The sequence below is a fragment of the Lysobacter sp. H23M47 genome, from assembly GCF_015209765.1.
Classification (GTDB): Bacteria; Pseudomonadota; Gammaproteobacteria; order Xanthomonadales; family Xanthomonadaceae; genus Novilysobacter; species Novilysobacter avium.
In genome coordinates, this window is record NZ_CP063658.1 from 2056939 (window position 1) to 2112877 (window position 55939).

At 67.4% G+C, this 55939-nt stretch carries 50 protein-coding genes, 10 tRNA genes and 1 other RNA gene (1 of these 61 cut by a window edge); 26 read left to right on the plus strand and 35 right to left on the minus strand.

The window, feature by feature from the left end; all coding sequences use genetic code 11:
* Positions 1–166: 166 nt before the first annotated feature.
* Both rpmF and INQ43_RS09260 read right to left on the minus strand, forming a co-directional pair.
* Complete coding sequence (rpmF, locus tag INQ43_RS09255; protein ID WP_043957651.1) at positions 167–361, minus strand: 50S ribosomal protein L32; 195 nt, start codon at positions 359–361, stop codon at positions 167–169.
* Positions 362–443: 82 nt separating this feature from the next.
* Positions 444–980: a YceD family protein gene (locus INQ43_RS09260; protein ID WP_194036256.1), complete on the minus strand. Its 537-nt coding sequence runs from the start codon at positions 978–980 to the stop codon at positions 444–446.
* A gap of 182 nt (positions 981–1162) precedes the next feature.
* Here INQ43_RS09260 and INQ43_RS09265 point away from each other — a divergent pair, with 182 nt between their 5' ends.
* Entirely contained in the window at positions 1163–1525 is a 363-nt protein-coding gene (locus INQ43_RS09265; protein WP_194036257.1) for a hypothetical protein, read from the plus strand.
* 2 nt (positions 1526–1527) lie between these two features.
* Positions 1528–2103 (plus strand): nucleoside triphosphate pyrophosphatase, encoded by a 576-nt coding sequence (locus INQ43_RS09270; RefSeq protein ID WP_194036258.1) that lies wholly within the window; start codon positions 1528–1530, stop codon positions 2101–2103.
* Between the two features lie 23 nt (positions 2104–2126).
* On the opposite strand, the gene INQ43_RS09275 is transcribed toward INQ43_RS09270, so the two are convergent.
* Entirely contained in the window at positions 2127–4055 is a 1929-nt protein-coding gene (locus INQ43_RS09275) for a glycosyltransferase family 39 protein (protein WP_194036259.1), read from the minus strand.
* Positions 4056–4209: 154 nt separating this feature from the next.
* Between INQ43_RS09275 and INQ43_RS09280 the strand changes: the two genes are divergently transcribed.
* The 4 genes from INQ43_RS09280 (at position 4210) to INQ43_RS09295 (ending at position 8634) form a co-directional block, all read left to right on the plus strand.
* Positions 4210–5136 (plus strand): AAA family ATPase, encoded by a 927-nt coding sequence (locus tag INQ43_RS09280; RefSeq protein ID WP_194035839.1) that lies wholly within the window; start codon positions 4210–4212, stop codon positions 5134–5136.
* Positions 5137–5199: 63 nt separating this feature from the next.
* The gene (locus tag INQ43_RS09285; RefSeq protein ID WP_194037643.1) at positions 5200–6153 is read left to right on the plus strand and encodes a DUF58 domain-containing protein; all 954 of its coding nucleotides are present in this window, start codon (positions 5200–5202) and stop codon (positions 6151–6153) included.
* Between the two features lie 46 nt (positions 6154–6199).
* A complete protein-coding gene (locus INQ43_RS09290; RefSeq protein ID WP_255518460.1) occupies positions 6200–8152 on the plus strand; it encodes a DUF3488 and transglutaminase-like domain-containing protein in 1953 nt (650 codons plus the stop codon).
* Positions 8149–8634, plus strand: coding sequence for a Slp family lipoprotein (locus INQ43_RS09295; RefSeq protein ID WP_194036261.1), 486 nt, complete (start codon positions 8149–8151; stop codon positions 8632–8634). Before INQ43_RS09290 ends, INQ43_RS09295 begins: the two co-directional genes overlap by 4 nt.
* Positions 8635–8649: 15 nt before the next feature.
* On the opposite strand, the gene INQ43_RS09300 is transcribed toward INQ43_RS09295, so the two are convergent.
* From INQ43_RS09300 to dnaX, 4 genes are all read right to left on the minus strand, one after another.
* On the minus strand, positions 8650–9003 hold the full coding sequence (locus tag INQ43_RS09300; protein WP_194034013.1) for a histidine triad nucleotide-binding protein: 354 nt from the start codon (positions 9001–9003) through the stop codon (positions 8650–8652).
* A gap of 63 nt (positions 9004–9066) precedes the next feature.
* A complete protein-coding gene (gene recR, locus INQ43_RS09305; protein ID WP_194034014.1) occupies positions 9067–9663 on the minus strand; it encodes a recombination mediator RecR in 597 nt (198 codons plus the stop codon).
* Between the two features lie 40 nt (positions 9664–9703).
* Positions 9704–10024, minus strand: coding sequence for a YbaB/EbfC family nucleoid-associated protein (locus tag INQ43_RS09310; RefSeq protein WP_194034015.1), 321 nt, complete (start codon positions 10022–10024; stop codon positions 9704–9706).
* 122 nt (positions 10025–10146) lie between these two features.
* A complete protein-coding gene (dnaX, locus tag INQ43_RS09315; protein ID WP_194036262.1) occupies positions 10147–12024 on the minus strand; it encodes a DNA polymerase III subunit gamma/tau in 1878 nt (625 codons plus the stop codon).
* A 236-nt stretch (positions 12025–12260) separates the two neighbouring features.
* Between dnaX and INQ43_RS09320 the strand changes: the two genes are divergently transcribed.
* A tRNA-Ser gene (locus INQ43_RS09320) sits at positions 12261–12353 on the plus strand.
* Positions 12354–12378: 25 nt separating this feature from the next.
* Positions 12379–12475, plus strand: an RNA gene (ffs, locus tag INQ43_RS09325) — signal recognition particle sRNA small type.
* A 29-nt stretch (positions 12476–12504) separates the two neighbouring features.
* On the opposite strand, the gene INQ43_RS09330 is transcribed toward ffs, so the two are convergent.
* On the minus strand, positions 12505–13263 hold the full coding sequence (locus INQ43_RS09330) for an MBL fold metallo-hydrolase (protein ID WP_194036263.1): 759 nt from the start codon (positions 13261–13263) through the stop codon (positions 12505–12507).
* 1 nt (position 13264) lies between these two features.
* On the minus strand, positions 13265–14014 hold the full coding sequence (locus tag INQ43_RS09335) for a 3-deoxy-D-manno-octulosonic acid kinase (RefSeq protein WP_194036264.1): 750 nt from the start codon (positions 14012–14014) through the stop codon (positions 13265–13267).
* A gap of 22 nt (positions 14015–14036) precedes the next feature.
* Between INQ43_RS09335 and INQ43_RS09340 the strand changes: the two genes are divergently transcribed.
* Positions 14037–15092, plus strand: a complete 1056-nt coding sequence (locus INQ43_RS09340) for a glycosyltransferase family 9 protein (RefSeq protein WP_194036265.1) — start codon at positions 14037–14039, stop codon at positions 15090–15092.
* Between the two features lie 48 nt (positions 15093–15140).
* On the opposite strand, the gene INQ43_RS09345 is transcribed toward INQ43_RS09340, so the two are convergent.
* Positions 15141–15548, minus strand: a complete 408-nt coding sequence (locus INQ43_RS09345; RefSeq protein ID WP_194034020.1) for a DUF6165 family protein — start codon at positions 15546–15548, stop codon at positions 15141–15143.
* 137 nt (positions 15549–15685) lie between these two features.
* Here INQ43_RS09345 and INQ43_RS09350 point away from each other — a divergent pair.
* Positions 15686–15776: transfer RNA gene (locus INQ43_RS09350), tRNA-Ser, on the plus strand.
* A 136-nt stretch (positions 15777–15912) separates the two neighbouring features.
* Positions 15913–16617, plus strand: coding sequence for a PP2C family serine/threonine-protein phosphatase (locus INQ43_RS09355; protein ID WP_194034021.1), 705 nt, complete (start codon positions 15913–15915; stop codon positions 16615–16617).
* 13 nt (positions 16618–16630) lie between these two features.
* Here the strand turns inward: INQ43_RS09355 and dnaQ are convergent, their stop codons facing one another.
* Genes dnaQ through INQ43_RS09370 form a run of 3 tightly spaced genes read right to left on the minus strand, consistent with a single transcriptional unit; the run spans position 16631 to position 18586 of the window.
* Entirely contained in the window at positions 16631–17350 is a 720-nt protein-coding gene (gene dnaQ, locus INQ43_RS09360) for a DNA polymerase III subunit epsilon (RefSeq protein ID WP_194036266.1), read from the minus strand.
* Between the two features lie 5 nt (positions 17351–17355).
* Complete coding sequence (gene rnhA / locus INQ43_RS09365) at positions 17356–17808, minus strand: ribonuclease HI (protein WP_194037644.1); 453 nt, start codon at positions 17806–17808, stop codon at positions 17356–17358.
* A 43-nt stretch (positions 17809–17851) separates the two neighbouring features.
* The gene (locus tag INQ43_RS09370; protein ID WP_228062472.1) at positions 17852–18586 is read right to left on the minus strand and encodes a methyltransferase domain-containing protein; all 735 of its coding nucleotides are present in this window, start codon (positions 18584–18586) and stop codon (positions 17852–17854) included.
* An 81-nt stretch (positions 18587–18667) separates the two neighbouring features.
* On the opposite strand from INQ43_RS09370, the gene gloB reads away from it, so the two are divergent.
* From gloB to INQ43_RS09385, 3 genes are all read left to right on the plus strand, one after another.
* Complete coding sequence (gene gloB, locus INQ43_RS09375; protein WP_194036267.1) at positions 18668–19444, plus strand: hydroxyacylglutathione hydrolase; 777 nt, start codon at positions 18668–18670, stop codon at positions 19442–19444.
* A complete protein-coding gene (locus tag INQ43_RS09380; protein ID WP_194036268.1) occupies positions 19441–20436 on the plus strand; it encodes a lytic transglycosylase domain-containing protein in 996 nt (331 codons plus the stop codon). Before gloB ends, INQ43_RS09380 begins: the two co-directional genes overlap by 4 nt.
* Before the next feature lie 74 nt (positions 20437–20510).
* On the plus strand, positions 20511–21305 hold the full coding sequence (locus tag INQ43_RS09385) for an enoyl-ACP reductase (protein ID WP_194036269.1): 795 nt from the start codon (positions 20511–20513) through the stop codon (positions 21303–21305).
* Between the two features lie 50 nt (positions 21306–21355).
* On the opposite strand, the gene INQ43_RS09390 is transcribed toward INQ43_RS09385, so the two are convergent.
* From INQ43_RS09390 to INQ43_RS09455, 14 genes are all read right to left on the minus strand, one after another.
* Positions 21356–23326: a peptidyl-prolyl cis-trans isomerase gene (locus tag INQ43_RS09390; protein WP_194036270.1), complete on the minus strand. Its 1971-nt coding sequence runs from the start codon at positions 23324–23326 to the stop codon at positions 21356–21358.
* 187 nt (positions 23327–23513) lie between these two features.
* A tRNA-Asp gene (locus INQ43_RS09395) sits at positions 23514–23590 on the minus strand.
* A 99-nt stretch (positions 23591–23689) separates the two neighbouring features.
* Positions 23690–23766: transfer RNA gene (locus tag INQ43_RS09400), tRNA-Asp, on the minus strand.
* A gap of 26 nt (positions 23767–23792) precedes the next feature.
* Positions 23793–23867 (minus strand) — tRNA-Val (locus INQ43_RS09405).
* 44 nt (positions 23868–23911) lie between these two features.
* Positions 23912–24184 carry an HU family DNA-binding protein gene (locus INQ43_RS09410; RefSeq protein ID WP_194034028.1) on the minus strand — a complete coding sequence of 91 codons (273 nt, stop codon included), beginning with the start codon at positions 24182–24184 and terminating at the stop codon, positions 23912–23914.
* Positions 24185–24409: 225 nt separating this feature from the next.
* On the minus strand, positions 24410–26854 hold the full coding sequence (lon, locus tag INQ43_RS09415) for an endopeptidase La (RefSeq protein ID WP_194036271.1): 2445 nt from the start codon (positions 26852–26854) through the stop codon (positions 24410–24412).
* Positions 26855–27086: 232 nt separating this feature from the next.
* Positions 27087–28379, minus strand: a complete 1293-nt coding sequence (clpX, locus tag INQ43_RS09420; protein WP_194034030.1) for an ATP-dependent Clp protease ATP-binding subunit ClpX — start codon at positions 28377–28379, stop codon at positions 27087–27089.
* Between the two features lie 187 nt (positions 28380–28566).
* On the minus strand, positions 28567–29193 hold the full coding sequence (gene clpP / locus INQ43_RS09425; RefSeq protein ID WP_193984070.1) for an ATP-dependent Clp endopeptidase proteolytic subunit ClpP: 627 nt from the start codon (positions 29191–29193) through the stop codon (positions 28567–28569).
* A 117-nt stretch (positions 29194–29310) separates the two neighbouring features.
* Positions 29311–30609 (minus strand): trigger factor, encoded by a 1299-nt coding sequence (tig, locus tag INQ43_RS09430; RefSeq protein ID WP_194036272.1) that lies wholly within the window; start codon positions 30607–30609, stop codon positions 29311–29313.
* 178 nt (positions 30610–30787) lie between these two features.
* Positions 30788–30872: transfer RNA gene (locus INQ43_RS09435), tRNA-Leu, on the minus strand.
* Positions 30873–30971: 99 nt separating this feature from the next.
* A tRNA-Lys gene (locus INQ43_RS09440) sits at positions 30972–31047 on the minus strand.
* A gap of 39 nt (positions 31048–31086) precedes the next feature.
* A tRNA-His gene (locus INQ43_RS09445) sits at positions 31087–31163 on the minus strand.
* Positions 31164–31224: 61 nt separating this feature from the next.
* Positions 31225–31301 (minus strand) — tRNA-Arg (locus INQ43_RS09450).
* 33 nt (positions 31302–31334) lie between these two features.
* Positions 31335–31411, minus strand: a tRNA-Pro gene (locus INQ43_RS09455).
* A gap of 143 nt (positions 31412–31554) precedes the next feature.
* On the opposite strand from INQ43_RS09455, the gene INQ43_RS09460 reads away from it, so the two are divergent.
* Positions 31555–32322, plus strand: coding sequence for a Bax inhibitor-1/YccA family protein (locus tag INQ43_RS09460; protein WP_194036273.1), 768 nt, complete (start codon positions 31555–31557; stop codon positions 32320–32322).
* A gap of 137 nt (positions 32323–32459) precedes the next feature.
* Here INQ43_RS09460 and INQ43_RS09465 read toward each other — a convergent pair whose 3' ends face one another.
* The 3 genes from INQ43_RS09465 to grxC all read right to left on the minus strand — a co-directional run bounded on the left by INQ43_RS09465 (position 32460) and on the right by grxC (position 34254).
* A complete protein-coding gene (locus INQ43_RS09465) occupies positions 32460–33467 on the minus strand; it encodes an isocitrate dehydrogenase (protein WP_194034033.1) in 1008 nt (335 codons plus the stop codon).
* Positions 33468–33580: 113 nt separating this feature from the next.
* Positions 33581–33916 carry a carboxymuconolactone decarboxylase family protein gene (locus INQ43_RS09470; protein ID WP_228062687.1) on the minus strand — a complete coding sequence of 112 codons (336 nt, stop codon included), beginning with the start codon at positions 33914–33916 and terminating at the stop codon, positions 33581–33583.
* A 62-nt stretch (positions 33917–33978) separates the two neighbouring features.
* On the minus strand, positions 33979–34254 hold the full coding sequence (grxC, locus tag INQ43_RS09475) for a glutaredoxin 3 (protein ID WP_194034034.1): 276 nt from the start codon (positions 34252–34254) through the stop codon (positions 33979–33981).
* A 240-nt stretch (positions 34255–34494) separates the two neighbouring features.
* Here grxC and INQ43_RS09480 point away from each other — a divergent pair, with 240 nt between their 5' ends.
* The 5 genes from INQ43_RS09480 (at position 34495) to ppx (ending at position 42044) form a co-directional block, all read left to right on the plus strand.
* The gene (locus INQ43_RS09480) at positions 34495–36093 is read left to right on the plus strand and encodes a M48 family metalloprotease (protein ID WP_194036275.1); all 1599 of its coding nucleotides are present in this window, start codon (positions 34495–34497) and stop codon (positions 36091–36093) included.
* A 134-nt stretch (positions 36094–36227) separates the two neighbouring features.
* Entirely contained in the window at positions 36228–36935 is a 708-nt protein-coding gene (gene phoB / locus INQ43_RS09485) for a phosphate regulon transcriptional regulator PhoB (RefSeq protein WP_194036276.1), read from the plus strand.
* Positions 36936–36964: 29 nt separating this feature from the next.
* Entirely contained in the window at positions 36965–38335 is a 1371-nt protein-coding gene (gene phoR, locus INQ43_RS09490) for a phosphate regulon sensor histidine kinase PhoR (protein WP_194036277.1), read from the plus strand.
* Between the two features lie 59 nt (positions 38336–38394).
* Positions 38395–40503 (plus strand): polyphosphate kinase 1, encoded by a 2109-nt coding sequence (ppk1, locus tag INQ43_RS09495; protein ID WP_194037646.1) that lies wholly within the window; start codon positions 38395–38397, stop codon positions 40501–40503.
* A gap of 14 nt (positions 40504–40517) precedes the next feature.
* The gene (gene ppx, locus INQ43_RS09500) at positions 40518–42044 is read left to right on the plus strand and encodes an exopolyphosphatase (protein ID WP_194036278.1); all 1527 of its coding nucleotides are present in this window, start codon (positions 40518–40520) and stop codon (positions 42042–42044) included.
* Here the strand turns inward: ppx and mdoH are convergent.
* From mdoH to INQ43_RS09515, 3 genes are all read right to left on the minus strand, one after another.
* Positions 42019–43944, minus strand: coding sequence for a glucans biosynthesis glucosyltransferase MdoH (gene mdoH, locus INQ43_RS09505; RefSeq protein WP_255518461.1), 1926 nt, complete (start codon positions 43942–43944; stop codon positions 42019–42021). The two genes, ppx and mdoH, sit on opposite strands and share 26 nt — an antisense overlap.
* An 83-nt stretch (positions 43945–44027) precedes the next feature.
* Positions 44028–45617, minus strand: a complete 1590-nt coding sequence (locus INQ43_RS09510) for a glucan biosynthesis protein G (RefSeq protein ID WP_194036280.1) — start codon at positions 45615–45617, stop codon at positions 44028–44030.
* Between the two features lie 165 nt (positions 45618–45782).
* Entirely contained in the window at positions 45783–46433 is a 651-nt protein-coding gene (locus tag INQ43_RS09515; RefSeq protein WP_194036281.1) for a GNAT family N-acetyltransferase, read from the minus strand.
* Between the two features lie 156 nt (positions 46434–46589).
* On the opposite strand from INQ43_RS09515, the gene rlmJ reads away from it, so the two are divergent.
* Positions 46590–47447 (plus strand): 23S rRNA (adenine(2030)-N(6))-methyltransferase RlmJ, encoded by an 858-nt coding sequence (gene rlmJ, locus INQ43_RS09520; protein WP_194036282.1) that lies wholly within the window; start codon positions 46590–46592, stop codon positions 47445–47447.
* A gap of 36 nt (positions 47448–47483) precedes the next feature.
* Here the strand turns inward: rlmJ and INQ43_RS09525 are convergent, their stop codons facing one another.
* Positions 47484–48404: a cation diffusion facilitator family transporter gene (locus INQ43_RS09525; RefSeq protein WP_194034043.1), complete on the minus strand. Its 921-nt coding sequence runs from the start codon at positions 48402–48404 to the stop codon at positions 47484–47486.
* Positions 48405–48545: 141 nt separating this feature from the next.
* On the opposite strand from INQ43_RS09525, the gene INQ43_RS09530 reads away from it, so the two are divergent.
* The 4 genes from INQ43_RS09530 (at position 48546) to INQ43_RS09545 (ending at position 53733) form a co-directional block, all read left to right on the plus strand.
* Entirely contained in the window at positions 48546–49097 is a 552-nt protein-coding gene (locus INQ43_RS09530; RefSeq protein WP_194036283.1) for a GNAT family N-acetyltransferase, read from the plus strand.
* A 49-nt stretch (positions 49098–49146) separates the two neighbouring features.
* Positions 49147–52686, plus strand: coding sequence for a transcription-repair coupling factor (gene mfd, locus INQ43_RS09535; RefSeq protein WP_194036284.1), 3540 nt, complete (start codon positions 49147–49149; stop codon positions 52684–52686).
* The gene (locus INQ43_RS09540; RefSeq protein WP_194036285.1) at positions 52683–53099 is read left to right on the plus strand and encodes a hypothetical protein; all 417 of its coding nucleotides are present in this window, start codon (positions 52683–52685) and stop codon (positions 53097–53099) included. The genes mfd and INQ43_RS09540 overlap by 4 nt, the downstream gene beginning before the upstream one ends.
* A gap of 181 nt (positions 53100–53280) precedes the next feature.
* Entirely contained in the window at positions 53281–53733 is a 453-nt protein-coding gene (locus tag INQ43_RS09545; protein WP_194034047.1) for a hypothetical protein, read from the plus strand.
* 75 nt (positions 53734–53808) lie between these two features.
* On the opposite strand, the gene INQ43_RS09550 is transcribed toward INQ43_RS09545, so the two are convergent.
* Positions 53809–55146, minus strand: coding sequence for a formimidoylglutamate deiminase (locus INQ43_RS09550; protein WP_194036286.1), 1338 nt, complete (start codon positions 55144–55146; stop codon positions 53809–53811).
* Positions 55147–55234: 88 nt separating this feature from the next.
* Here INQ43_RS09550 and hutI point away from each other — a divergent pair, with 88 nt between their 5' ends.
* Positions 55235–55939: the 5' portion of an imidazolonepropionase gene (hutI, locus tag INQ43_RS09555; RefSeq protein WP_194036287.1), read on the plus strand. The gene runs 588 nt beyond the window's last position; the window shows 705 of its 1293 coding nt (coding positions 1–705); the start codon lies at positions 55235–55237; the stop codon falls past the right edge of the window.

The window sequence follows — 55939 nt, forward strand, 5'->3', positions numbered from 1 at the left end:
GCTAGCAGACCCGATTGACGGCGCAGGCGCAAGCGTGGGCCCGCCGGCGAGGCCGCATCACGCCCTTCAGCCTTGCGTGTACGACAGACACAAAAAATCGCCCCGGCGCCGGGTGGCGCCAGAGGCGATCGGCATGCCGGCGATCCGGCACGCAGTCACGAAGGACTTATTCTTCGTCGACGAAGCTGGTCTTGGTGTCCATGACCTTCTTGCCGCGGTAATAGCCGTCAGCGGTCACGTGGTGGCGGATATGGATCTCGCCGGTGGTCGGGTCGGTGGACAACTGCTTGGTGCCCAGCGAGTCGTGGCTGCGGCGCATGCCACGCTTGGAGGGGGAAACGCGGGACTTCTGGACAGCCATGGTCTTAACTCCAGGGAAAACTCAAAAATATGCAGGTTGATGACCCGGAAGCCGGGCCGGATCGCAGGAACAGCCCGTAATTCTAACTCGGGTCGTCCGGTTTTTTCTTCAATGACGACAGCGCGGCGAAGGGATTGACGCGCTCCAGGTCGGCTTCGGGAATCGGCCAGTCGGCCTCCATCGCCTCGGTGCCCGGTTTCACCGGTACCACCGGGATGGCGAGGATCAATTCGTCCTCCACCAGATCCAGCGCGGACAACATGCCGTCTGCTGGCATCAACAACGGTTCGTACCCTTCCGGCAGTGCCGCTTCATCGGCTTCCTGACGGATCAGACCGAGTCGCTGCACGACGTCGACCGGAAACAGGAAGCGGGTCAAGGTGCGCTGGCACAACAAGGGCAGTTCGGCTTTCGCATGCAGCTCCGCGTACGGTACCTGCAGCTCGTCGCTGCCGAAATCCATCGTGTAGGCGACTTCGCCGTCGGTGTCGACAAGGCTTCCTGCCAGCCGCGGCAGCGACGCCAGAGGCGCGCGCCCTTCAAGCCCGCGTCGCGCCGAAACCATGCGCCACGCATCCAGCAACTCGGGCACAGGCGGTTTGGTTGAGTCAGCGGACATAAGCCGGACGATGGTAGGGATACCACGGGGGAGTGTCAAATCACGCCGGCGCAGAGCAGTGTATGCCTGAACCCGGTTACCCCGCGAGCGCGCCCGGCTGCGCGATCCTCGTTTGCCCGCCGGTTTGCCCGTCGAGAGCACTGCGGGGCAGACTGGACGTTCATCCGACTGGCCCGCTGCCCGTGAATCCACTCCTGTTTCCGGTCGTCATCGCCGCGGCGCTGATCCTGCTTGTCGCCGTCCGGTATGGTCTGCGCCGCCGTCGCTATCGGGAAATGCAGCGGCTGCTCGACTCCGCCGACGCGCTGGAAGCGCGCCTGCGCGCAGCGCGTCGACAGATCGAGGCGGTCACCGGGGAAAGCGACGCCGATCCGGTGCATGAGGCGATGCGGGAAATGCTTCGCCAGCGACTGTGGCTGCGTGAGCAGGGCGCGCAGGCGCGGGTGGCGGAGCTGCACAGCGTCCGCCTCTCGATCGACCAGGCGCGCGAGCGCATCGAGCGGCAGCTGGAACGGGTCGAGGAAGCGCAGATGCTGGAGGTCTGAGCGTGGCGACACTGATCCTCGCCTCCGGCTCGCGCTATCGGGCGCAACTGCTTGAGCGGCTGCGAGTGCCGTTCACCGTGGCGTCGCCCGAACTCGACGAGACGCCTTTGCCTGGCGAGTTCCCGGCGTCCCTGACCCGCCGGCTGGCCAACGCCAAGGCCGACGCGGTCGCGTCCCGCTTCCCCGGCGCCTGGGTACTGGGTTCCGACCAGGTCGCCGATATCGAAGGCCGCATTCTTGGCAAACCCGGAGACCACGCAAGCGCCGTGCGTCAGCTCACCGCCATGTCCGGGCGGACCATCCACTTCCACACCAGCGTCTGCCTGCGCCACGACGATGGCCGCCGGCTGCAGGCACTGGACATCACGACGGTGCGCTTCCGGGCGCTGGCCGCCGATGAGATCGAACGCTACCTGCAGACCGAGCAGCCCTACGACTGCGCCGGCAGTTTCCAATGCGAGGGTCTGGGCATCAGCCTGTTCAAGGAGATCCAGTCGCGCGATCCGACCGCGCTGGTGGGCCTGCCGCTGATCGCCACCGCCGACCTGCTGCGCAACGCCGGTTTCGCGGTTCCCTGAGCCTGGCAAACGGGCAGACTGGCTCAGCGCACCTCGATCGGTTGCTCTGGCCACGCCTCCACGCTGCCGTCCGCGCCGTGCAGGCGCAGGCCCAGCCAGTGGCGACCCGTGGTGACATCCGCGCCCAGTTCCACCCGCCCGCTGAAGCCCACCCGCGGCTGGTTGGGATCGTTGCTGATGCGCCAGAACGCGGCGGTGTCGGGCTGGCTGGCGCCATAGGCGACATCCGCCACCGGCTTGCCGTCCAGGGTCACCTCGACCCGTTCCAGGCCCACGCCGTCCTTGAACGCCCAGCCTGCGATATCGAAGCTGCGTGCCACCCGCTGACCGCTGACGGGGCTATCTATCCACGCCATCGCCGGGGCGGTGCAGTTGCCCGCGGTCGGCATGGACGAATCGAAGCGGAACAGCAGGAAGCGCTGGCGCCCGTGGTCCACGTTCACTACCCGCGGTGGCGGCAGCGGCCCCAGTTTCCCGCACAGGTGGTGATAACGCTCCAGCAGGTGTTTGTACTGGACATCGCTGGACGCGATCACCAGCAGCACCGGCGCGTCGGCCCAGGCCTGACCGAACTGCGCCGGCCACGATTCACGTGGCCCTGCTGCCAGGTTCCAGAGCTGCAACTGCGGCGCGCGGCCGTGCTTGATGTTCAAGGGATGGTCCAGCACGGGGATGCGCGGATCGCCCAGGGCGAACCCGAGCTCGGCGCCGATCTTGAAACTGCCCGCCACCAGGCGCGCGTCCGGACCCATCTGCCCGCGCTCCAGGCGCACGGCATCGGCCAGCTCGTCCCAGCCGGCGAAGTTGGACGGGTACCACTTCTCCGCCGCCGCGCGCGCGCGCAGGTCCGGCACCGACACCGCGACGTAATAGCCCATCACCATCACCAGGCCGAGGCCGGCGGTCAGCCAGGTCAGGCCACGCAACCAGCGCGGCCACGCGGCCAGGACCGCGGGCAGCAGCGGCAGCAGCGCCAGATAGCCGGGCAGCGGCCAGTGGAAGCTGACCCGCTCGGTGTCAGCGAAGAACCCCAGCGAAAAGAAACCGAGCACCAGCAGACCGCCGAGCAGCGCGAAATAACGCGATGCGGGTAGCGCCCCCCGATAGCCCCGCCAACCCGCTGCCAGCAGCGCGGCAAACAACAGCGGGGTGACCATCAGTGCCTGGATGACGACAAAAAGAATGCCGTCCCAGTGGAACGCCCACGGGTGCCGGTCCACCAGCTGGAAGCGCAGCCCGGCATCGGCGTTTCCCAGGTTCCAGGCCACCAGTGGCGCCCAGGCCGCGGCGCCAATGGCGATCGCAGTCCACACGCGGGGGTCACGCAGCGCCTTGCGACCGTCGCGTACCAGCAACAAAGCCAACAGACCGACGCCGATCACGGCGATAAAGCGGTAGTGGCTCAATGCGCCGATCGTCAGGCCCAGCGCGAGCTCAAGGGAGGCTCCGGCGCTGACCTGCCGCAGCAACCGCGCGCCGGCGTCGATGCACAGCACCGTGGCCAGCGCCATCGCTGCATCCGGCAGCGCCAACAGGCCCAGCGTCCCCGCCAGTGGCAACAGCAGCGCGAAACTGCCTGCCTGCCAGCCGTGCACCGGCCCGTACTCACGCGCGGTGACCCGCGCCACCAGCCAGGGCACCGCGGCGGCAATCATCAGGAACGGCAGACGCAGCCCCAGCTCCGTATTGCCGCCCAGGCTGACGCCCAGGCGGGCTAGCCACGCCGTCAGGCCCGGCAGGTCGGAATAGGCGGGTGCCAGATGCTGGCCTTCCAGCCAGTAAAAAGTCTCGTCGACGAACAGCGGCAGGCGCGCGGCAACCAGCAGCTTGACCGCCAGCACCGCGATGAACAGCACCAGGAACCAGCGGTACGCGGAACGCTCGGCCGGCAGCGGTTGCAGGTAATCGGCCGCGGCGGACTGACGATGATCGACAGCGGGGGTTTCGCGCATCAACAGGGGTCCTAGTTACACTCGGGGAACTACTTGCAGCCGGCCGGCAACAGCCGCCAACGCGCCTGCAGACGACATGGGACGATTTCTGGAGAACACGATGGCGGTATCAACACCGACGCCGGGCCACGAGGCCGCAGTGTCGAAGCCGGGCATGCTACCTGAGCATCTGCGTAAATCCCTTGACGCCGCACAAACGCAGGTCAACCGCCTGGTGCTGGGCAAGTCGCGCGAGGTGCGCCTGTCCTTCGTCGCCCTGCTCGCCGACGGTCACCTGCTGATCGAGGACCTGCCGGGTCTGGGCAAGACCACCCTCGCCCACGCCATGGCCGCGACCCTGGGGTTGGACTTCCAGCGCGTGCAGTTCACCTCCGACCTGCTGCCGGCGGACATCGTCGGCGTGTCGATTTTCGATCCGGCGACGCGCAACTTCGAGTTCCACCCCGGCCCGGTGTTCACCCAGGTGCTGCTGGCCGACGAGATCAACCGCGCACCGCCGCGCACCCAGAGCGCCCTGCTGGAGGCGATGGCCGAGCAACAGGTGACCGTCGATGGGACCACCCATGCCCTGCCGGCGCCCTTTTTCGTCATCGCGACCCAGAATCCGACCGACCTGTCGGGCACCTATCCACTGCCGGACTCGCAACTGGACCGCTTCCTGATGCGCCTCGCGCTGGGCTATCCCGGCCATGAGGCCGAACGCGAGTTGCTGGCCGGGCGGGATCGCCGGGACCTGATCGCGGCGGTCACTCCGGTGCTGTCGCGCGACGACGTGTTGGCGCTGCGCGACGCGGTCAACCGGGTGCACGCCAGCGAAGCGCTGATCGATTACGTGCAGGCACTGCTGGCCCGCAGCCGCAGCCATCCGGGCGTGCGCGTCGGACTTTCGCCACGGGCCGGCCTGGCCCTGCTGCGTGCGGCCAGGGCGTACGCGCTCCTGCTGGGCCGCGACCATGTGCGACCCGAGGACGTCCAAGCCCTCTTTTCCGCAGTCGCAGCGCACCGGCTGGTCGCCGACGCCGAGGCCGGCAGTGACGCGGCGCTGGCCAAGGCGATCCTGCACGCCGTCGCGGTGGACTGAGCAGCGGTGGCGGGAGAAGCCGCGCCACGGGCGCCGATCGAGCCAGTGCCAATCGAGGGCGGAATCCGCAAGCGGGTGCAGGGCTGGGCCTTGACCTTCACCAGACCGCGCGATCCCGAACCGCTGCCGGTCACCTTCGACCGGCGTCGGGTCTACGTGCTTCCCACCCGGTTCGGCCTGTTCTATGCCGTCCTGGTCGCGACCATGTTGCTGGGCGGCTTGAACTACAACAACAACCCCGCCCTGCTGCTGGCACTGCTGCTCGGCGGTACCGGCCTGGCCAGCCTGGTCGCCGCGCAGCTGCAGCTCAGCGGACTGGCGGTGACCGCGATCGATGCCGAACCCGTGCCTGCCGGCCAGATGATGCTGCTGCACGTGCATGCGAAGACCGTTGACGGGCGCGTGCGGCGCGGCCTCCAGGTCGCGTTGGATCCGGATTACGAAGACCTGGCTTTGCTGGACCTCCAGCCCGGCCAAGGCCAGGCGCAGTTGTTGATCCCGACGTCGCAGCGCGGCTGGCTGGAGCTGCCGCGGCTGCGGATCGCTACCTGCCATCCGCTCGGCCTCGCCCGGGCGTGGTCGCACGTCTGGCCACAGACTCCGATGCTGGTGTACCCGCGCCCGGAGACCGACGGCCCGCCCCTGCCCGAGGGCTCCGGTGAGGACGCCAAGGCGCGTCTCCACCCCAGCGGCGAGGATCCCCACCACCTGCGCGGCTACCGCCATGGCGACTCGCGGCGGTCCATCGCGTGGAAGCCATCGGCGCGCCACGAATCCCTGCTGGTGCGCGAATACCAGCAGCCGGCCGGCGCCGATATCGTGCTGGACTGGCACAGCCTTGCCGGCCTTCCGCACGAAGCAAGGATCAGCCGCCTGGCCCGCTGGGTCGACGAGGCCGAACGCGACGGCCGCCGTTACCGCCTCACGCTGCCTGCGCAGCCCGCCATCGGCCCTTCGCAGGGCCCCGGCCACCGTCACGTCTGCCTGCACGCACTGGCGCTGATGCCCGATGGCTGAGCGCAAACCCGTTGTGGCGCTTGATCCGCACAGCCGACGCTGGACCATGGCAGCTGCCGCGGCCTGCGTATTGCCGCTGCTGCTGCAATTGCCGTCGCCGCTGGGCCTGCTGATCGGTGGCAGTGCGGTCGCCGTCGCCGCGCTCTCGTGGCGCAAGCCGCTGCACGCGCTGGTGCGCCTGCTGCTCACCTTGGCCCTGCTGGCCGCCGTCATCGCGCTGTCGGGCTCGCATTTCGGCCGCGATACCGGGTGCGCGATCCTCGCCGCGATGCTGGCGATGAAGCCGGCCGAAACCCGGGGGGTCCGCGACGCGCGAAGCCTGCTCGGCTTCGCCCTGTTCGCTCCATTCGCCACCTTCCTCCTCGACCAGGGGCCGTTGAGCCTGTTGTTGGGACTGGCGGGCGTTGCCTTGGCCCTGATGGCGCTGCTGCGCCTGACCGACATCGAGTCCGGTATCCGTGACGCCACCAAGACCCGCGCTCGTTTCGGCGCGGTGACTAGACTGGTGTTGCTGGGTTTGCCGCTGGCTTTGGCCGCATTCTGGCTGTTCCCGCGGCTTGCGACCCCGCTGTGGGGCGTTCCGGAGCGCACGCTGGCACGAACCGGCCTGTCCGACGAGATGTCCCCGGGCGACTGGATCGACCTGATGGCCGACGACACCCCGGCGCTGCGGGTGCGATTTTTCGGCACCACCCCGCCCACCTCGCAGATGTACTGGCGCGGACCGGTCCTGTCCGACTTCGACGGCCGCACGTGGACCCGCAGCCGGCGGTCCACCGGACTGCCCCCGGCCGCCGTGACCCGCGCCAACGTCCTGTGGGACTACCAGGTCGAAATCGAGCCGACCGAGCGCCGCCAGATGGTCGCGCTTCAACTCCCCATCGAGGCACCCGGCGATAGCCGGCTGGGCCATGACCATGAGCTGTTCTCCCCGCGCCCGCTGAGTTCGCTGACGCGCTGGCGGATGCAGTCGTCCCCGCCAGAGACCTTCGAGGCGGATCTTGCCGGCCCGCTGCAGCAGGTGTCGCTTGCGCTGCCGGCGGGTTCCAACCCGCGCACCCAGGCGCTCGCTGCGCGCTGGCGCAGCGACGCTGGCGATGACGACGCGGCGATTGTCCGCCGCGCCATGCAGTGGATCCGGAGCGACTTCGCCTACACCCTGAGCACGCCGCTGGCCGGGCGCCACGCCGCCGACGAGTTCCTGTTCGACCAGCAGGAAGGTTTCTGCGAGCACTTCAGCTCGGCCTTCGTGATCCTGATGAGGGCCGCGGGCATTCCCGCGCGCGTGGTCACCGGCTATGTCGGCGGCTACCGCAACCCGATCGGCGACTACTGGCTGGTGCGGCGCTCCGATGCGCACGCCTGGGCCGAGGTCTGGCTCGAAGGCCGCGGCTGGGTCCGGGTCGATCCGACCGCCGCGGTCGCGCCCGAGCGCATCTACGACACGCTGGATGACCGCCGCCCGGGGGCCGACAGCCTGTTCGGACGCATGCTGGGCGGGGACGCCAGCCGCCTGTTCAACGCCACCGACTGGCTGCGGCAAAGCTGGAACCAGCTGGTGCTGGGCTTCGATGCCGAGCGCCAGTCGCGAATGCTGCGGCCGCTGGGGATCGAGCGCCTGGATGGCGTCCGCCTGGGTTTGCTGTTCGGTCTGGCGGCCGTGTCGGCGCTGCTGTGGATGGCATGGCTGTCGCGGCGGGCGGAACGCCAGCGCGACCCGGTGCTGCGCGCGTGGCACGCACTGGAACGGCGTTACCGCCGCATCGGCCTGGGACGCGAACCCGATGAGCCGGCAACGATGTGGGCAAAGCGGGTTGCCCAAGCAGACGTGGGATCGGCAGACGACCTCCTTCGGCTCAGCCAGCGTTTCAGCAGTTGGCGCTACGCTGGACGTGACGACGACAGCGCACGGGCGTCGCGGCAGTTGATACTGTCCCTGCGTCGCCACCGGCCGTCACCGCCCCATGCCGCTTCACCCGGAAACGGAGAACACCGATGAAGATCCGTCACGCCATGATCGTCCTCGCGACGCTGCTGCTGGCCGCCTGCGCCAGCCAGCCCAAGCCGCTGCAGGGGGATTTCGCCCAGATCACGCCCCACGATGCCAACAGTGTCGACCGCACCGGCGCCCTGGTGCGCTGGGGTGGCCGTATCGTGAAGGTCGAGCCGCAGCCCAACCGCACCTGCTTCGAGATGATTTCCACCCGCCTGAATGTCTACGGGCGTCCCTACTGGGCGACCGATGACGTCGGTGGCCGATTCATCGCTTGTCGCGACGGCTTCTACGATCCGGCGCTGTTCCAGACCAACCGCGAGGTGACCTTCACCGGCCGCATCGACGGCTACGAGAACCGGCGCATCGGTGAGTACGATTACCGCTTTCCCCGGGTTGCCGCCGATGTGATCTACCTGTGGCCGATCCAGGAGCGCGTCGACGTCATCACCCGGCCGGCGCCGTGGCCGTGGTGGGGCTACTGGTAGGTCGCAGCGGCCGGTTCAGCCCGGCACGCCAAAACGCCCCAACGGCGCGCCGGCCAACAGGTGCAGGTGGATCTGATAGACCGTCTGGCCGCCGTGGTCGTTGCAGTTCATCACCACCCGGTAGCCGTCCTCGGCCAGGCCTTCGCGCCGCGCGTAGTCCGCAGCCGCGATGACCAACCGGCCGACCACCGCCGCCTGATCCGGGGTGAGGTCGTCCAGCCGCGGAATCGGCGTCTTGGGCACGAACAGCACGTGCACCGGCGCCTGCGGGGCGATGTCACGGAACGCGATGAGGTGCTCGTCCTCGAAGACGATGTCCGCGGGTATCTCGCGGCGGATGATCTTGCCGAAGATGGTCTCGTCAGTCATGCCACTACTCCATTGGGTCCGGATGAACGTCCAGATGAACGTCCAGGTCAATCGGCCGGTCGCTCAGGACATCTCGCTGCGACTGCCAAAAGCATGGGAAAGCGTACCGCGGTCGACATATTCCAGCTCGCCACCGAGCGGAACCCCATGGGTCGGGCGACTCGGGCGCACCTTGTACTGGCGTGCCAGCTGGCCCAGGTAATGCGCGGTGGCCTCGCCTTCCACCGTGGGGTTGGTCGCCACGATCAGCTCGGACACCTCGCCCTCGGCCAGGCGTGATGCCAGCCGGTCCAGGCCCAGCTCGGCGGGGCCGATGCCATCCAGCGGGCTGAGCCGGCCCTGCAACACGTAATAGAGGCCGCGGTAACCGGTGGCCTGCTCGATCGCCAGGCGGTCGGCGGGGGACTCGACCACGCACAGCTGGTGGACGTCGCGGCTCGCACTCGAGCAGGTCGGGCACACCGGGGTTTCGCTGAAGTCGCGGCAGCGCTCGCAGTTGCCGATCCGCTCCACCGCGGCGGCCAGGGCGTCCGCGAGTCGCTGGCCCCCGGCGCGCTCGCGCTCGAGCACGTGGTAGGCCATCCGCTGGGCCGACTTCTGACCCACGCCGGGCAACACCCGGAACGCCTCGATCAACTGCTCAAGCAGCGGCGAGCTCATCGTGGAAGGCGCACTGGGCGTTTACGTGGGCGAAGCACGATCAGAACGGCAGCTTCATGCCCGGCGGCAGTTGCATGCCGGCGGTCGCCGAACCCATGCGCTCCTGCGACGCGGCATTGACCTTGTTGACGGCGTCGTTGATCGCCGCGGCGATCAGGTCCTCGGCCATCTCCGGATCGGACAGGGCCTGCGGGTCGATGCGCACCTTGCGGCACTCCATGCGGCCGGTCAGGGTCACGCTGACCATGCCACCACCGGCGTTACCGATGACCTCGATGTTGGCCAGCTCTTCCTGCGCGCGCTGCATTTCTTCCTGCATCTTCTGCGCTTGCTGCATCAGTTGGGCAATATTTCCACGCATATCGTCTACTCGTCCAAGTGGGTGAATGATGTTCGGCAGACCAGAGATGAAGGCAGCACGCTCGGCTCTCAAGGGCCGCCTTCCAGGTCTGCGCTCGGTGCCGCACGGCCCGTTGCCGCTGATCAGGCGTCGCCGCGGGGCCGGATCGAATCGGCCACCACCGTGGCGCCGCCGGCGATCAGCGCACGCACCTGCGGATCGGACATGAAGCTGTCCACGGCGGCACTCCTGCGCGCATCGCGGGCCTTGTCGTTGCGCTCGCGCAGTGACACGCCGCCAACGGTGCTCGCTTCGAAGCGGATTTCCGGATCGCCGCCCAGGGAGGTGGCCAGCGCCTTGACGATCTGCGCCACCAGAACGGGCTTGTTGAGCAGCTCGTCTTGCGGTGACAGACCCAGGCGCACCACGCGTCCCTCGCAGGCGATGAAACCCACGTGCTCGGCGAGCACGCGCGCCGGCCCTTTCAGTGGGCTGGCCACGACCCAGGCGTGCCAGGTGTCGGCATCGGCGATGACGGCCCCTGCAGGCACTTCATCGGGTGCAGCGTGCGGGGCTGGGTGTGGCTCGCTGACCGACGCCGTCGGCTCGGGGGCGTTGGTCGCAACGGCGACCGCCTCCGACTCGTCTTCCAGGCTGAAGAACGGGGCTTGCTCGCGCTCGTCGTGGTGGTAGGTGTCCGGGCTCCGTCCGGCGGCTTTCGTGGTTTCGGGGCGCGCTTCGGCAGGCATATCGGCAATGCCCGTATCAGCGGGAGGGCGCGCACGCGTTGGCATTGGCGCAGGACGGGGTGTGGCCGGCAGCAGCGACTCGGGCGCGGAGGCGGAGGCTGAGGCAGGCCCCGACGGCGAACCGGCTCCGGCAATGCCACCCGCGGTCACACCAGTACCGCCACTCGCCGGACCACTGCGTGCCGACTCCGGCCCGGCGGGACGGAACGCCAGCATGCGCAGCACGCTCATCTCGAAACCGGCGCGCTGACTGGGAGCCAGCGAGAGGTCGCGACGGCCGTTGATGGCCATCTGGTACCACAGCTGGACCAGCTCGGCAGGCACCTTCGCGGCCAACGCATCGATGGCCACGCCGTCGACCTCGATGCTTGCCCCGGGCACCAGCTGGCGCACCTGGATGCGGTGCAGGGCATCGCTCAGCGCTTCCAGCACGCCGGCCCAGTCGGGCGAGAACTCCGCCAGCGCGGCGACCTCCGCCATCAGCGCAGCGCCATCACCGGACACCAACGCGTCCAGCAACGCGCCCACGCGGGTCTGGTCGACGGTACCCAGCATCGTGGCGACCGCGCCGTCGGTGAGCTGGCCACCGGTGTAGGCGATCGCCTGATCCAGCAGGGACAGGCCGTCGCGCAGGCTGCCGTCGGCCGCGCGGCTGATCTGGCGCACCGCGCCGGGTTCGACCGCGATGCCCTCGGCCTGGAGGATCTTCTCCACCTGGCCGCCGATCTGCTCCTCGTCCAGGCGCTTGAGGTTGAACTGCAGGCAGCGCGACAGCACGGTTACCGGCAGCTTCTGCGGGTCGGTGGTCGCGAGCAGGAACTTCACGTGCCCGGGCGGCTCCTCCAGCGTTTTCAGCAGCGCGTTGAACGCCGACTTCGAGAGCATGTGCACTTCGTCGATCAGGTAGACCTTCACCCGGCCGCGCGAGGGCATGTACTGCGCGTTGTCGATCAAATCGCGCACATCATCCACGCCGGTGTTGGACGCGGCGTCGATTTCCAGCAGGTCGATGAACCGGCCCGCGTCGATGTCGCGGCACGAATTGCACTCACCGCAAGGATCGGCCGACGTGCCCTGCTCGCAGTTGAGCGACTTGGCGAAGATCCGCGCAATCGTGGTCTTGCCCACGCCGCGGGTGCCGGAAAACAGGAACGCGTGATGCACCCGGCCGCTGTCGAGCGCGTTGGTCAGGGCACGGACCACGTGCTCCTGCCCGACCAGTTCGGCGAAGCGCTTGGGTCGCCACTTGCGGGCGAGGACGAGATAGGACATCGATAACCTTGGGCAAGTCCGGCAGGGAACGTCCGCGCCCCGGAATCGGCCGGTACGGACGCAGCGCCACCATTGTGCCACGCCGCCCCGGGCTTCCATCCCGGATCAAGCGCCCGGCCCCCGCGGCCAGAGAAGGATTTGACTTGTCCCCTTGCCCGCGCGGCGCTAGACTTTGCGGCTTCGTTGCGTTCCGGCCGGATTGGCGGCGCGTCGGGGATCTGAAGCGTTTCAGATGCGGAGAGGTGTCCGAGTGGTTGAAGGAGCACGCCTGGAAAGTGTGTAAGCGTCTAAACCGCGCTTCGGGGGTTCGAATCCCCCTCTCTCCGCCAGATGTTGCAGTTGTCCATGGTGGCCCCGTCGGCCCCTCGCGACGCTAGGTTGAAAACTCCGCCAGGGCCGGAAGGCAGCAACGGTATTGACTGATGCGGGCGCCGAGGCAAGTTGGCGGGGCTGCCACCTTTTCGGCTGCCGGATCGCAGCTCAGGCGACGTCGACCTGCATTGCGGTCGTCGGTTTCAGCGCCACCAATTCTCCCTGCCGGCCGATCCGGTAACCGCGCGCCTCCAGCGCTTCGCCCTCCCGGGCACTGCCGTAGTGGTATAGCAGGCATCGCTCCAGCAGCTGCGGCGGGTATTCCCGCTCCAGGTCGTCGATGCCGCTGTGCGACGGATTTCCGTGCAAGGCGCAGTCGTGGGCGATCAACTCGTCCGCATCGGCCATCCTGGCGAGCATTTCCGGGATCGGCCGGGTATCGCCGGTCCACACCAGGCTGCCGTGCAGGCGCAGGCCGAACGCGGTGTCAGGCCAGTGATGGCGGACGGGAAAGACCTCCAGGCGCACGCCCTGGTGCCAGAACGACTCGCCAACCGGAATCACCTGGAAGGCATCCCAGAAATTGGCGCCGCCCTCGGCCAGCGCATTGGGGTAATCGCCGACCCGCTGATGCAGCAACGGCACCAGTTTGGCCGGCACGTACAGCCTGATCCGACCGCGCAGCGACGGATTGAAGTAGGCCTCCACGAACAGCCGCTCGAAACCGGCGACGTGGTCCAGGTGCGTGTGGGTGATGAACAACGCCTGCGGCGCTTGCCCGTAGTGCTCCAGGAATGCGGTCAGGCCCTCGCCGCCGCAGTCGATCGTCAGCCAGGGCCGGCCGTGGCGCTCGATGGTCGCCATGGCGGAGCCCAGCTCGACCGCCGAGGCATTGCCGACGCCGTGCAGGCGCAGATCCCAGGCCATGTCAGTAACCCCTTTCCCAGACATTGTCATAGGCCCGGCGCAGGCGCTCGAAATCGCGCTCCACATCGGCCACGTCGCGATTGCCGCGCACCTTGAGCAGCGAGCGCTTCAGCCTTGAAAGGTTGCGCTCGCGCCAGCCCGTGGCCGGGATGACGATGCGGCCGCGGTCCAGGTCGATCACCCAGCCGCGGCCACGCGAATCAAACATCAGGTTGTGCGCATTGAGGTCGGCGTGGTCGAGGCCGGCACGGTGCGCTCGCGCGACCAGCCGGCCCGCTTCCTCCCACGGCGCGCCGTCGCCGGCGACGATCGCGCGGTCCGCCAGCGTCCGCACGTCCGGCAGGCGCTCGATCAGGATCGCGCAGCGGTAGAACAGGCCCTCGCGGCGATACATGGCCGCGATCGGCGGCGGCACCGGCACCCCGCGCTCGATCATCGCCCGCGAGAGGCGGAACTCGGCAAAACTGCGCGTGCTCATGGCGCCGCGCCAGACATAGCGGTCGCGGCTCAGATTGGCCACCAGCCCGCCGCGCAGGTAGCGTCGCAGGACGGCCTGGCCGAAAGGCGCATCCACGAACCACGCGCCGCCGCGGCCGCCGCTTTCCACCGGTCGCGCCTGATGCTGCCACCAGGTCGGAGTAAACCACGCCGGCTCGGCTTGCCGTACCCGCTTGGTGTCGAACAGAATCGCCCCATAGCCGCTGCCTTCGCGGAATGGCGTCAATCCTTCGGCAGAGTCGAACCCCGTCATTCCCCGGAGTCTAGCAATTAGCATGCCCCCTGCACCCGCTTCGATCTGCCTGCTGCGCCTGTCCGCGCTGGGCGATGTCACCCACGTGGTCCCGCTGGTGCGCACGCTGCAGGCGGCATGGCCGGAAACGCCGCTGAACTGGATCATCGGCAAGGCCGAGCAGCGCCTGCTGGAAGGCCTGCCCGGGGTGGAGTTCATCGAGTACGACAAGAAATCCGGATTCGCCGGCATGCGCGCGCTGCGCCGGCGGTTGAACGCTCGCGCCGGTGGCAAGTTCGACGTGCTGCTGCAGATGCAGGTTGCCGCGCGCGCGAACCTGCTCTCGGCGGTGGTTCCGGCGCGCACCCGGGTCGGCTATGACCGCGCCCGATCACGCGACGGCCATGGTTTGTTCGTCAACCAGCGCATCCCGGCGCGCCAGGGCATGCACGTGCTGGATGCGATCGGCAGTTTCTGCGAGCCCCTGGGACTGCTCCAGGAGCAGGTCCGCTGGGACCTGCCGGTTCCGGCGGATGCCCGCGACTGGGCCCGCGCCCAGTGGGAGACAGACGATGTCCGCACGCTGATGATCTCGCCCTGCTCCAGCCACGTCCTGCGCAACTGGCACGCCGAGCGCTACGCCGCGGTTGCCGACCATGCGATAGAGCGCGGCTGGCGGGTGGTCCTGTGCGGCGGCCGCAGCGGGCTGGAGCGGCAGACCACCGACGCCATCGTGCAGTCCATGCGCGGCAGCGCGCTCGACCTGGTCGGCAAGGACACCTTGAAGCAGCTGCCTGCGCTGCTGGAGCGGGCCGACCTGCTGATGACCCCGGACTCGGGGCCGATGCACATTGCCAACGCGATGGGAACCAAGGTGCTCGGCCTGCATGCGGCCAGCAATCCAGCGCGCAGCGGGCCCTACAGCGATCGCCGCTACTGCGTGGACCGCTATGACGACGCCGCGCGCCGGTACCGGGGCAAGCCCGCCGCCGAGTTGCGCTGGGGTGCCAAGATCGAACAGCCGGGAGTGATGGACCTCGTGACCGTCGATGATGCGATCACGGCCTTCGAGCGCTTTGTCAGCGACACGGCCGGCTGAGCTGCAACCTGCCTTCGTTGAAGGCAGCTCAAGCCGGGCCGCCAGCGCTTACCCGGGGTCGGCGCTGCGGTAGTCCTGGTAGGACTTTTCCTCGACATAGCTGGAGCCCAGAGCAAGGTTGATCTCGCGCTTGAGGCGGGCACGCTCATCGTTCTCGAAATAGACGCTGCGGGCGAGGCGGATGAACTCCGCATCGAACTCGCCGGCCTTTTCCTTGAGCCGGATATCATCCTCAATCACCCAGAGCCGCTCGTTGACCGCCTTCAACTCGCCGCGCAACTTGACCACGTCCTTGCCGGCTGCGGGGTGCTCCATCCAGGTCTTCTGCAGCGCGCCCAGTTCCTTGTGGATGTTCTCCAGCTTGGCCGCGTCGGTCATGCGCTCCGACTTGATGGACAGGATGGCGATCTTGTCGAGCAGTTCTCCAAAGGAGACGGGAACGAGGATTTCGGACATGGGACACCCGCTGGGAGGAAAGCGCACAGTCTACCGCCAGCACGGTGACCGACGGCGCCGCACGACGCTTGTACGGTGCCCGTGGCCGCCGTATCATTGCGCCCCCACGACCCCGGTCTTGATGTCGGCGGTTCACCGGAGAGGTGGCAGAGTGGTTGAATGTACCTGACTCGAAATCAGGCAGGCGTTTATAGCGCCTCGGGGGTTCGAATCCCCCCCTCTCCGCCATATTTGCATTCTGCAACGGCTGCCTTCGCAGCCCTTTGCCATGCCGGTTCCTTGCGCGCCCGTGTCCGTATGCACACGCGTGCAACGTTAACGTATGTGAAGACTCCTCCGACTACGTCATCGGCCTGATCCCCTCATGATCGAATTTGGACACCTGACCCACGTCGGCCTGCGTCGCGAACTCAACGAGGACAGCTATTACGGCGACAGCGTGCTGGGCCTGTGGCTGGTTGCTGATGGGATGGGGGGGCACGACTACGGGGAAGTCGCAAGTGCGCTGGCGCGCGAAACAATAGCCCGGGAGACCCGTGACGGCACGCCGCTGGTGGATGCGATCCGCATCGCCGACGAGGAGATCATCCGGACCTCGCGCCAGCGCCGCGATGCGCTGCCGATGGGTACCACCGTGGTTGCCGCCCGCGTCAACGGCAACCGCTTCGAGGTGGCATGGGTCGGCGACAGCCGGGTGTATCTGTGGCGCGACGAGCAATTGGTTCAGCTATCCAGGGACCACAGCTACGTGCAGGAACTGATTGCCAGCGGCGCGATCACCCGCGAGCAGGCGCGCAGTCATCCGCACCGCAACGTGGTCACCCAGGCGCTTGGCGTGACCGACCCGCGCAACCTGAACGTGGCCACCGTCGCCGGCGAGATGCTGCCGGGCATGCAACTGCTGCTGTGCAGCGACGGGCTGACCGAGGAAGTGGAGGACGAGCAGATCGCCAAGGTGCTGGCCCTGCGCGACCGCAGCGCCCAGGAATGCGTCGACACCCTGATCGCGGCGGCGCTGGACGGCGGCGGCTCGGACAACGTCACCGCGGTGCTGATCCGCAGCCACTGAGTCCGCGCAGGCGCTAGGCTTCCGCCAACTCCACGACCTCGTCCCACACCGCGCGGCCCGCCTTGCTGCGCAGCGTTTCCAGGCGCGCCTCATGCGCCGCGAGTTCCGCGGCGAGGACCACCACCCGCGGTCGCTGCAGGCGGACGTCGGCGGTGTAGGAAGCCTTCGATTCCTCTCCCGCCGCAGGCCCCGGCGCGGCAAAGCCTATTTCCTCCTGACCGGAGGTCAGGGCGATGTAGACCTCGGCCAGCAGCTGCGCGTCCAGCAGGGCGCCGTGCAACTGCCGGTGTGCGTTGTCCACGCCCAGCCGACGGCACAAGGCATCCAGCGAGTTGCGCTGCCCCGGATAGCGATGCCGGGCCAGCAGGAGCGAATCCTCGATGCGGCAGCGATCGGCCAGGCAGCCGTACTGCGCGCCCGCCAGACGCAGCTCATTGTCCAGAAACCCGACGTCGAAGGCGGCGTTGTGGATCACCAGTTCCGCTCCGGCGATGAATTCGAGGAATTCCTCCACCACGTCGGTGAAGACCGGTTTGTCGGCGAGGAACTCCAGGGTCAGGCCGGTGACTTCCTGCGCACCCGGCTCGAATGCGCAATCGGGTTTCAGGTACTGGTGATACGTGCGACCGGTAGGCCGGCGCTCGACGAACTCCACGCAGCCGATCTCCACCACGCGGTTGCCCCGCTCCCAGCTCAGGCCGGTGGTTTCCGTATCCAGGACGACCTGCCGCATCGCCATCAGACCCGCTGCGCCGAGGCGCCCTGTTTGAACCGGATGGCTTCATCGCGGGCGAGCACATCGACGCGCTCGTTGTCGGGATCGCCGGAGTGGCCCTTGACCCAGCGCCAGTCGATCCGGTGGTTCTTCGTGGCCAGGTCCAGGCGTTCCCACAGATCACGGTTCTTCACCGGCGCGCCGCCCGCCGTCTTCCAGCCGCGGCGCACCCAGTTCGCCATCCACGTGGTGATGCCCTGGCGGACGTACTGCGAGTCCGTGTGCAGGGTCACCGCGCAGCTTTCCTTGAGCGCCTCCAATGCGCAGATCGTCGCCATCAGCTCCATGCGGTTATTGGTGGTGGCGGCCTCTCCGCCCACCAGTTCGCGCTCGCGGCCCTTGCAGCGCAGGAGCGCTGCCCAGCCGCCGGGGCCGGGATTGCCCAGGCAGGAGCCGTCGGTGTGGATCTCGACCATCGTGGGGGTTCTATTCGCGCCGGTGTCTTCAGTCATCGCGCCATTATCCCCGACCGTGCGCGTCCGGTCTCGTTCCGGCCTGCCCCTCGGGCGCCGGGTGCGGCCACGGATGCGGCCACCGAGCGACCTGCCATCGCAACTGCCGCACCGCTGTCGGCGGAATCAGCCCCTGCACCTGCTTGCCGGCGCTCAGCGCGAGCACGCTGCGGAAGCGGTCGGAAAATCCGATACCCGAACCCTCGATGCGTGGCCGCCATCGGGGCCCCACCCATTGCACGCGGGTGGCGGCCGAAGAGAATCCCGCGCGCCCCAGCGCCGACTGCCATGCGCCGGCACCCGTCGCCCGCAGGCCCACCCCGGTCCAGCGCAGGCGATACGGACTCCAGGGATTCAGCGTCGCCAGCCACAGCCTGCCGCCAGGCGCCAACAACCGCGCGCACTCGTCCAACAATGCCTGCGTTTCGTGCGCATCGTCCAAGGCGTGCTGCAGGAAAATCACGCCAAAGCACTCGCTGGCGAACGGCAATGGCAGGCGACAGCGCAGATCGCCGCAGAATCCGCCCCCATCGCGGTACAGGCGAACGCCCCGCGCTGTGTCTGGCGCCTTGGCCGCGGGCGCTCCGATCCACAGCCATGGCAGCGCAGGACACATCGCCATGACCCGCCCCAGGGCGTCTTCTTCGCTGGCCAGAACGGCGCTTCCGGCGGATCCGCGGAACCAGTCGAGGCCGGTGTCTGGCGATGTTCCGGGTTGACTGTGGTAGGTGAACGCGGGCATGGTCGCGGGTTGTCGCCCTGTCGGATGCGGTGGAATCCCCGATTCTGCTGCAAGCCGCCGACAATCCCAAGGAGTCTCCGCATGCAGTTGCAGGCCCTGAACGCATTCAGTGACAACTACATCTGGTGCGCCACCGGTGAGGATGGATCCGCATTGGTGGTCGATCCCGGTCAGGCGCGCCCCGTACTGGAGGCAGCCAGTGCCGGCCTGCGCCCGAGCGCCATCCTTCTCACGCACCACCACAATGACCACGTCGGCGGCGTAGCGGAGCTGCTGCAGCGCTGGCCCGACCTGCGCGTCTTCGCCCCCGACGACGCACGCATTACCACCACCACCGATGTCGTGGGAGACGGCGCGCGCATCAGTGCGGCGGGATTCGAGCTGGAAGTCATCGCCGTTCCGGGTCATACATCCAGCCATGTGGCGTACTTCCACGATGCCCCTGAGGGAGGCTCGCTGTTCAGCGGGGACACCCTGTTCAGCCTGGGTTGCGGGCGACTTTTCGAAGGTAGTCCGTTGCAGATGCACCAGTCGCTGTCCCGACTGGCCGTCCTGCCCGCGTCCACCCGGCTGTATTGCGGGCACGAGTACACCCTGTCCAACGCAGCCTTCGCGCGCGTGGTCGAGCCCGAAAATGCCGCGCTTGCGCGCCGCACCCAGGAAGCAAAACACATGCGTGACAATGCCCGTCCCACCCTGCCCACGACGCTGGAAAGCGAACTGGCCTGCAATCCGTTCCTGCGTTGCGGCCAGCCGGCGGTAAAGGCCGCAGTCGCCGCGCGCCTCGGCCGCGCCCCACTCGACGAGGTCGAGGTATTTGCCGAGCTTCGGCAGTGGAAAGACGGGTTCAGCGAATGAGTGCCCGCAACCGGCCGCAGGCGCGACGCCGCCTTGCGCGCAGTCTTGCGCTGTTGAGCGTAGCGGTGCTGATCGCACTTCCCGTGGCTGCGCTGGCTGACGCTGACGTGGAAAACTCTCCGGCAGCCGCCGCCATCACCGTCCCAGCACCTCCATCGACTGCCGCCGCGGTCGAGGCCCCGCCGCCGGTCCCACGCCGTGGCCTGGAGATCTACCGCCAGTTCCAGCAGGGCCGCGCCGATCAGGAGTGCAGCAGCGATGTCAGTCCACGCTGGAGCAAGCACTTTTCAGCCGCTCCCAAGCGCCTGGCCACCCCCAGCGACGACACCCTGCTGCTGTTCGGCTATGTGCTTGACGCGGTCCGCGCGGCGCATCTGCCCAGCGAATACGCCTTGATTCCCTTCGTGGAGAGCGGTTACCGCCCCGACGCGCGCAGTCCGTCCGGCCCGGTCGGCATGTGGCAGATGATCGAGCGCACGGCGCGCAACCACAAGGTGCCGATGCGCAACGGCTACGACGGCCGCCTGTCGCCGGTGGATTCCACCCGCGCCGCGGTGCGGTACCTGAAGACCCTGCACGGCATGTTCGCCGGCGACTGGCGGCTGGCCGCGATGGCCTACAACGCCGGCGAATACCGGATCCTGGGCGCGCTCAAGAGCGGCGGGCAGCAGGCGCGCAACGCCGACCCGGCCAGCCTGGCCGGCGTTCCGGCAACCACGCAGGCATACGTACGCAAACTGCAGGCGCTCTCGTGCGTCCTGGGCGATGCCAGGCAGCAGGAGTCGTGGGTCAAGGCGATGGATCGTCCCGCCCCGCGCCTGCAAGCAGTGACACTGGACGGGCAGACCCGCCGGATCACCGATTGGGCTGACCGTCACGGTCAGGATCCGGCGCGCGTCGGCCGGCTGAACCCGGTCTTCGGCGGCGGCCAGATCGGTGCGCGCGGCGATACTCCATTGCGGCTGCTGGCACCGGAACTGGGCATCAATTAGGCGCCGACCGCGCGGGTACAATACCCCGGTTGCCCGACCAAGCCGGTCGTGGCTCTGGTCAAAGAGGAGCAACCATGGGATTTCTGCAAGGCAAGCGTGCGCTGATCACGGGCATCGCCAGCGATCGTTCCATCGCCAGCGGCATCGCCGAAGCCATGCACCGCGAGGGCGCGGAGCTGGCATTCACCTATTTGAACGACAAGCTCAAACCGCGCGTCGAAAAGGCCGCCGCAGCACTGGGCAGCGATATCGTCCTGCCGCTGGATGTCTCCAGCGATGCGCAGATCGCCGACTGCTTCGACCAGCTGGGCAAGCATTGGGATGGCTTCGACATCCTCGTCCACGCCATCGCGTTTGCACCGCGTGAGGCGATCGAAGGCGAATTCCTGGACGGCCTGACGCGCGAGAACTGGGCCGTCGCGCACGACGTCTCCGCCTATTCGCTGGCGGCCATTTCCAAGGCCGCGCGGCCGCTGATGGCGGGCCGCGACGGTGCGATCCTGACCCTGAGCTACCTGGGAGCCGTGCGCGCCCTGCAGAACTACAACGTGATGGGGGTGGCCAAGGCCAGCCTGGAGGCGACGGTGCGCTACCTCGCGCTGAACCTTGGGCCGGAAGGTACCCGGGTCAACGCGATCTCCGCCGGACCGATCAAGACGCTCTCGGCAGCGGGCATTTCCAACTTCCGCAAGATGCTGGGCCAGTTCGAGAAGACCTCGCCCCTGCGCCGCACCGTCACCATCGAGGACGTGGGCAACACGGCCGCCTTCCTGTGTTCCGATCTTGCCCGTGGCATCACCGGCGAGGTGACCTATGTCGACTCGGGCTACAACATCATGGGGATGAGCGGCGTCGGCAGCGAAGACTGAGGCTCCAAAGCGTTGCAAGAAAAAGCCCGGCATTGCCGGGCTTTTTCCTGTCAGAGATTCTGTTCCAGGACGCGTATCTTCATGCTCTTGCGCATGCCGGCCACGAGCGCCTGCACGTCGTCGATACCGGCAGCCTGGCCGAGCTGCTGCTGCAACATCTCGCGCTGCTCCTGCGGAAACTCCGCGACGTTGCCCGGTATTACCTTGTCGACCGTAAACAGGACGATGCGGCCGTCCTCCAACACCTTGCTGCCGCTCGCCGGGCCGCCCTCCTTTGCCTGGACGGCAAAGAGCGCGTCCGACACGCCAGGCGCGATCAGCGGGGCGCCACGCGGAACGGCCGTCAGCGCTTCCGGCTCGGGCAGCGACTCGGCGCTGGCCACGTCGGCGAGCGACTCGCCCTTCTCCAGCCGCGACCGCAATGCGGTCGCCCGCTCCCGCGCTGCCTTCTCAAGACCGTCGCGGCGTACCGCTTCCACCACCTGATCGCGAACGGCCGCCAGGGGCTGGGCCTCGGCGGGCGTGTGCGATACCACCCGGATCCAGACGTTGTGGTCAGGTCCAACTTCGATCGGGTCGCTGACCGTGCCGTCCTGGATCAGCACCTCGGAAAACGCCGCGCGCTTGACCGCGGGGCTGGCCGCGATACCGTCAGTGGAACTGGCGTCGAAGGGGCCGAGCTTCTGCACTTTGAGGTTGGCCGCCTCTGCCGCAAACCCCAGCCCGCTCGGATTCTCCAGCACGGCGTCCACCACGCGGCTGGACAGGTCGTTGAACATGCCCTCACGGTCGGCCTCTGCCTGCTCGCGTGCCAGCGTCTCACGCACGGCTTCGAAAGACTCCCGCTCGCCGGCCTTGACCTCGCGCAACCTGATCACGTGAAAGCCAAACTCGGTCTTGACCGGATCGCTGATCTCACCGGGAGCCATGGCAAACAGGGCGTCCTCCAGCGCACCCGGCATCATCCCGCGGTTGATCCAGCCCAGATCTCCTCCGGCGGACGCGGCGTCGTCACTGTTCTTCTCGGCAAGCGCGGCAAAATCCGTGCCCTCGGCGCGCGCCTGCGCCGCAAGTCCGGCTGCCTTCGCCTGCGCCGCCTGCACGGTCGCCGCGTCGGCATCCGGGTCGACTTCCACCAGGATGTGCGAGGCCAGGCGCTCCTCCTGCTCGGCGAACTTCTCGGACTGCTGGTCGTAGCGCTGACGCAGCGCGGCCTCGTCCGGCGGCGGGGGCGCGGGCATGTCAGCCGCCTCCAGCGAGATGTACTCGATGGTGACCTGCTCGGGGGCGCGGTAGTCGGCCAGATGGGCGTCGTACCAGGCCTGCACCTGCGCATCTGGAACGGCAACCGTGCCCGGATCCGCCGCTGGGACCACCACCACGGCGACGTCGCGTTGCTCGCCCAGCAGTCGGATCAGGCGATCCATCTCCGCGTCGGTCACGAAGTTGCTCTCCGCCAATGCGGTCATCACCAGGCCCTGCTCAAGACTCTCGCGCACCAGCTGGTCGAACTGCGCCGGCGTCCGGGCGGGCACCTGGGAGGCAAGCGCGAGCTGGTAACGCTGGGGATCAAACCGTCCATCGACCTGGAAGGCGGGGATGCGCTGGATCTCATCGATCACCATCGAGTCGCTCACCGTCACCCCCGCAGCCTGCGCCGCCATCGCCTGGATCTTCTGATCGATCAGGCTGTCCAGCACCGCACGCTTGTTTTCCATGTCCTCGAAGGCGCGGGCATCGAACGCGTCGCCCTGGTCTGCCCGCTGTTGCTGGCGAACCTGCTCGAAACGGTTGCGGAACTCCTCGGTCGAGACTTCCTCATGCCGCCACAGCACCGATGCCGGCCAGAACGACGGCGCCGATGACCACCACGTGGGTGGCGCCTTGATCGAGGCCACGGTGCTGGTGCCGCTCTGGACCAGGTACTGATCCAGCCCGAACAGCGCGAACGGAACGATCAAAATCGCCAGGATCGTCATTGCGACCCAGCCGGTGGTCTTTTCTCGGATTTTTCGCAGCATGATGCAATCTGGTCAGGGCGGAAGCCGCACAGTTTACCGTGGATGGACGGCGCGGGCCCGCCGCGGCGACAACCGGACCTTGATCACTATCGGCGGTGGTGGCGGTTGTATCCCGGGGTGATCGCGGGCAATGACCTGGAATGCAAAACGCCCGCAAATCATCGATTTGCAGGCGTTCTGGATTTACTGGCGGAGCGGACGGGACTCGAACCCGCGACCTCCGGCGTGACAGGCCAGCATTCTAACCAACTGAACTACCGCTCCGCGCTTTGAACTCGTCAAACTGGCAACGAAACCGGCATGCCGGAACAGCGCTGCTGTCTGGACCGGCCGCCTCTACTGCTCAGCAAGCCTGGATGAAACTGGCGGAGTGGACGGGACTCGAACCCGCGACCTCCGGCGTGACAGGCCAGCATTCTAACCAACTGAACTACCACTCCGCACTTTTAACCTTGTAACCCGGCGCTGGTGGGTGCTGAGGGTTTCGAACCCCCGACCCTCTCCGTGTAAAGGAGACGCTCTACCACTGAGCTAAGCACCCGAAATTCAGACCTGGGCAAATGTCACTGCCCGGTGGGTAGCCGCTTAGTTTACAGCGTCCTTCAGGGCTTTGCCAGCCTTGAACGCAGGATTGTTCGACGCCTTGATCTGGATGGTTTCGCCGGTCTTCGGGTTGCGACCCTGACGGGCGGCACGGTTGCGGACCTGGAACGTACCGAAGCCGACGAGTGTGATGGAGTCGCCCTTCTTCAGTGCATCGGTGATCACGCTGACCATCGCGTCAACCGCGCTGGATGCATCGGCCTTGGAAAGCTCCGCGGCATCGGCGACGGCGTTGACGAATTCAGTCTTGTTCATTCAATTTGACTCCCTGAGCGGTTTCACCGCGTGTGCTTGAAATCGAAGTGCCAGCGTACATGACAGCGCTCCGATCGACTTTGCCGCCTCGCCCTGCCGCAGGACGGCTTTCGCGAAACGGTTGCTGGCCGTTATACCAGCGGGGTTTTCACGGCGCAAGACTGAAACCCAGCAACGACGCGGGTTTCAGCCGTATTTTGCGGTTTTCGACTGCTCTTGCCGCGATCAGTGCTTGACCCCGGCACGCGCGCTGCGCTCGCCCTTGCGAGGTGCCGGCAGGTCGGCCTGCCCGGCCGGCGCCAACGGCGTCAGCGGGCGTTCCAGGGCGATGTCGAGCACCTCGTCGATCCAGCGGGCCGGGACGATTTTCAACCCATCGGTCACCGCCTTGGGAAGATCGACCAGATCCTTCTTGTTTTCCTCCGGGATGACCACCGTGGTGATCCCGCCGCGCAGCGCCGCAAGGAGCTTTTCCTTCAGGCCACCGATGGGAAGCACGCGACCGCGCAGGGTGATCTCCCCGGTCATCGCAACCTCGGCGCGAACCGGGTTCTTGGTCAAGGTGGACACCAGCGCGGTCACCATCGCGATGCCGGCACTGGGTCCGTCCTTGGGCGTGGCACCCTCGGGAACGTGGACGTGGACATCGTGTTTTTCCAGGAATCCAAGATCGATACCCAGCTGTTCGGTACGCGCGCGCACCACCGACAGTGCAGCGGAGGCGGATTCCTTCATTACGTCGCCCAGTTGACCGGTCAGCAGCAACTGGCCCTTGCCAGGCACCAGCGTTGACTCGACCTGCAGCAGCTCGCCGCCCACTTCCGTCCAGGCCAGGCCGGTGACCAGACCGATCTCGTTCTGTTCCTCGGCACGGCCGAAGTCGAAGCGACGCACGCCCAGGTACTTGTCCAGGTTCTTGCTGGTGACCGCCAGCGCGGTCTTGCGCGCCTTCGGCTGGGGCCCGGCAAGGGCGATTTCCTTGACCACCTTGCGGCAGATCTTGGCGATCTCGCGCTCCAGGTTCCGCACCCCCGCCTCACGGGTGTAATAGCGCACGATGTCGTGCACCGCCGCCTCGGCAATCTTCAGCTCCCCGGGCTTGAGCCCGTTGGCCTTGAGCTGCTTGGGCAAGAGGTAGCGCATCGCGATATTCACCTTCTCGTCCTCGGTGTAGCCCGGGATCCGTATCACTTCCATCCGGTCCAGCAACGGGCCGGGGATGTTGAGCGAGTTGGCGGTGGCGACGAACATCACTTCGCTCAGGTCCAGATCGACCTCCAGGTAGTGGTCGTTGAAGGCGTTGTTCTGCTCCGGATCCAGCACCTCCAGCAGCGCGGACGAGGGATCACCGCGGAAATCCATCGACATCTTGTCGATCTCATCGAGCATGAACAGCGGGTTGCGGGTCCCGGCCTTGGTCAGGTTCTGTACCACCCGGCCCGGCATGGATCCCACGTAGGTGCGGCGGTGGCCACGGATCTCGGCCTCGTCGCGCACGCCGCCCAGCGACATGCGCACGAACTTGCGGTTGGTCGCCTTGGCGATCGACTGCCCCAGCGAGGTCTTGCCCACGCCGGGCGGGCCGACCAGGCACAGGATCGCGCCCTTCATCTGCTTCACGCGGGTCTGCACGGCGAGGTACTCGAGGATGCGCTCCTTGACCTTCTCCAGCCCGTAGTGGTCCGCGTCGAGCACGTCCTGGGCCGCCTTCAGGTCCTTGCGCACCTTGCTGCGCTTCTTCCATGGCACGCCCAGCAGCCAGTCCAGGTAGTTGCGCACCACCGCGGCCTCGGCCGACATCGGCGACATCTGCTTGAGCTTGTTCAGCTCGCTCTTGGCCTTGGCCTCCACCGGCTTGGGCATGCCGGCCTCGGCGATCTTGCGGGTCAGCTCCTCGATGTCATTGGGCATGTCATCGATCTCGCCCAGCTCCTTCTGGATCGCCTTCATCTGCTCGTTGAGGTAGTACTCGCGCTGGCTCTTCTCCATCTGGCCCTTGACCCGGCCACGGATGCGCTTCTCGAGCTGCTGGACGTCGATCTCGCCGTCCACCAGGCCGATCAGCTGCTCCAGGCGCGCGCCGATGCCGTGGGTCTCCAGCAGGCGCTGCTTGTCGGAGATGCGCACGCCCAGGTGCGCCGCCACCGTATCGGCCAGGCGGCCGGGCTCATCGATGCCCGACAGCGTCTGCATCAGCTCCGGCGGCAGCTTGCGGTTGGTCTTGATGTACTGCTCGAACAGGGTCATCAGCGAACGCATGACGGCCTCGATCTCGCGCTCCTCGCGATCGACTTCGGCCGGGATCTCCTGCGCCCGTCCGCGCAGCGCGCCATCGGTCTCGACCACCTGGTCGACCTTGGCCCGCGATACACCTTCCACCAGCACCTTGATGGTGCCGTCGGGCAGCTTCAGCAGTTGCAGGACGTGGGAGAGCGTACCGACCTCGAACAGGTCGTCGGCACCCGGATCATCGGTCTCGGCGGCTTTTTGGGCGACCAGCAGGATCTGCTTGTCGCCTTCCATCGCCGCCTCGAGTGCACGGATCGACTTGTCGCGGCCCACGAACAGGGGGATCACCATGTGCGGGAACACGACGACATCGCGCAGCGGCAACACCGGCAGATCCAGTGGCCCCTCCTCGGTCGTCACGCGCTCTGTGGATTTGGTCATTTGGAACTCCGGTCGTTCATGCGGTCGCCCGCACAAGGCGGGGCCGCGAAAAAAAGGAAGGTGCCGGGAACGCCGGCCATGCCTTGATTTATGGGGGCCGCAGTGAGGGGTTGCAAGCGCGTTGTTCATCTGGCCCAGGCTGGAAGTCGCTGGCCGAAACGAAATCAGCCACTTGCGCGTGCAAGTGGCTGATCGGTGTCGCTCAAACGGTCACAACCCGCTACACCTTGACTCAGTCCCCCGACGCCGCCTTCTGCGGCGCTGCCGCCGGTGCCTCGTAGATCAGGTACGGCTCGGTCTTGTGCTCGATGACCGACTCGTCCACGACCACCTTGCTGACATTCTCCAGCGATGGCAGTTCGTACATGGTGTCCAGCAGCACCGACTCGACGATGGTGCGCAGGCCGCGGGCGCCGGTCTTGCGCTTGAGCGCCTTGCGGGCAATGGCAACCAGCGCGTCGGGCCGGAACTCCAGCTCGACGTCCTCCATTTCGAACAGCTTGCGGAACTGCTTGGTGATGGCGTTCCTGGGCTCGGTGAGGATGGTTACCAGCGCCGCCTCGTCCAGTTCCTCCAGCGTGGCGACCACCGGCAGCCGGCCGACGAACTCGGGGATCAGGCCGAACTTGACCAGATCCTCGGGCTCCACCTCGGCCAGCACGGTGCCAATGTCGACCTTGCGGTCGCTGCTCTTCACCTTGGCGCCGAAACCGATGCCGCCGGCCTCGGTGCTGCGCTGCTGGATGATCTTGTCCAGTCCGGCGAATGCGCCACCGACGATGAACAGGATATTGCGCGTATCGACCTGCAGGAACTCCTGCTGCGGGTGCTTGCGACCGCCCTGCGGCGGCACACTGGCGACGGTGCCCTCGATCAGCTTCAGCAGGGCCTGCTGCACGCCCTCGCCCGACACGTCACGGGTGATGGACGGGTTGTCGGACTTGCGCGAGATCTTGTCGATCTCGTCGATGTACACAATGCCCTGCTGCGCCTTCTCGACGTCGTAGTCGCACTTCTGCAACAGCTTCTGGATGATGTTTTCCACGTCCTCGCCGACATAGCCGGCCTCGGTCAGCGTGGTCGCATCGGCCATGGTGAAGGGCACATTGAGCATGCGCGCCAGCGTCTCGGCCAGCAGCGTCTTGCCCGAGCCGGTCGGGCCGACCATCAGGATGTTGGACTTCGCCAGCTCGATGTCGTCACTCTTCTGGCGGCTCTCGATGCGCTTGTAGTGGTTGTAGACCGCCACGGCGAGCGTCTTCTTCGCCCGCGCCTGGCCGATCACGTATTCGTCAAGCACGGCGAGGATCTCGCGCGGTTTGGGCAGGTGGCTGCGGGCGGACTGCGCCTTCTCCTCCAGTTCCTCGCGGATGATGTCGTTGCACAGCTCGACGCACTCATCGCAGATGAATACGCTCGGACCGGCAATCAGCTTGCGCACCTCGTGTTGGCTCTTCCCGCAGAAGGAGCAGTAGAGGATCTTGTTGCTGTCGCCGCTGGTGCGGCCCTGTCGGTCATCGGTCATGCGCTTGCCTGGATCGTCTTGGCTGAAACACAGCCCCGGGAACGCCTGTCCGGGACAATGGGTTCCTGCGTGGTTTGGTTTGAGGGTAGCACAGCGGGCGGGCCCGGAAAGTCACGGGCCCGCCGCCTAATACCGTTTGAAATCAGTACGTTGCGAGAAATCGCCTGGTATCCACTCGGCGCCGGTGTCAGCTCGCCTGGATCGACTCTTCGGGTCGGCGCTCGAGCACCTCGTCGACCAGCCCGTAGTCGCGTGCCGCCTCGGCACCCTTGAAGTTGTCGCGGTCGGTATCGCGCGCGATCGTCTCCAGCGGCTGGCCGGTGTGGCGCGACAACACCTCGTTGAGGCGCTGCTTCAATGCGAGGATCTCGCGGGCGTGGATCTCGATGTCGGTGGCCTGGCCCTGGAAGCCGCCGAGCGGCTGATGGATCATCACCCGCGAATTGGGCAACGCATAACGCTTGCCCTTCGCGCCCGACGCCAGCAACAGCGCGCCCATGGACGCCGCCTGGCCGACGCAGATTGTGCTCACGTCGGGCCGGATGTACTGCATGGTGTCGTAGATCGCCATGCCGGCGGTGACCACGCCGCCGGGCGAGTTGATATAGAGGCTGATGTCCTTCTCGGGATTTTCCGCCTCGAGGAAGAGCATCTGGGCCACGATCACATTGGCCACGTGGTCGTCGATGGGACCAACCAGGAAGATCACCCGCTCCTTGAGCAGGCGCGAGTAGATGTCGTACGCGCGCTCACCACGGCTGGTCTGTTCGACCACCATCGGCACGAGGTTCAGGGCTTTTGTTTGCTTATCCATCAAAACGGCACCTTGGCTGGCATTGCATGGGCTGACCCAATCAACGTGGGGTCGACCGGGCCACGACGCAAGGGCCGCCGGCGCCCGCGTGAGGCGGAAACCGGCAAGCCGGATCGACTACTGACGGATGGCGTCGGCGAACTCGAGCGGCTGCTCAGTGTGCTCGGCGCGCTCGGCGATCCAGTCGATCACCTGCTCTTCCATGACACGCCCCTGCAGGCCGCGCATCAGGTCCTGGTCATTGCGGTAGAGCTCGATGACCTGCTCGGGCTCCTCGTAGGTGGAGGCAATCAGGTTCAGGGTCTCGTTGACCCGCTTGGGATCGAGCTTGAGGTCGTTGCTGCGGGCCACTTCACCCACCAGCAGGCCGACCAGCACGCGCTTGCGGGCGCTGTCCATGAACTGCACATGCGCGTCGGCGGAAAGCTCGGCGTTGCGACCTTGGCGACGGGCCTGTTCAACGGCCTGCGCAGCCATGTCACGGGCCTCGTTCTCGACCAGCTTCGGCGGCATTTCCACCTCGGCGTAGGCCGCGACCAGCTGCTCGCTGACCTCGCGGCGCAGGCGGCTCATCAGGGCGCCCTTCAGCTCGCGCTCCAGATTGCTGCGGATATCTGAGCGGAACTGTTCGACATCGCCGCTGCGGATGCCGAAACTCTTGATGAACCCGGCGTCCACATCGGGCAGATGCGGCTCGGACACCTTGCCGACCTTCAGGTTCACCACGACCGTTTTGCCCGCCAGCGCGGGCACGCGCCAGTCGGCCGGGAACTGGACATCGACTTCCTTCTCATCGCCCGCCTTCATGCCCTTCAGCTCGGCCTCGATGGCCGGCAGCATGCCGCCGGAGCCGATCACCGTGGTGCCGCGCTCGGCACCTTCGGCCGGCATGCGCTCGCCCTCGACCGTGGAGAAGGTCTCCAGCTCCACCGCGTCGCCGTCCTGGGCGCCGCGCTCGACTTCGTTCCAGGTGCGGCGCTGCAGTCGCAGGTTCTCGACCATGGTGTCGATGTCGGCGTCCTTCACCTCGGAGGTGTTGCGGACGATCTTCAGGCCGGACACGTCGATATCGCCAAAGTCAGGTACGACCTCGAAGGTCGCCACGTAGGCCAGTTCGTCAGCGTTGTCGCTGGCCGGCTCGATGGCCGGGCTGCCGGCGATCTTCAGCGACTGCTCGCGCACCGCGTTGCCGAAGCTGTCGCGCACGAGTGCGTCGAGGACTTCGGCGCGGACCTGCTGACCGAAGCGCTGCTCGATGACCTTGGGCGGGATGCGTCCGGGACGGAAGCCCTTGATCCGCGCCGTGCGCGAGATCTCGCGCAAACGGCCACCGACTTCACTCTGGTAGCGGTCCGACGGGAGGTTGAAGGTCATGCGGCGTTCAAGGGCACCGAGCGATTCGACCGAAACTTGCATATCCACTCCTGCAACCGCGGCGAACACCGACGGCACGTTGATTTGATGTTGGGCCAGGCAGACCACGGCGAGCCCGGGCCCGGCGCGGGTGAACGCGATAGTCTGGCGGATTACGCCCCCGGCTGCCAGTCTTTTCCCGGCACCTGCGAAGTCCCTTCGGCCGCGCCCGGGGCCTCGATGGTGCGAAAGGGGGGACTCGAACCCCCACGCCTTGCGGCACTGGCACCTAAAGCCAGGGCGTCTACCAATTCCGCCACTTTCGCTTGCTGTCACATGGCCACGGCGAACGCAGGATAGGAGCGAACGCGGGTGCCAGGCAATAAAAAGGGCGCCGGGGACTGATCCCTGGCACCCGTTCTATCTGGTGGGCCGTGATGGATTCGAACCATCGACCTATTGATTAAGAGTCAACTGCTCTACCAACTGAGCTAACGGCCCGGAACACGCGGAATTGTACAGCACAATCCCTGAAAAAATTGGGGTGGAAGACGGGACTCGAACCCGCGACCCTCGGAATCACAATCCGATGCTCTAACCAGCTGAGCTACATCCACCACAGGCAAAACCACAACAGGCAAAACGACAGCAGGATCATATCCAAAACATGCGGGTGACTGGCGCGCCCGGCAGGACTCGAACCTGCAACCACTGGCTTAGAAGGCTAGTGCTCTATCCGGTTGAGCTACGGGCGCCTGTGGAAATCATACCGACGCCGTGGAACTTGTTGGTCGGGGCAGAGGGATTCGAACCCCCGACCCTCTGGTCCCAAACCAGATGCGCTACCAGACTGCGCTATGCCCCGATCCGGGCCTTCGTTGCACGCCAATGCCGCGAAAGGCCGACCATTCTGGCCCCGTGCCCCGGTGCTGTCAACGGTTCAGCAGCAAACCTGCGGCTGCGGTGTATCCTCGAGCGCAGACATCCAATTCTGCCCAGGGGGCTTGCATGATTCGCAGCAGCAATCCGGCGTTGAAGGAGTCCAGCTTCCTGGACATCAACAGCGGCACCGTCGTGCGCGGCGGCAATGACGTGATGACCCTCAATGGCACGGTCAACAAGACCGGCATGCTGTTGTTGCTTTGCGTCCTCACCGCCGCTTTCGCCTGGAGCCAGGTCTCCACCCCGGCCGGCATCGTCGGCGCAGCTCCCTACATGTGGGGCGGGCTGATCGGCGGCCTGGTGCTCGCGTTTGCCACCATCTTCAAGAAGGAGTGGGCGCCGATCACCGCGCCGCTGTATGCGCCGCTGTATGCGCTGCTGGAAGGCTTCTTCCTCGGCGCCATCTCGGCGATGTTCAACCACATGTACGAAGGCATCGTGATGCAGGCGGTGCTGCTGACCTTTGCCACGCTTTTCGCGATGCTGTTTGCATACCGCAGCGGGATGATCAAGGTGACCGAGAAGTTCAAGCTCGGCGTGGTGGCCGCAACCGGCGGCATTTTCCTGGTCTACCTGGCCAGCATCGTGATGGGGTTCTTCGGCGTGAACATCCCGATGATCCACGAGTCGGGCATGGTCGGGATCGGCTTCAGCCTGGTGGTGGTCGTGGTGGCCTCCCTCAATCTGGTGCTGGACTTCGACTTCATCGAGAACGCAGTGGCCAAGGGCGCGCCCAAGCACATGGAGTGGTACGGCGCGTTTGGCTTGATGGTCACCCTGGTGTGGCTGTACATCGAGTTCCTGCGCCTGCTGTCCAAGCTGCAGTCGCGCTGAGGCCTGAGCCCGCACGAGTCACGAAAAGGGCGCTTCGGCGCCCTTTTTTTGCGTTCTATCCAGCAAAAAAACGGAGCGCCAGTGGCGCTCCGTCGGGTCCGAAATGCAATCAGCGGACGTAAACAGTTCTGCGCGGCTCAGACCCGGCTGGCGATCGCTTTGGCAAAGCCCATCGTGGTACCGGTGCCGCCCAGGTCGCCGGTGAGGCTGTCCTTGGCTTCCAGGGTCGCCACGATCGCCTCGCGCAGGCGGGTCGCATCGGCGGGCTTGCCGAGATGGTCGAGCATCTGCGCGGCGCCCAGCAACAGCGCGCACGGGTTGGCCTTGCCCTGGCCGGCGATGTCCGGCGCCGTACCGTGAACGGCTTCGAAGATCGCGGCATCGGCGCCGATATTGGCGCCCGGGATCAGACCCAGGCCGCCGATCAGGCCGGCGCAGAGGTCGGAGATGATGTCGCCGAACAGGTTGGTCGTCACCAGCACGTCGAACTGCTCGGGGCGCATCACCAGCTGCATGCACGCGTTGTCGACGATCATCTCCTCGCACTCGATGTCCGGATACAGCGCGGCAACCTCGCGCGCGGTCTTCAGGAACAGGCCCGAGGTGGACTTGAGGATGTTGGCCTTGTGCACGACGGTAACCTTCTTGCGGCCGGCCGCGCGCGCCAGGTCGAAGGCGTAGCGGACGATGCGCTCGGAGCCCTTGCGGGTCGTCCGCGTGATGGAGATCGCGCTCTGGCCGTCGGCGGCCGTTTCCTGGCCTTCGGCGCTGTAGGCGCCTTCGGTGTTCTCGCGCACGGTGATCACGTCCACGTCAGCCGGGAAACGCGTGAGCGTGTTGGGAAAGGACTTGGCCGGGCGCACGTTGGCGTACAGGTCGAAGCGCTTGCGCAGCTCGACGTTGATCGATGAGAAGCCACCGCCCACCGGCGTCGTCAGCGGGCTCTTCAAGGCAATCCGGTTCTTGCGGATGGAATCCATGGTCGCGGCCGGCAGCAGCTCGCCGGTCTTTTCCATCGCGACCATGCCGGCGTCGGCAAATTCGTACTCCAGGTCGAGCTTCATCGCATCGAGCACGTGGAGCGTTGCATCCATGATTTCCGGGCCGATGCCGTCGCCATGGATGACCGTAATCGTCTGAGTCATGTGGGATTCTCTTCCAGCTGGGGGAGCGCGCTGCGTGCTGCGCGGCGCCGAAGGGTTAGCCCCGTAATTATGCCGGATCGCCGGCCGGCCTGCAGGCCGGCGCGGACGGAAAGTCAGCTGTGGTCATGCACCGGCGGTGCCGCGCCCTCGCCCTGCTCGAGCTGGTCGAGGAAGTCGACCGCGCGGCGCAGATGCGGGATCACGATCGACCCGCCGACCACCAGGCCGACCGAGAACGTCTCGAACAGCTCCTCGCGCGTGGCTCCCGCCTGATGGCACTGGCCGACGTGATAGCTGATGCAGTCATCGCAGCGCAGCACCATGGAGGCGACCAGGCCGAGCAGTTCCTTCGTCTTCACGTCCAGCGCGCCGGCCTTGTAGGTTTGCGTGTCGAGGGCGAAGAACCGCCGTACGACCTGGTTGGGCTCAGCCAGGATGCGATCGTTCATGCGCTGGCGGAAGTCGGCGAAACCCTCCGCCTCGCCGCTTCCAGGCCGGTCGCCCGGCTCACTCACTGCGCGCCTTCCAGCAAGGGCTCGAATTTGCCGGCGCGATGCATGGCCATCATGTCGTCGAAACCGCCCACGTGGGTGTCGCCGACGAAGATCTGCGGCACGCTGGTGCGCTTGGCCAGGGCGACCATCTTCTCGCGCTCGGCGGGGTCCTGGTCCACGCGGATCTCACGCCACTGCAAGCCCTTGCTTTTGAGGAAGTTGGCTGCGGCGACGCAATATGGGCAGGTTGCGCTTGTATAGATCAGGATCTCGGGAGTGGTGGTGGAATTCAATTCGTCTCTCCTGCGGTGAACTCGGGGGGCGGTGGGCGGTCCAACTACACGGTCGACCACGCGCCGGTGGGTGCTTGTCGGCGCATCTCGGTCGGCCGTCTGCCTACATGGGTCCGCCGCGGGCCAAATTCCATTCTAATGCTCGCCGCGCCCGTGTCCGAGCTGCCCCGCTCGACCGGTTAACCGGCAATTAACCCGCCGCGCCACCGCAGCGACCATCCTCCACCCACCGCGCCACCCTTGCAGCACCGGCACCAGGAGCCTCACTTGCGCCGCATCGTCTTGCTAACCACCGCCCTCACCTTTGCCCTGGCGAGCGTGTGCGCGCCCGCGCAGGACTCGCTGCCCGACATCGGTTCGTCCGCCGGCGAACTGCTCACCCCGGGCCAGCAGGAGGAATACGGGGCGATGCTGCTGGCGCAGTTGCGTCATTACGACTACATCCTGGAAGACCCGTTGATCGACAGCTGGCTGGATGCGCTGGGCAGTCGCCTGGGTGCGAGCAGTGATCGCCCGACGCAGCCGTTCACCTTCTTCATGCTGCGCGAGCGCCAGATCAACGCCTTTGCCACCCTCGGCGGCTACATCGGGGTGAATGCCGGGTTAGTGCTGGCGGCCGATCGCGAGGACGAGGTCGCCGGGGTGATGGCTCACGAGATATCCCACGTCACCCAGCAGCACGTGCTGCGCGGCGCCGAGCGTGCTCAAAAAGACCAGCTCCCGCTCCTGCTGGGCATGCTGGGCGCCATCGTCGCCGCGCAGGCCGCGGGCGGCAGCTCCTCTGGGGAGGCCACCCAGGCGGCGATCATGTCGGCGATGGGCCTGGCCCAGCAGCGCCAGATCAACTACACGCGATCCAATGAGCACGAGGCCGACCGCATCGGCATGCAGACCCTCGCCCGCGCCGGCTACGACGCCGGTGCGATGGCCGACTTTTTCCTGGTCATGCAGGCGCGCTCGCGGGCCAACGCCGCCGGTGCCTACGACATCCCCGACTACCTGATGACCCACCCGGTCACCACGACCCGTATCAGCGAGGCCAAGGAGCGCGCCGAGCGGCTGGGTGCGGGCGGTCGTTCGTTCCGGGCCGGCTCGATTGCGACCGACAACCCGCTGCTGCCCAATGGGCTGACCATCCAGGCCAGTGACGCCCAGGGCACCGGACACTTCGACCTGGCCCGCGAGCGCCTGCGCGTGTTCAGTGCCGAATCGCCTACCGCAGCCATTCGCGAGTACGAGCAGATTGCCGCCCGTGGGCAGCTCGATGAGGCACAGCGCTACGGGTTGGCAATCGCACGCCTGCGCGCGGGACAGACCTCCGGGTCGGTAAAGCTCCTGCAGGCGTTGCTCAACGATCGCCCGACAGACCTGTGGATCAACCTGGGGTTGGCGGAGGCGGAGTCGCGCAGCGGTCGGAAGGCGACCGCCGATACGCGATTCGAGGCGCTGGTGCAGCGACTGCCGCGCAATCGCGCTGTGGTTCTGACCTATGCCTCCGCGCTGCTGGAACGCGACGACCTGGAATCGGGCAAGCGCGCGCAGGCAGTGCTGCGGCCGCTGGCCGGCCAGTCCGCCAACGATCCCGAGTTCCAGCGCAGCTTTGCGCGTGCCAGCGAAATCGCCGGCGAGCCGATCCGCGCCGGCGAGGCCTACGCGGAGGCGGCGTTCCTCAGCGGACGCGCCGAACAGGCGCTCGTGCAGTTGAACGTGCTGAAGAAGCGGCCCGAGGTCGACTATTACGCACGGGCCCGGATCGAAGCGCGCATCGCCCGGATCACGCCGACGGTGCTGGAGCTGCATCGCCAGGGCATCCGCGACGAGGTGCTGGAACGGCGCTAGCCTGAGCGACGAGCGGCAAGCGTTTCGGCGCTGTCATCAACCGGTCATGAAGCCGTGGTGTACTGCCCGGAGCGGAAGTTGCCGGGTCGATCGCGGCGACTCCCGCCCTACCCTCCGAGGCATTCGAGCTTTCCTTGCAAAAACGCATCCTGATTGTCGAAGACGAGCCCGCCATCCGCGACATGGTCGCCTTCGCCGTGTCCCGCAGCGACTACGAACCGGTGACGGCGGGCGATGCACAGGAGGCGGAGCTCGCCATTGCCGAACGCGTGCCCGACCTGATCCTGCTGGACTGGATGCTGCCCGGCACCAGCGGCATCGAACTGGCCCGGCGCTGGCGTCGGCACGCGCTGACCCGCGACATCCCGATCATCATGCTCACCGCGCGCGGCGAGGAGGACGACCGGGTGGGCGGCCTGGAGGCGGGTGTCGACGACTACGTGGTCAAGCCGTTCTCCACCCGCGAGTTGCTGGCGCGGATCCGCGCGGTGCTGCGCCGCGCGCGCGGGGACGACGAAGACGGCAGCATCCGGATCGGTGCCCTGCGAGTGGATGGCGCTGCCCACCGGGTGTTCGCCGGTGATCCGGGCAATGAGCAAGCGGTCGCGATCGGACCGGCCGAGTACCGCCTGCTGCATTTCTTCATGACCCACGCCGACCGCGTGTACTCCCGCCCCCAGCTGCTGGATCACGTCTGGGGCGGCAGCGTTTACGTGGAGGAGCGGACCGTGGACGTGCATGTGCGCCGGGTGCGCCGGGCGCTGGAACCGTTCGCACTCGACGGCATGATCCAGACCGTGCGCGGCGTGGGCTACCGCTTCTCCGCCGCCCCCGCCACCTGAGCCGTGCGGGACCTGTTGGATACTGGGCCATGACTCCCGACGCCCGCAACGCCTGGCTGCGCACCCTTGGCCTGACCGCCGCGGGTCTCGTGATCGCGGGCGCGCTCGGCATCGTCGCAGGGCACTTCTGGCGCGTACTGGCGCTGGCCGCTCTGGCGATGCTGGGCTGGCAACACTGGCAACTGGGCCGTGTACTCCACCGTCTTGGCGCGCGCCGGTGGCCCCGGCTTGCCGGCAAGCGGGGGGCCTGGGACGAACTGGACCGCCTGCACGATCGCGACCAGCGCGAGCGCCGGCTGCGCAAGCGGCGTCTGCTGGAGATGCTGCGGGCCTACCGGGCGGCGGCGGCCGCGTTGCCCGATGCGGTCGTGGTGGTGGAGCGCAACAGCCAGCGCATCCGCTGGTTCAACCAGGCCGGGGCGAAGCTGCTCGGACTGCGTTATCCTGCCGATGTCGGCGCGCCACTGGTCCCACGCCTGCACCCTTTGCCAATGGCGCAATGGCTCGCCAGTGGCCGCCACGCCGACACCATCGAGGTCGCCTCACCGGTCAGCCCGGCCATCCGCCTGAGCCTGCGCCTGATCCCCTACTCGGAAAACCTGTGGCTGCTGGTGGCACGCGATGTCACCCGCCTGCTCCAGCTGGAGCAGATGCGTCGGGACTTCGTGGCCAACGTCTCCCACGAACTGCGCACGCCACTGACGGTGATCCACGGCTACCTCGACATGATCGATCCTGACGAGCACCGCGCCCTGGAACCGATGCTGGGCGAGATGCAGCGCCAGTCGCAACGCATGGCCCGGCTGGTCGAGGACCTGCTGGCGCTGTCGCGGCTGGAGTCCGCGGACGGTGCGCCGGTCGAAGAGCGGGTGCCGATGGCGCCCCTGCTCGACACGCTGCGCCGCGAAGGTCTCGCGCTCGGCCAGGGCAGGCACCGGATCGAGGTGGAAAACACGGCAGGCGTGGATCTATGGGGATCGGCCCCCGAGTTGCACAGCGCGTTCTCCAACCTGGTCGGCAATGCGGTGCGGCATACGCCCGAGCGCGGCCAGGTGCTGATCCGGTTCCGGCGTGAGGATGGCCACCAGGACGGGCCGGCCGGAGAAGCGGGCGGTGTCGTACTGGAGGTCATCGACAGCGGCATGGGCATCGCCGCCGAGCACCTGCCTCGGCTCACCGAACGCTTCTACCGCGTATCCAACAGCCGCTCACGCACCAGTGGCGGGACCGGACTCGGGCTGGCGATCGTCAAGCACGTGCTGCAGCGGCACCATGCGCGTCTCGAGGTGCGCAGCCGGGTCGGGGATGGCAGCATGTTCTCCTGTCACTTCACGGCTGCGCGGGTCCGTCCACCTGAGCCCGGCGCCAGTCACCCTGCTCCCAGCGAGGCCACGCAATGAACGCCCCCCAACGGCCGTCCTTACCCTCGGCGCCGCCGCTGCAGGTCGAGCTGGAGCAGATGCTGCCCGACGATGCGCCGCTGGACCTCGGCCTCTACAGCGACACCGCCGCCGACGGCCCGCTGCACGATCCGTCGCTTTACTTCAACCGCGAGTTGTCGCAACTGGCCTTCAACGTGCGCGTGCTGGCGCAGGCGCAGGACTCCGGGGTGCCGCTGCTGGAGCGGCTGAAATTCCTCTGCATCAGTTGCACCAACCTGGACGAGTTTTTCGAGATCCGGGCCGGTGCCGTCCAGCACGCCCTGGATGTGGGGGGACCGCTGGCGCCCGACGGCCTGTCACCCGCCGCCCTGCTGACCCGCATCCACGACGAAGCCGCTGCTTTGGTCGCGGCGCAGTACGAATGCTGGAACACGCTGCTTCGCCCGGAGATGGCCGAGGCCGGCGTGCGCGTGCTGGCCCGCGGCAGCTGGAGCAAGCGCCAGACCCGCTGGCTGCGCGCGTATTTCCGCGACGAGATCATGCCGGTGCTGTCGCCGCTGGGACTGGACCCCGCGCATCCGTTCCCGAAGATCCTCAACAAGTCGCTCAACATCGTCGTCGTGTTGAAGGGACGCGACGCGTTCGGCCGCAGCGGCGGGCTGGCGATCGTGCGGGCGCCGCGGTCGCTGTCGCGCATTATCCAGGTGCCCGAGCGTGTCAGCGGCGGCCCCAACGATTTCGTGTTCCTGTCTGCGGTCCTCTCGAGCTTCGTCGATGAGCTGTTCCCGGGCATGGAGGTCCAGGGCGCCTACCAGTTCCGGGTGACCCGCAACTCGGAGTTGTTCGTCGATGAGGAGGAGGTGGACAACATCGCCCTGGCGCTGCGCGATGAACTCGCGGGCCGTGGCTACCTGCGCGCGGTCCGCCTGGAAATCGCCGACGCGTGCCCGGAACCTATCGTCAACCTGTTGCTGGAGAAGTTCGCCCTCGCCCCCGAGGCGGTGTACCGCATCAAGGGCCCGGTCAACCTCAACCGCGTCATCCAGGTGTACGACCTGGTCGATCGCCCGGACCTGAAGTTCCCGCCGTTCCAGCCGCGGGCGCTGCCCGGGATGGACCGGATGTTCGAGACGATCGCCGCAGGCGACGTGCTGCTGCACCACCCCTTCGATGCCTTCACCCCGGTACTGGAGCTGCTGCGCCAGGCGGCCGAGGATCCGGCGGTGCTGGCGATCAAGCAGACGCTGTACCGGTCGGGCAAGGATTCGGCGATCGTGGCTGCGCTGATCAACGCCGCGCGCAACGGCAAGGACGTCACCGCGGTGGTCGAACTGCGCGCGCGCTTCGACGAGGAGGCCAACCTGGGCTTCGCCGACCGCATGCAGGAAGCCGGCGTGCAGGTCGTCTACGGCGTGGTGGGCTACAAGACCCACGCCAAGATGATGCTGGTGGTGCGCCGCGAGGGGCGCAAGCTGCGCCGCTACGTGCACATGGGCACCGGCAACTACCATGCCGGCACCGCGCGGCTGTATACCGATCTCGGCCTGATGACGGCCCATCCGGAGATCGGCAATGACGTCCACCTGATCTTCCAGCAACTGTCCGGCCTGGCGCCGTCGATGACGCTCAAGCGCCTGCTGCAATCGCCGTTCACCCTGCACGCGGGGATGCTGCAGCGGATCGACCGCGAGCGCGCCCATGCCGAGGCCGGGCGTCCGGCCCGCATCGTGGCGCGGATGAACGCGCTCAATGAGCCGCAGGTGATCCGTGCGCTGTACCGCGCGTCGCAAGCAGGTGTGGAAATCGACCTGATCGTGCGTGGCGCCTGCACGCTTCGTCCGGGCGTACCTGGTGTGAGCGAGAACATCCGCGTGCGCTCCATCGTCGGCCGCTTCCTCGAGCACAGCCGCGCCTACTGGTTCGCCAACGACGGCGCGCCGGAACTGTTCTGCGCGAGTGCCGACTGGCTGGAGCGCAACCTGCTGCGCCGGGTCGAGACCTGCTTCCCGATCCTGGACCCCGCGGTCGCCAGGCGGGTGTTCGACGAGGCGCTGGAGAACTACCTGGACGACAACCTCAACGCCTGGCAACTGCAGCCCGGCGGCGAATACCGCCTGGTTGAACGCACGGACGACGCCCTGCCCCATTCGGCCCAGGCGTCGTTATTGGCCAAACTGTGCGGATGATCGAAACTACCCCGATGACCGACCCCCACCCCGCCTCGCTGCCATTGCAGGAGGGCGAAATGCTGGCCGCCATCGACCTGGGGTCCAACAGTTTCCACATGGTGGTGGCGCAGTACCTGCTCGGCCAGCTGCGGGTGGTGGATCGCCTGCGCGAGACCGTGCGCCTGGCGGACGGGCTGGATGCCCGCGGCGGCCTGTCGGCGCAGGCGCGCCAGCGTGCCTACGCCTGCCTCTCCCGGTTTGGCCAGCGCATCCGCGACATCCCCCCGCAACGGGTGCGCGCGATCGCCACCAATACCGTGCGCAAACTGGCGTCACCGCAGGCCTTCCTGATGCCGGCCGAAAGCGCGCTCGGGCATGCCATCGAAGTCGTCGCCGGCCGCGAGGAAGCGCGCCTGATCTATCTGGGCGTCGCCCACACACAGCCGGCCAAACGCGGGCGCCTGCGGCTGGTGCTGGACATCGGCGGCGGATCGACCGAATGCATCATCGGCAGCGGCCTGGACACCATCGAGCGCGAGAGTGTCCAGCTCGGCTGCGTGGCGACCACCCGCAAATATTTCAGCGACGGCAAACTCAGCCGCAAACGCTGGAATGCCGCCCTGACCGATGTCGCCACTTCGTTCCAGTCCTTTGCCGCGCGCTACCGCGAGCTGGGCTGGGACGATGCCATCGGCACCTCGGGCACCAACAAGGCGATCGGCGATGTCTGCGCGGCGATGAAGCTGACCAAGGGTTCGGTCCTGGCCGATGCGCTGCCTCAGGTCCGTGACCGCCTGCTGCGCGCGCGCAGCATCGACACCATCGACCTGCCCAGCCTGCCCGAGGACCGGCGGCCGGTCATCGCCGGCGGCCTGCTGGTGCTGGAGGCGGCTTTCCACGCGCTGGCGCTTGAGCGGATGGCGGTGAGCAAGGCCGCGCTGCGTGAAGGCGTGCTCTACGACATGCTCGAGCGCGGCGGCGATGACGACCCCCGCGACAGCTCCGTGCTGGCGTTGATGAAGCGCTACGGGATCGACACGCTGCAGGCCGGTCGGGTGGAGGCGACCGCTCTGCGCCTGTTCGACCAGGTGGCCGGAGCGTGGCAGCTGGAGATCGACGACCGGCTGATGCTGAGCCGGGCGGCCCGGCTGCACGAACTCGGCCTGACCATCGCCCACAGCCAGTACCACGTGCACGGGGCCTACGTGGTCGAGCACACCGACATCGCGGGCTTTTCGCGCCAGCAGCAGCAATTCCTCGCCGCGGTGATCCGCAGCCAGCGGCGCAAGATCCCCAAGCACGTCTTCGACGCCCTGCCCGACCGCCTGCTGCCGGCAGCGCGGCACACCGCCGCGTTGCTGCGCCTTGCGGTGCTGATCCATCGCGCGCACGAGGCGGATCCGATCCCGCGGCTGGACGCCCAGGTCGACGGTGATCGACTCACGCTGACGCTCGACGAGCGCTGGTTTGATGCGCGCCCGCTGTTGAAGGCCGACCTGGACGACGAGCCGGCCAAGATCGCGCCGCTGGGACTCAGCCTGCGGTTGCAGACGCAATAACGCCGGCGCCCGCCGCCTCATGGTCGGACTCGGCCACTGGTTGCGCGAGCCCGCTGCGCAAGCCCTGCACCCGGGTGAGGATCGGCGGTGGGGCGACTTCCTCGGGGGTCAGGAAGATGCCCCAGCGACGCAGCCTCCTGCCCGCTTCGGGCGCCGCGGTAAATGCCACCACTGGCATCGACAGCACCAGACCCAGCAACACCGGCGACATCCACAGCATCAGCCAGGGCGATACCGCGAAGCTCCACGCCGCTCCTACAACGCCGCATACGGTGACGCCGCCGTAGCGTTGCCACAGCTCGGTGCGGGTCAGCGTGCCGTCATCGCGGCGCTGGCTTTCCCAGCCCGAGTCGCGGCCGGCGAGCACCTCGATCACCCCGCGCGACTGCACGTACATCGTGACGGGAGCCATAAGGGTCGTCAGCAGCGTCTCGACCAGCACGCCGGCGGTCAGGCGCAGCGCGCCGCCACAGCTTCGGCGGGCCCACGGATCGGTCAGGGCAAGGATGAAGCCCAGCAACTTCGGCCCCAGCAGCAGGGACATGGTGAGCATGAACACCCAGAAGAAGCGCTCCATGCCCTTGGGCCCGGTCCAGTCAGCCGCTGAGCCGATGCCCGGGAACACCAGCGAGTCCCACTGCAGGCCGGAGCTGGCCATCGTCATCACCAGCCCGATCAGCATCAGGGCGCCCCAAAGCGGCGCGGTGATGTAATGGCCGATGCCGGTCAGCAGGTGCCAACGGCTCACCCAGTGCAGGCCCTTGGCCGGAATCACGCCGCCGTGCTGCAGGTTGCCCTGGCACCATCGCCGGTCGCGCACCAGCATGTCGGTCAGCGACGGCGGGCCTTCCTCGTAACTGCCGCCCAGCGCGGGCACCAGATGCACCTCCCAGCCGCCGCGGCGCAGCAGTGCGGCCTCGACGAAATCGTGGCTGAGGATGCTGCCGCCGAACGGTCGCGAACCCGGCAACTCCGGCAGGCCCGCGCAGGAAGCGAATGCCGCGGTGCGGATGATCGCGTTGTGGCCCCAGTAGTTGCCTTCGGTGCCGTGCCACCACGCGTTGCCGTGGGCCAGCACAGGACCGTACACGCGGCCGGCGAACTGCTGCATGCGGCCGAAGATCGTGCTGCCGTTCACCACCACCGGCAGGGTCTGGATGAGGCCGACTTCCGGGTGCCGCTCCATGGCCACGGCCAGGCGGTTGATGGCCTTGCCGGTCATCAGGCTGTCGGCATCCAGGATCAGCATCTGCGGGTAGGCCGCGCCGAAGCGGCGCACCCATTCGGCGATGTTGCCGGCCTTGCGGTCGATGTTTTGCGGGCGATGCCGGTAGTACAGGCGCACCTGGCCGCCCAGCGTGTCACGCAGGCGGTGGAAGGCGGCGAGCTCGCGCTGCTGGACCTCCGGCCGGGTGGTGTCGCTGAGCACGAAGAAGTCGTAGGCATCTTCGCGGCGGGTTTTCAGCACCGATTCGCAGATCGACTGCAGTCCGGCCATCAGCCGCTCGGGATCCTCGTTGTAGGTCGGCATCAGCAACGCGGTCCGGGTGGTCAACGCGGGCAGCGGACCGGCATCAATCACGCCCAGCCGGTCGCGCCGACGGTAGCCGTTGACGATCAATGCAAAGCCGGCGAGCGCGCTCATGAAACCCTGCGCGACCCAGACGAACAAGGCCGCGAACAACACCAGGCTGAGCCACTCCAGCGCGCTGTGACCGCCCCCGCGCATTGCCCACCACAGCTGGTAGGTCGCCAGCAGGGTCAGGCCGGCGGTTCCGCCAAGCACGATCAGCCGGCGCCAGACGATGTCCAGCGGCGACCCGGCCAGGTGCGCGGCGGCGGGCGCGGCGTCGTCGAACGACTGCACGGGCATTGCCAGCGCGGCCTCGGGCGGCAACATGGCCGCGTGCACCGAACGCAGCGGGCTTTCGCCAGACGCTTTGCGCGGCTTCGTATTCGGGTCAGTAGGGGAGTAAGCCTTGTTCATGCGGTCCATCGGTACAACCAGGTTTCAGAAAGGGGGGATCCATCCGCGCCCAGCAAGCGTGCGCGCAGCTCGATGACGGGCTCGCTCCCGGGATCGAGTTCGAAGGCGATGCGCCAGGTGCCAGCCACTGCGCCGGGCTGGGCAACAACGTTGGCAACGCGGCCTGCGCTGGCTTGGACTTCGGCGCGTGGCCCGGGCGCAGCGACAGCATCCTGAAGGCGGCCGCCGCCCAGATCGATGACGAACCGACGTGCGGCGGCGCCGGCATCAGCTGTCGGCAGGCGAGCCGCAGGCACCACGGCACCCACCCGAGTGGCGTCGACGCGGGCCAACGAGGGGTTCCAGGGGTGCCGGTCGCACCAGTGCAGGCGGTAGTCAAAGCGATGCTCGCGGCCGGCTACCAGCGGTTTCCGAGGACGCCAGAAAGCGACGATGTTGTCTTGGTACTCGTCAGCGGTGGGGAGCTCGAACAGGTGCACGGCGCCTTCGCCCCAGTCGCCCTGCGGCTCCACCCATGCACTGGGGCGCAGGTCGTAGCGCGCTTCGCTGTCGCCGAAATCGTTGAATGCGCGCTTGCGCTGCATCAGGCCGAACCCGCGCGGCTGGCGGTCCAGGAACAGGCTCTCCTGCACCGAGGCGGGATTGCGCAGCGGCCGCCACAGCTGCTCGCCGGCACCGTTCAACACGGCCAAGCCATCGGAGTCGTGCACCGCCGCCCGGTAGTCGTCAATCCCCACCCGGTCGCCCGCGTCGAACTGGAACATGCTGGTCAAGGGCGCAATGCCGGCCCGGGCCAGGTCCACCCGGGGGTAGAGCCGCATGCTGACCTCGAACACGGTGTCTGAGCCCGGATGGATCACGAAGGCGAAGGCGGCCGCAGCGCTCGGACTGTCCATCAAGGCGTGGACGCGGGTCTGCGCGGCACCCGGCGCCGGGCGTTCCAGCCAGAACGCCTTGAAGACCGGGAATTCCTCGCCGGCCGGATCGGCGGTGCCCAACGCCAGCCCGCGCGCGGACAGCCCGTAGCGTTGACCGCGCCCGACCGCACGGAAATAGCTCGCGCCAAGGAACGCGCAGACCTCATCGAAGTAGTCGGGCCGGTTGATCGGCGCATGCAGTCGGAAACCGGCAAAGCCCAGATCGGCGTCGTCGGGAGGCTTCGCCGCCCCACCGAAGCTGAACAGATCCGGGCTGTAGGCCACGGGCCGCGCGATGCCGGCGACCACCTCGTGGACTTCCACGCGTTGCGCGTGGAGAAAACCGCGATGGAAAAACTGGGCCTGGAACGGCCGACCCTCTCCACGCCACAGGGAATGCGACGGATCAAAGCGGATATCGCGGTACTCGTCGTAGGCGATGCCGCGCAGCGCGTCCGGCAAGTCACTGGCGGGAGGCTGGAAAGCCCGCGCCGCCAACGCGCGTGCCAAGGCGGGCACGGTCTCAGCGCGGAAAACCGTGTCTGCCGCACCCGCGGCCGTCTGCATGCCCGGGTCCAGCAACAAGGACAGCGGCGAGGCTCGCAACGGGCTGGCCAGCGCGGCCAACGGCAGCGACAGACCCGCGATCAGCAGTTCACGACGATCCACACGGATACCGGAATAGGGAAAAGCGCCCAGCCTAGGCGCTCCCCGATTAATGTTCGGCAACACGACGTCGACGACCGGCCGGAGTCAGCCTGTCGCTGCGGGTTGCCGGGTACGGCTGTGAGCGCGGCCCGCCTCTATGCCAGAGGGAAGACCGCTTGCCGGGGACTAGTAACCGCGCTCCAGCGGCCGCGTCCATGCGGCCTGGCGCGCTGCCGGAAATCCCGCGTTGGCCGGGCCTGTCGGCGGCGGGAGGATCAACGCCTCATTGCGCATGTAGCCGCGCCGCTTCCAGAAGGCCTCGTTGCCGCGGCCGAACGGTGGTCGCCGCGGATCGTTGTCGTCCCGCTCGACCGACGCGAAAACGGTGCTCTCGAAACCGCCCAGCGAGCGTGCATGATTCTCGCGCTCGCTGAAGAAGCGGTGCGCCAGTTGCCTGCCGCGATAGGCCGGCAGCAAGACGGAGCCTGCGAGCAGGAACGCGGTGGTGGCATCACGCCCCGCAAGTTCGAACGCCTGGCGCATCGCGCCGTGGTCGTCCTCAAGCGGAAAGCCCAGAGCTGCACCGACTGTCTGGTCCCCGTCCATCACCACAACGGCGATGCTGCGCCAAGACAGCGCACAAGGTTCAAGCCGCGCCCGCTCGGCGGAAACATCGCCATCGTGGAGGTCCGGCCACGCCTTCAGGACACGCGCGCGCAATCGTGCGATGTCGTCCAGCACCGTCGCCGTGGGCGAGCCGGTGAGGCAGTGCACCGCAAGCTTGCGCTGGCTTGGGTGGCCATCGTGGCGGGAGCGGCTTTCCGTTAGAGGTGTCATGCCGGACATATGATCGTCCCCGCGGGTGATGGCAACGCGGAGTGTAGGTCACGAGAAGCGTTTTTGCCTCGGCGTCGCATGCCCTCGAAACCTCACAACCCCGTCCCGCCGGATATTCCCCCGCGTTCCGCACTGCCAGCGCGATACCCTGTGCGGATGAACTATCGCCACGCTTTCCATGCCGGCAACCACGCCGATGTCCTCAAACACATCACCACGCTGGCCGTGTGCGATGCGCTGCTTGCCAAGCCCTCGCCGCTGTTTGCCCTGGATACCCACGGCGGGCGCGGCCTGTATGCGCTGGACAGCAACTCCGCCCAGCGCACCGGTGAGGCCGAGGCCGGCATTGGCCGGCTCATTGCCGAAGCACCGCGGCATGCGGCGATCAGCCGCTATCTGGCCGCGGTCAAGGCCTGCCGCGCGCAGCATGGGCCGACCACTTACCCGGGCTCGCCATGGCTGCTCGCGCACGCGCTGCGCGAGGAAGACCGGATCGCGGTGTGCGAGCTGCTGCCCGAAGAAGCCGCGCAGCTGAAGACCAACTTCGCCGGCGATCCGCGCGTGGCCACCCACACACGCGACGGCTACGAGGCGATGAAGGCCCTGCTCCCGCCCCGCCTGGGCGAGCTGCGCTACAACCGCGGCCTGGTGCTGATCGACCCGCCTTACGAGGCGCAGCTGCAGGAGTTCGACACCATCATCGCCGCCGTGCGCGATGCGCTGGCCCGCTGGCCTACCGCCTGCTACGCGGTCTGGTATCCGATCAAGCTGCGGCGGTCACTGAACCAGTTCTTCCGCCGCGCCGCCACGCTGCCGGTGAAATCATCGATGCTGGCCGAGCTCATGCTGCATCCGGACGACTCGCCGCTGCGGATGAACGGCAGCGGCATGCTCATCCTCAATCCGCCATGGCAGTTCGACACCACGATGCGCGAGGTGCTGCCGCTGTTGCAGATGGCGTTGGCCGGAAACGGGGGGTCGTGGCGGGTCGAGTGGCTGAAGCAGGCCGACTGAGCCCAGCCACTGGCCACCCGCGCTGGGCACCCGCGCTCACACGCCGGCGCGCACGTCCGGCTCAAAGAAGCTCCAGCGCACTTCCGGAAACGCCTCCTTCATGGCGTGCTCGATCGTGTTGATCTGATCGACCAGCAGCGGCACGTCCTTTTCCTCACGCATGTGCGCCTGCACCGAGACCATCGCCTCGTTGCCCAGCTGCATGGTGATCAGGCTGATGACGCGAATGATTTCCGGTCGGCCGTCGAGGAACTGGCGGATCTGCCGCTGGCGATCCGGGTCCACGCTCTGGCCGATCAGCATCGCCTTGATCTCTATCGCGACCAGGACCGCCACCACGATCAGCAGGGCGCCGATTCCCAGCGTGCCGATCGCATCCCAGACCGGGTTGCCGGTGATGATCGTCGCCAGCACGGCAAGCAAGGCAAACGCCAGTCCGACCAACGCGGCCAGGTCTTCGCCGAATATCACCACCAGCTCGGCTTGACGGCTTTCGCGGAACCACCGCCAGAGGCTGCGATGGCCGCGCGACTTGTCCACCTCCTGCAGGCAGGTCCGCAGCGAAATGCCTTCGGCGATGAGCGCAAATATCAGCACCGCCACGGCCCACCACAGGCTGCTGCCGGGCTCGGTTTCGCCCGCGCGCAGTTTGTGCACGCCCTCGTAGAGCGAAAACATCCCGCCCACGGTGAACAGCATCACCGCGACCAGGAACGACCAGAAGTACACTTCGCGCCCGTGGCCCAGCGGATACTCCGGGGACGCCGGCTGGCGGGCCTGTTTCATCCCCAGGAGCAGCAACAGCTGGTTACCGCAATCGGCCAGCGAGTGGATGGTCTCGGCCAGCATCGCGCTGGAGCCGGTGAAGAACGCCGCCGCGCCCTTGGCCACGGCAATGGCGAAGTTGGCAGACAGGGCGTACAGGATTGCGCGGGTCGAATCTCCACTTCCGGACATGGCGTCTTTCCGCTTGAAGGAGCGCGAGTCTAGCATCGGCAAATGTATGCGCCGTGTGGGTTTGCGGCGACTGGATCACGTTGCGTATCGACGCCTGTGCGATGAATGCGGCCTTTACATCCGGTGTGCCACCATCTGCGCATGAGTAGCCGTGAACGACTTCCGCCGTGGCACGAACGCCAACGCTTGCCCAACGGGCGCGAGCTGCTGATCCGGCCGATCCGACCGGAGGATGCCGAACCGCTTCGTGCCGGCTTCTCTTTGTTGCAGCCCAACGAGATACGACAGCGCTTCCTGCACTCCATGAAAGAGCTTTCGCAGGAGTCTGTGGAACGCTTTACCCGGATCCAGCCAAAAACCGAGTTTGCCCTGGTCGCCGCCGAGCCGCTGCCGCCCGGGGAAGCGCTGGTCGGCGCCGTCGCGCGCATCTCGATCGACCCCAACGGGCGCGATGCGGAGTTCGCCATCCTGGTCAGCCACTTCATCGCCGGCATGGGCCTTGGACGCTACCTGATGACGCGTCTGGTCAAGTGGGCACGCGGCAAGCAGCTCGAGCGCGTCTATGGCGACGTGTTCGAGCACAACCTGCCGATGCTCTCGCTGGCCGATTCGCTGGGCTTCGTGCGCGAGTGGCAGCAGGACGGGCTGGTCCGGGTCACGCTGCAACTGAACCCGACGGACGACGCGGCCTGACGCCCGACCCCGGACGGCTTCTGGCGCCATCGGCTAAAATGGCCGGCTGATGCCTGCCTCCCCCTCCCCCACTCCGCCGCTGCCGAAAGCGGGCCATCTGCGTGCCTGGTGGCGCGCGCCGGCGTCGCTGTCGGCCCTCGCTTTCCACATCGCCCGCGCTGCGGCCACCCATCCGGGGCCGCTGCTGGCGATCGTGCGCGACAACCAGTCCGCGCAGCAGCTGGAGGCGGACCTGCATACCTTGCTGGGCTCCGGCGCGTCGGCGGGCGATCCTGTGGCGTCCGCCAGCGACGCGGCATCACTGCCGGTGCTGCACTTCCCGGACTGGGAAACGCTGCCGTACGACCACTTCAGCCCGCATCCGGAAATCATCAGCCAGCGCCTGGCCACGTTGAACCGCTTGCCGCGATTGCAGCGCGGGATTGTCGTCGTGCCGGTGCAGACCCTGCTGCAGCGACTGGCGCCGCTGCGCCATGTGGTCGGCGGCAGTTTCGATGTCACCGTCGGCCAGCGCCTGGACCTGGATGCCGAGCAGCGCCGGCTGCAGTCGGCCGGCTACCACAACGTGCCCCAGGTGCTCGACCCGGGTGATTTCGCGGTGCGCGGTGGCCTGCTGGATGTTTACCCGATGGGGGCGTCGCGGCCGTTCCGGGTGGAACTGCTGGACGACCAGATCGACACCATCCGCAGCTTTGACCCCGAGACCCAGCGCTCCGAGGACAAGATCGATGCGGTCAAGCTCCTGCCCGGCCGCGAACTGCCGCTGGACGATGCATCCCTGAAGCGCGCGCTGGATGCACTGCGCGAGCGCTTCGACCTGGACACCCGCCGCAGCGGGCTGTACCAGGACCTGAAGGCCGGCACGGCGCCGTCGGGGATCGAGTACTACCTGCCGCTGTTCTTCGACCAGACCGCCACCCTGTTTGATTACCTGGACGAGGCGACGCTGCCGCTGCTCGGCGAAGGCGTCAACGAGGCCGCCGACGCGTTCTGGCGCCAGACCGGCGAGCGCTATGAGCAGCGCCGGCACGATCTGGAGCGACCGCTGCTGCCGCCGGACGCGCTCTACCTGTCGCCGGATGCGCTGCGCGAACGGCTCAACCAGGGCGCCCGCATCGAGGTCTGCGGCGAATCGCATCCGCAGGGTGCGCGTGCCGAAGTGCTGGCCAGCCAGCCGGCGCCCGCGCTGCCGATCATTTCGCGCGACCAGGTTCCCGCCGGCGAGCTGAAGTCGTTCCTCGGCCATTATCCGGGCCGGGTCCTGATCGCCGCCGATTCGGCCGGGCGCCGCGAGGCGCTGCTGGAGATCCTCCGCGCTGCCGAGCTGGAGCCGGAGGTGCTGCCGGATTTCCAGGCGTTCCTGGGCAGCAACCGGATTACCGCCAAGGCGCCGACAGACAGTGCGGGCGACACCCGCTTCGCCATCGCCGTGGCTCCGCTGGAAGATGGTTTCGCCCTGACCGCGCCCGCGCTCGCGGTCCTGACCGAGCGCCAGTTGTTCCCCGAACGGGCGACCCAGCCGCGTCGTCCGCGTCGCGCGGGACGTGAGCCGGAGGCGATCGTCCGCGACCTGGGCGAGCTGTCCGAAGGCGCGCCGATCGTCCACGAGGACCACGGCGTGGGCCGCTACCGCGGGCTGGTCACGCTGGAGGCCGGTGGCGAGAAAAACGAATATCTGGAGATCGAGTACGCCAAAGGCGACCGGCTGTACGTGCCGGTCGGCCAGCTGCACCTGATCAACCGCTACTCGGGCGCGTCGGTGGAAACCGCGCCGCTGCACTCGCTGGGCGGGGAGCAATGGAGCAAGGCCAAGCGCAAGGCGCAGGAAAAGGTCCGCGATGTGGCCGCCGAGCTGCTGGAGATCCAGGCCCGGCGCCGGGCCCGCGCCGGACTGGCGATCGAACTGGACCGGGCGATGTACGAGCCGTTCGCGGCCGCGTTCCCGTTCGAGGAGACCCCCGACCAGCACGCCGCGATCGAGGCCGTACTGCGAGACCTGCAGTCCAGCCAGCCGATGGACCGGGTGGTCTGCGGCGACGTCGGCTTCGGCAAGACCGAGGTCGCCGTGCGCGCCGCGTTCGCCACCGCCGCGGCCGGCAAGCAGGTCGCGGTGCTGGTGCCGACCACGCTGCTGGCCGAGCAGCACTTCCGCAACTTCAGCGACCGCTTCGCCGACTGGCCGTTGAAGGTGGAAGTGCTGTCGCGCTTCAAGACGCCCAAGCAGATCAAGGCCGAGCTGGAAAAGGCGGCGGAAGGCACGATCGATGTGATCGTGGGGACCCACCGGCTGCTGCAGAAGGATGTCCGCTTCAAGGACCTGGGACTGGTCATCGTGGACGAGGAACAGCGCTTCGGCGTGCGCCAGAAGGAGGCGCTGAAGGCCCTACGCGCGAACGTCCACCTGCTCACCCTGACCGCCACGCCGATCCCGCGCACGCTCAACATGGCGATGGCCGGGCTGCGCGACCTGTCGATCATCGCCACCGCGCCGGCCCATCGCATGGCGGTGCAGACCTTCGTGGTCCCCTGGGACGACAGCCAGCTGCGCGAGGCGTTCCAGCGCGAGATCTCCCGCGGTGGCCAGGCGTATTTCCTCCACAACGACGTGGAAAGCATCGGCCGCATGCAGCGCGAGCTGGAGGCGCTGGTGCCGGAGGCGCGCATTGGCATCGCCCACGGCCAGATGCCCGAGCGCGAGCTGGAGCGGGTGATGCTGGACTTCCAGAAGCAGCGCTTCAACGTGCTGCTGTGCTCGACCATCATCGAGTCGGGTATCGACATCCCCAACGCGAACACCATCATCATCAACCGCGCCGACAAGTTCGGCCTGGCCCAGCTGCACCAGCTGCGCGGACGCGTCGGTCGGTCGCACCACCGCGCCTACGCCTATCTGGTGGTGCCGGACACGCGCTCGATCAGCGCCGATGCGAAGAAACGCCTGGACGCGATCGCGGCGATGGACGAACTGGGCGCCGGTTTCACCCTGGCCACCCACGATCTGGAGATCCGCGGCGCCGGCGAATTGCTGGGCGAGGATCAGAGCGGGCAGATGGCCGAGGTCGGCTTCAGCCTCTATACCGAGCTGCTGGAGCGCGCCGTGCGCAGCATCCGTCAGGGCAAACTGCCCGACCTGGACGCCACCGAGGAGCGCGGCGCGGAGGTCGAGCTGCATGTTCCGGCGCTGATCCCGGAGGACTACCTGCCCGACGTGCACACCCGTCTGACGCTGTACAAGCGGATCTCCGGCGCGCGCGACGCGCATGATCTGCGCGAGCTGCAGGTGGAGATGATCGACCGCTTCGGCCTGCTGCCCGATCCGGCCAAACACCTGTTCGCCATCGCCGAACTGAAGCTGCAGGCCACCGGGCTGGGCGTGCGCAAACTGGACATCGGTCCCACCAGCGGCCGGCTGCAGTTCGTCGAGAAGCCCAAGGTCGACCCGATGGCGGTGATCCGCATGATCCAGGGCCAGCCCAACCTGTACCGGATCGACGGCCCCGACAAGCTGCGCCTCAGCCTGGAACTGCCCGAGCCCGCTGCGCGCATCGCTGCCGCGCGCGCTCTGCTGATTGCCCTGGCACCAACGTGATCGGCGCGGCGCACTGTCGTCGCCTGGGCCTGGTCGCCGTACTGGCGTTGATGGGCGGCTGCGTTTCACCCGTTGAGCGGGAAATCGAAAGCGGTGGAACCTTCGTTCTCTCGCCCGGCGAGAGCGCAGGCCTCGCCGATGGCACTCGGGTGCGCTATCACCAGGTAAGCAGCGACTCCCGCTGCCGTCCTCACGTGCAATGCGTGTGGGCCGGACGGGCGGAGATCCAGCTGCGGATTACTCCAGCGTCGCGCATTGATGGCGCCGAGTCGGCTACCGGTGAACTGCTGCTCTCCACCGACCTGGATGCGAGCGCGACCTACTCCGGTTGGCGCTACCGCCTGATAAGGCTGGGTTTTGAGGCACAGCCGGTGGCGACCCTGCAGGTCGAGCGGTCGAACTCGTCGTACTGATCGGGCTGCACGGCGCACTTTGCGTCAGGCTTGTCGCCGCAGTCGCATCGATGCACTGACCGAAGCAATTCCGCCGGCAATTGTCAATCCCCGCAACGTGCTTTAAGGTCGGTAAAGCCGTGCCCTGTGATGCATTGCACGGTGCGACGCGGAGCGTTTTCCGCAACCAGGGGGAATACCAATGAACAAGACGGCGTTTTTATTGCCGCTGCTGCTGGTCGCCGGCGGCGGCCATGCACAGCAGGCCAGTGGCTGCCCGCAGCTGGACGCAAGTACCGGTCTGACATGGGAGTACCGCGGCGGCGACGGCGCGGATTTCTGCCGCGCCCTGCGTGCCGACGGGTCCGAAGCGTTCGGCATGTACATCAGCAAGAAGCCCACCTTCTCGCCGCAGCGCAGCAACCGGGTGGAAAACGGCAGCATCGGCGGGCGCGATGTCCAGTGGTACCGGGCCGAACTGGCCGGGCAGCCGGGCATCGAGGCACGCGAGACGCTGCTCAAGCTCGATGATGGCCGAAGCGCGCACGTCTGGACCCAAGCGCCGTCGCAGGATCAGCTGCAGCAGGCTTTCGAGTTGACCCGCGACATCGACTTCTCGACCCGTCATACCGCAAAGGCGATCGCCGGCCAGTAACGGCCGACTGCGTTCACTTTACGTCTGCCCTGGTTTGCCGGCTTGGGTCAGGCGACCTACGGTGGCCGCACTGCGCTAGCCGTCCTGAGCGAGCAGCCCGGCGACGGCCTCACGGTAGCGCGCCGCGATTGCGTCCGCGTCCACGTGCCGGCCGCCATCGACCACGCAGCGACCGTCCACCCAGGTCTGCCGCACCAGCGGGCGGTTGCCGCTGAATATCCAGCGATCCACCGCGTCCGCATCGGTGGCGCCGGCAAACTGCGGCGCGTCGCCGTCCAGCACCAGCACGTCCGCGCCTGCCGGATCGACCCGATCGCCGGTGGCGTCCGATGCGCTGGCCAGCACGCCCCGCAGCAGGGTCTCGCCGACGCTGGACGAGTCCACGCTGACCGCGATGTTGCGTCGCCGGGTGACCAGGCGCTGGCCGTATTCGAGCCAACGCAGTTCCTCCACCGGCGATACTGACGAATTGGAGTCCGAGCCGACGCCCCAGCGGCCACCGGCGTCGAGATAGTCGCGCAGCCGGAACACGCCATCGCCGAGGTTGGCTTCCGTGGTCGGACAGATCGCCACCGTGGCGCCGGATTTGGCCACGCCGGCAAGTTCGGCGTCATCCAGGTGGGTGGCGTGGACCAGCGTCCAGCGCTCATCGACCGCCGCGTTGTCCAGCAACCACTGCACCGGACGCGACCCGCGCAGCCGCAGGCACTCCTCGACCTCGGGAAGCTGTTCGGCGATATGGATATGGACGCGGCTGTCCGTGGGCAGCGCAGCAAGCACCTCGTGCATCGCCTCCGCGGGCACCGCGCGAAGGCTGTGCAGCGCGCAGCCGATGCGCAGGCGCCCGCTCTGTTTTGCCCGCAATTTGTCCAGCAGGCGCAGATAGGCGTCCACGGTGTGGCCAAAGCGCTGCTGGCGCGGCTCCAGTGGCCGGCCGTCGAATCCGCCGGTCATGTACAGCACCGGCAACAGGGTCATGCGGATGCCGACGTCGGCCGCGGCCTCGACCAGCGCTGAGGACATCGCCGCGGGGTCCGCCCATGGCTTGCCTCCGGGGCCGTGATGCAGGTAGTGGAATTCGCACACGGTGGTGTAGCCGGCTTCCAGCATCTCGGCATACAGCTGCGCAGCAACGGCGTATAGCGATTCGGGGGTGAAGCGGTCGGCGAAGCGGTACATCGTCTCGCGCCAGGTCCAGAACGAATCGGCCGGATCGGTTTGCGCCTCGGCCATCCCCGTCATCGCGCGCTGGAAGGCGTGCGAATGCAGGTTCGCGATGCCCGGCACCACGCGCTGCGGCGCGCTGGAGACGTGGCGTGGCGCGGTTTGGTCCGCACGGGGCCTAGTCTGTGGCAGCGGTCCATCGCGCCAACCCTCGGGGTGCCAGATCCTGGCCGTCGCATTGCTGTTCATCGCCTGATTGTCGCCTGCCGCGGCGGCGCTGGCGAGCTGCCCTGGCGGCCGGCCTGGCAGGCGCAAGCGTGTTCCCTACAATGACCCGATGACGATTTCCGCTGAAACCAAGGACCTCCGCGCCACGAAGCCGGCCGCCAGCGACGCCCCGGGCACCGCCGGCGAGCGCTGGGATGGCCTCATCCTGGGCGCATCGCTGGCGACGCTCGACTGCGCCGACGGTTACGGCGAGGTCCGCAACGCCGCGCTGGGCTGGCGCGACGGACTGATCACCTACGTCGGCCCGCGCGATGGACTTCCCGACAAGCCCGAAGCGCTGGCGCACGATGTCATCACCACCGACGGCTGGATCACCCCGGGCCTGGTCGACTGCCACACCCATCTGGTGTTTGCCGGCGATCGCGCGCGCGAGTTCGAGTTGCGCCTGCAGGGCGCCAGCTACGAGGAAATCGCCCGCGCCGGCGGCGGAATCCTGTCCACGGTGGAAGCGGTGCGCGCCTGCGATGAAGACGAGCTGCTGCGGCAGTCGCTGCCCCGCGCGCGCGCCCTGCTCGCCGACGGCGCGACAACGCTGGAGATGAAGTCCGGCTATGGCCTGGACTTCGAAGGCGAGCGCCGGATGCTGCGCGTGGCGCGCCGGATCGGCGAGGAACTGGGCATCGGCGTTCGCACCACCTACCTGGCAGCGCACGCCCTGCCCGCCGAGTACAGGGAACAGGCCGACGCCTACATCGAGGAAGTGGTGCAGTGGCTGCCCAGGCTGCACGCCGAGGGGCTGGTGGATGCGGTGGAT

Bases quoted from the DNA above. Each gene is read 5' to 3' on its own strand.
- INQ43_RS09355 (WP_194034021.1), top strand. From the start codon at position 15,913: ATGATCGAATTTGGACACCTGACCCACGTCGGCCTGCGTCGCGAACTC.
- rpmF (WP_043957651.1), bottom strand. From the start codon at position 361: ATGGCTGTCCAGAAGTCCCGCGTTTCCCCCTCCAAGCGTGGCATGCGC.
- INQ43_RS09335 (WP_194036264.1), bottom strand. From the start codon at position 14,014: ATGACGGGGTTCGACTCTGCCGAAGGATTGACGCCATTCCGCGAAGGC.
- mdoH (WP_255518461.1), bottom strand. From the start codon at position 43,944: ATGTTGCCGCCCGAGGCCGCGCTGGCAATGCCCGTGCAGTCGTTCGAC.
- INQ43_RS09470 (WP_228062687.1), bottom strand. From the start codon at position 33,916: ATGAACGATCGCATCCTGGCTGAGCCCAACCAGGTCGTACGGCGGTTC.
- INQ43_RS09545 (WP_194034047.1), top strand. From the start codon at position 53,281: ATGAACAAGACGGCGTTTTTATTGCCGCTGCTGCTGGTCGCCGGCGGC.
- INQ43_RS09330 (WP_194036263.1), bottom strand. From the start codon at position 13,263: ATGGCCTGGGATCTGCGCCTGCACGGCGTCGGCAATGCCTCGGCGGTC.
- dnaX (WP_194036262.1), bottom strand. From the start codon at position 12,024: ATGTCCTATCTCGTCCTCGCCCGCAAGTGGCGACCCAAGCGCTTCGCC.
- INQ43_RS09460 (WP_194036273.1), top strand. From the start codon at position 31,555: ATGATTCGCAGCAGCAATCCGGCGTTGAAGGAGTCCAGCTTCCTGGAC.
- clpP (WP_193984070.1), bottom strand. From the start codon at position 29,193: ATGGATAAGCAAACAAAAGCCCTGAACCTCGTGCCGATGGTGGTCGAA.
- lon (WP_194036271.1), bottom strand. From the start codon at position 26,854: ATGACCAAATCCACAGAGCGCGTGACGACCGAGGAGGGGCCACTGGAT.
- INQ43_RS09525 (WP_194034043.1), bottom strand. From the start codon at position 48,404: ATGTCCGGAAGTGGAGATTCGACCCGCGCAATCCTGTACGCCCTGTCT.
- phoR (WP_194036277.1), top strand. From the start codon at position 36,965: ATGACTCCCGACGCCCGCAACGCCTGGCTGCGCACCCTTGGCCTGACC.
- INQ43_RS09260 (WP_194036256.1), bottom strand. From the start codon at position 980: ATGTCCGCTGACTCAACCAAACCGCCTGTGCCCGAGTTGCTGGATGCG.
- INQ43_RS09370 (WP_228062472.1), bottom strand. From the start codon at position 18,586: ATGCCCGCGTTCACCTACCACAGTCAACCCGGAACATCGCCAGACACC.
- clpX (WP_194034030.1), bottom strand. From the start codon at position 28,379: ATGACCGATGACCGACAGGGCCGCACCAGCGGCGACAGCAACAAGATC.
- INQ43_RS09345 (WP_194034020.1), bottom strand. From the start codon at position 15,548: ATGTCCGAAATCCTCGTTCCCGTCTCCTTTGGAGAACTGCTCGACAAG.
- INQ43_RS09390 (WP_194036270.1), bottom strand. From the start codon at position 23,326: ATGCTGCGAAAAATCCGAGAAAAGACCACCGGCTGGGTCGCAATGACG.
- ppk1 (WP_194037646.1), top strand. From the start codon at position 38,395: ATGCTGCCCGACGATGCGCCGCTGGACCTCGGCCTCTACAGCGACACC.
- mfd (WP_194036284.1), top strand. From the start codon at position 49,147: ATGCCTGCCTCCCCCTCCCCCACTCCGCCGCTGCCGAAAGCGGGCCAT.
- INQ43_RS09385 (WP_194036269.1), top strand. From the start codon at position 20,511: ATGGGATTTCTGCAAGGCAAGCGTGCGCTGATCACGGGCATCGCCAGC.
- tig (WP_194036272.1), bottom strand. From the start codon at position 30,609: ATGCAAGTTTCGGTCGAATCGCTCGGTGCCCTTGAACGCCGCATGACC.
- INQ43_RS09295 (WP_194036261.1), top strand. From the start codon at position 8,149: ATGAAGATCCGTCACGCCATGATCGTCCTCGCGACGCTGCTGCTGGCC.
- INQ43_RS09380 (WP_194036268.1), top strand. From the start codon at position 19,441: ATGAGTGCCCGCAACCGGCCGCAGGCGCGACGCCGCCTTGCGCGCAGT.
- INQ43_RS09300 (WP_194034013.1), bottom strand. From the start codon at position 9,003: ATGACTGACGAGACCATCTTCGGCAAGATCATCCGCCGCGAGATACCC.
- rlmJ (WP_194036282.1), top strand. From the start codon at position 46,590: ATGAACTATCGCCACGCTTTCCATGCCGGCAACCACGCCGATGTCCTC.
- INQ43_RS09515 (WP_194036281.1), bottom strand. From the start codon at position 46,433: ATGACACCTCTAACGGAAAGCCGCTCCCGCCACGATGGCCACCCAAGC.
- INQ43_RS09310 (WP_194034015.1), bottom strand. From the start codon at position 10,024: ATGCGTGGAAATATTGCCCAACTGATGCAGCAAGCGCAGAAGATGCAG.
- INQ43_RS09530 (WP_194036283.1), top strand. From the start codon at position 48,546: ATGAGTAGCCGTGAACGACTTCCGCCGTGGCACGAACGCCAACGCTTG.
- INQ43_RS09280 (WP_194035839.1), top strand. From the start codon at position 4,210: ATGCTACCTGAGCATCTGCGTAAATCCCTTGACGCCGCACAAACGCAG.
- ppx (WP_194036278.1), top strand. From the start codon at position 40,518: ATGACCGACCCCCACCCCGCCTCGCTGCCATTGCAGGAGGGCGAAATG.
- INQ43_RS09275 (WP_194036259.1), bottom strand. From the start codon at position 4,055: ATGCGCGAAACCCCCGCTGTCGATCATCGTCAGTCCGCCGCGGCCGAT.
- INQ43_RS09550 (WP_194036286.1), bottom strand. From the start codon at position 55,146: ATGAACAGCAATGCGACGGCCAGGATCTGGCACCCCGAGGGTTGGCGC.
- recR (WP_194034014.1), bottom strand. From the start codon at position 9,663: ATGAGCTCGCCGCTGCTTGAGCAGTTGATCGAGGCGTTCCGGGTGTTG.
- INQ43_RS09340 (WP_194036265.1), top strand. From the start codon at position 14,037: ATGCCCCCTGCACCCGCTTCGATCTGCCTGCTGCGCCTGTCCGCGCTG.
- INQ43_RS09290 (WP_255518460.1), top strand. From the start codon at position 6,200: ATGGCAGCTGCCGCGGCCTGCGTATTGCCGCTGCTGCTGCAATTGCCG.
- INQ43_RS09465 (WP_194034033.1), bottom strand. From the start codon at position 33,467: ATGACTCAGACGATTACGGTCATCCATGGCGACGGCATCGGCCCGGAA.
- dnaQ (WP_194036266.1), bottom strand. From the start codon at position 17,350: ATGCGGCAGGTCGTCCTGGATACGGAAACCACCGGCCTGAGCTGGGAG.
- gloB (WP_194036267.1), top strand. From the start codon at position 18,668: ATGCAGTTGCAGGCCCTGAACGCATTCAGTGACAACTACATCTGGTGC.
- INQ43_RS09410 (WP_194034028.1), bottom strand. From the start codon at position 24,184: ATGAACAAGACTGAATTCGTCAACGCCGTCGCCGATGCCGCGGAGCTT.
- rnhA (WP_194037644.1), bottom strand. From the start codon at position 17,808: ATGGTCGAGATCCACACCGACGGCTCCTGCCTGGGCAATCCCGGCCCC.